We start from the raw sequence: 57,671 nt of genomic DNA on the forward strand, positions 1-57,671 counted from the left end.
GACAATCGAATTAGCTTAACTCGACTCCAAGGAGCTGTATCTTTAAATCGTCCATTTCTGTTATGGTATGGAAAAGCTCTTCCGCCTGATCCAGAACAAGGTTTGAAATATACTTCAACTCCAGTATTACCTTTTCTAGTATTATCAACTGGAGTTACGGGAGTAACAAGTCTGTATGGTAATGGAGATTCTCAACCCTCTATTCTGGGAAATATTAGATTATCTGGGCAAGTTGGTAATTTTTCTAAACCATTTCTAGACTATACTGGGTTTAATATTAGTTTTAGTCAAGCACTTAGAGGAGATCCTTCTCCTTTTATGTTTGATCGTTTCGCGGACTTAAAAACTTTATCTTGGGGAATAAGTCAACAATTGTATGGTCCAGTTCGTCTTGGCGTACAAAGCTCGTATAATATAGATAGAGATCGTGAGATCAATACTGATCTATTCATTGAATATAGTCGCCGTACATATAGTATATTATTGCGATATAATTCAGTGTTAAAGGTTGGTTCTCTTTCTTTACGGATTAGTGACTTTAACTGGGGAGGGAATCCAGGACCATTTGATGGTACAGGTATTAGACCTGTTATTCAAGGTATGCCTCGTTAGATAAAATATCATGATATAATGATTAACTTGAGTTAAAAACTTACCAATACAATTCAAAACACAGGGACATAAAATTAAGATGATTAAATTAAGATTGAAAAAATTTGGGAAAAAACGAGAAGCTAGTTATAGAATAGTTGCAATAAAAAGCCAGGCTCGTAGAGATGGACGTCCTATCGAAGAACTAGGATTTTATAATCCTAGAACTAATGAAACACGATTGGATATTCCTTCTATTGTTAATCGTTTAAATCAAGGCGCTCAACCAAGCGATACTGTAAGAGCCATTCTTAAAAAAGAAAAAGTTTTTGAACAAACTAATGTTTAACATTAGTGATGTAGTCAATTTTCATAATTATAAAATTCCTAACTATTCTAAACTGGTGGAATTTCTAGTAGAGCCTTTACTAGAATCTCCGAAATCTTTGAGTGTTGATTGCGAAAAGATTAAGAGTAGTCAAAAGGTTTGGGTAAGGTTAGCTATCAATGAAGTAGATAAAGGCCGAGTTTATGGGAAAGGAGGGCGTAACATTCAGGCAATTAGAACTATTCTAATAACAGCGGCGAGTACTGTAGGCCAATCACTTTATCTCGATATCTATAATAAGCTGAATAAAAATACTTATTCTTAGGTTCTTAAATGGAATGAAGTAAGCTGTAATTTTATTCGGAAATGCCCTTGTTTTTAAAGAGAAGATACGTTAAGAATTGCTCTTAAAATCGTTAATAAGAAAAATGAAACCGATTGACATTCTAATACTTTCAAACGGCCCAGGAGAAATAACTACTTGGGTTAGACCTGTTGTGGTTTCTTTGCGTAATCTCTTTGGGAATGATTCTTCTCAAGTCAGAATTTCAGTAATGTTATCTCCATGTCCTCATAGTACAGGGCAAGAATATAATATTGTTAAAAATTATATTGGGGTAGATCGAGTTCAATCTAGTGAGTTCTTTTTCCCTTTTTTATTATTTGGCAAAACATCTGATAACTGGGATTGGAGAGAAAAAGGGATTGTCCTATTTTTGGGTGGTGATCAGTTTTATACTCTACTTATTAGTAAAAGGTTAGGATACAAGTCAGTAACTTATGCAGAATGGGAAGCTAGATGGTATCGCTGGCTTGATAAATTCGCTGTAATGAATCAATCTGTTATCAAAAAGGTTCCACAAACATATCAAAACAAATGTGTAGTTGTTGGGGATTTGATGGCAGATTTTACTTCAACTCCATTAGATATATTGAAAATGGTTGATAGTCCTGTTATTGCTCTCTTGCCCGGCTCTAAATCAGGTAAATTAACTCAAGGTGTTCCGCTCTGCTTAGCGATCGCTGATTATATTTACAAAAAACGACCTAATATTCATTTTATTCTTCCAGTTGCCCCTACTTTAAATATTCAAGATTTGGTTTATTACTCACAATCCAAGTCCAATCCTCTCGTAAAAGAAATGGGAGGAGTAGAAGCTAATCTAATAGTTAAAAATTTTAATAAGACCGAAAAATACTTTTTACAAACTAACAATGGAGCTGAAGTAGAGTTAATCAATGATTTTCCAGTACATTCTCATTTACGTAAATGTTGTCTCGCACTCACAACTGTAGGAGCTAATACTGCGGAATTAGGGGCTTTAGGCGTTCCGATGATTGTTTTACTTCCAACACAAAAATTAGATGCTATGAGGACATGGGATGGTGTTCCAGGAATTTTATCTAATCTACCATTTATCGGAAGTAAGTTCGCAAAATTTATAAACAAGCAAGTTATTAAAGAAGGTCGCTTATTTGCATGGCCCAATATATGGGCAAAAGAAAAAATTGTCCCTGAGCTAGTTGGAGAATTACAACCTGATCAAGTGGCTCAAAAAGTTTTAGACTTTATAAATAATCCCTCAAAATTACAACAAATTCATTGTAATTTACTAAAAATCAGAGGAGAATCTGGAGCAGCTTCTAAAATTGCCAAGGTTATTAAGGATCAGTTGGATTTAATTTAATGCTTAATTATTATTATTAAAATATACCAATAGCTTTATATATTTATGGTAGAAAGACTTAATTAAATTAGACTTAATAATTTATAAACAAATTATCCTTAGAAAATTATTTTTTCAAATAGGAACATAACTTACTATATAAATGGTAAGATCTTTTTGTCTGGCACAGTCACAATATTAAGGAAAAGCCATGGTAGAAGAGACACAGCCTAAAGAAAAAAAAGAGAAAAAGGAAAAACCTCCTGCTCTTGAAGATAAACCATTTACTGAATTTATAGAGCAGCATTTTGTACCTACTCTTAAAGAAAGTTTAAATAAAGAAGGGTTAACTGATATAGAATTATCTTTTACAAAAGCTCCGATTTCTATTGTTGGAGCAAGTACAGATCAATCTTGCTCACAAATTATCGGTACTTGGAGTAATAGTCAACGTCAGTTCATAATTTATTTTCCTGAAGAAAGTATTAATGGCCAAAAAGCCTTTTCCTTCGGCCATAATAATAAATTTCTTAGCACTCTTGAATCTTTTATGATAGACGAAAGAAAAGTTACGTTAAATCTTTTAGTACTGTATACTTTACAACGTATTACTAGACAGAAGTAATTTGCTAAATAATTTAAACTGAAATTGAAAAAGATAACTCTTATTGTGAGGGTTAGCTCTTCAAGAGAGAAATATATTGATCCTCACATAAGTTATATAATTTCTAGAAGATCCTAGTTACATTAAATGGGTTACCAATAATCTTCATATTGCATATAGTTACAATTTTTCTATTCTTTTACTTATCAAGACTAAAGAGTGGAAAACTCTCCTAAGATTTTTACTTCTGGTTCAAGTATTAATGACCAGCGATCTTGCACTTTTTCCTGAACATGATGAATTAACCGAAAAATATCTTCTGCTTTAGCTTGTCCGCAATTTAAAATAAAATTAGCATGACAATGAGATATTTCAGCATCACCCACTCGATATCCTTTTAGACCCAACTGCTCAATCAACCATCCCGCAGAGTGCGATGATGGATTGCGAAATACGCTTCCACAACTAGGCTTATCATAAGGTTGAGAACTCCTTCTTTTTTGAAGATTTTGTTGTGTTTTTCTCGTTACATCTTCTTTTGTAAATCCTTGCTGTAATTGAAAAGTTGCTTCAAGAACTAAATGTTTTCCATTTTGTAAAGAAGAAGTTCTATAGCCATAGTCTAAATCTTTAGGTGTTAAAGTTTTAACTTTACCATCGTAAGATAGGATGACTACATTAACTAGTAAATCAGCAATACACTGATTGTGAGCTCCTGCATTCATAACAACGGCTCCTCCGACTGTTCCAGGGATGCCAACAGCCCATTCCAAACCTGACCAACCTTTTTTAGCTGCTTGCCAAGCAACGCTTACAATTGGTCTTCCTGCAGCTACTGTGACACATCCTATATCGTTATTAAACTGATAGTGACGAAAATTACGTGTGCTTAGCACTAATCCTTTAATCCCTTTGTCGCTTATTAAAAGATTAGATCCAGCTCCGAGTAATGTTAATGATAAATTTTTATTTGAGAACCATTCGAAAGTTGCTTGTAATTCTTGCCAATTATGAGGAGCTGCATACCATTGAGCTTCTCCACCTACTTTGTAAGAAGTGTAGGGAGCTAAAGATATATTACTATGAATCTTCCCTATGGCACTATGTGATTTAATATATCCAGACAAAGAAGGAAATGGATGAGTCATAAACTATTTAAATTAATTAGATTATATGAGAAACACGACTGCTAACTCAAAAAATTGTTCCGTTCTAAAGACATATAATATGACCTAACTAATTTTAACTATTTACTAGTTCGACAAAGATCAATGATATGAGGAATGATTTGATTTAAATTACCTGCACCTAGAAATAAAACCAAATCTTTAGGTTGTAATAATTCAGGAAGTTTTTGAGGTAAATCTTCTAAAGATGGAAAATAGAGTACTTTAGGATGATTTTTGCTAACTTCCTTCGCTAAATCTTCTCCATATATATTATTGGTATTAATTTCTCCAGCACTATAGATATCTGTTAAAACAACTAAATCTGCTTCATTAAAACAAGTGGCAAACTTTTCCAATAAAGCAAAAGTACGACTATAACGGTGAGGTTGAAAGATAACAACTATACGATTAGCTAGTTTATTATCGATTTTAGAGCGAGCCGCTGACAGAGTTGCTTTGATTTCACTAGGATGATGGGCATAGTCATCGATAAAAGTAATTTCGTTACAATAACCACGTTTTTCAAAACGTCTTTTTGGACTTTGAAAATTTAATAGAGAATCTACAATCACAGAAAACTCTAGACCTATCTTTCTACCTACAGCGATAGCTGCAAGGGTATTACTAACATTATGATTACCAAGAACAGTTAAATTTATTTTTCCTAAATATATTCCTCTTTCCCAAACTTCAGCCCTAGCCCCTTTATTATCATTAACAAGATTCTTAACTGTATAATCTGCTTGTTTATTAAAATCTAGACTATAAGTAATATGAGGTGAAAGGTATGAAGAAATAATTTCACAATCAAGGGAGCCAACTAAAATGTCACATTGTGCTGCAAAAATTTGAAATGTATTGATTACATCATCTAAATTTTGATAATGGTCTGGATGATCTAGCTCAATATTTGTTATGACACCGATATGAGGATGATGTTTAATTAACGAGCCGTCAGATTCGTCTACTTCAGCCACAAGATATCCTTTTTCTGCACCTATTCTAGCATTACCATCCCAGGCATCTACTTCACCTCCGATAATTATCGTAGGATCAATACCTGCTTCAAGCAACATATAACCAATTAAACTACTAGTCGTTGTTTTACCATGAGTCCCCGCTACACCAATACTTTTATAATCACTAATCAAGGCTGCTAAGATATCAGAACGATGAAAAACAGGACAACCTTTCTTTTTTGCTGCAAGATATTCAGAATTATCATTAGTAATAGCTGTGGAACAAATAACCTGAGGTAAGTATTTTTGTTCTAATGATAATTCGTCTTCACTAACAACTAAACTTTCGTTTTGAAAAGTTTTATTCTCATGATTAGAGGCAGGAATTTCTTTTAAAGCTTGCTTTTGATTACAGCTAAATAGTTCCAAATTTGTCGCTTCTTGATGATTAAAAATATGAACGCCAACTTTTTGTAATCTTTCAATAATATGAGTTGAACGTAAATCAGAACCAGAGACAGGAAGCTCACGCTTGGCCAAGATATGCGCTAAAGCAGACATTCCAATTCCGCCAATACCAATAAAATGAAAGGGCCGCCCACTAAAGTCTATAGTTTTTCCCATTATCTCTCCTTACAAACCACACAACTAGAACAAAATTAATAGATTACAGATTTATAGCCACTACATAAAAAGCTAATTTGTTGGTTATAAAGCAGACCACGCTTAATAATAACTATATTTGATTTAAAGGTAAAGGCATTACATTTATCAAAGAGTGATGAAAGAACAATACCATAACTTTTGAATACTAAAATATTTATTTTTAATCATTTGTTAATTTAAATGATTTATATATTTAGTTGATTCTATTATTCTGTCTGGAAAAACTTAAATTAATTCATTACCATTCCACCATCTATGTTGATTACTTGTCCTGTGATATAAGCTGCAGAGGGATCAACTGCCAAAAATCTTGTAAGCCCTGCTACTTCTTCTGGAGTTCCCAACCTTTTTAAAGGAATAGATTGTAAAACGTTTTCTTTTTCTAGATCTTTCGTCATATTAGTTTTAATAAAACCAGGAGCAATCGCATTAACTGTTATGCCACGGCTAGCTACTTCTTTCGCAACTGATTTGGTAAAGCCTAATATACCTGCCTTTGCTGCACTATAATTGGCTTGTCCAGGATTACCTACTTCACCTACTATGGAAGAAACATTAATAATACGTCCGTTTTTTTGTTTAAGCATAGTTTTTATAACAGCTTGAGTACAAAGAAAAACTCCTGTGAGATTTAAATCAATAACTGTTTGCCAGTCATCAAGCTTCATTCTTAACAGTAATTTATCACGTGTGATCCCTGCATTGTTGACTAGAATATCAATTCTTCCAAATTTATTTAATGTATTATCAATTAATTTTTTTACATCTTCTAAGTTAGCAATATTAGCTTGAACAGCAATAGCTTCTCCTCCATTCCGTATTATATCTTTTACTACCTCTTCTGCTGCTGCTTTAGAATTAGCATAGTTAACAACGACTTTTAAGCCTAAGCTAGCTAACTCTATCGCAATTGCACGGCCAATACCTTGAGAGGAACCGGTAACTATAGCAACTTTTGAATCCAACGACGAAATTGACGTTAACATTTTTTATAGGACCTTATTATCTTGACTACTTAAATTTTAGCTGTATAAATTAAGATAATATAAGAATTTTATAGATTTTTTGTTAAATTACCATCATATGGATACTGGTCAAATTACATGGCAATCTCCATCTCTTGTAGATTTACCTCCCTCATTTACTAATATACTCAGCTCTTTCAACATTTCTCCTCAAGAAAATTTCATATCTCAAATTCTATGGAATAGGAATATTAGAACTGTTGATCAACTTAAGATTTTTTTGGATTGTGATTCTTATGAATCTCTAAGTATATTTGAAGGTTGGAGTGAGGTGATACCTTCTGTTTATAGATTAAAAGCAGCAGTTCAAAATAAAGAGAAGGTTATTATCTGCGGGAAAGAAGGTCTTAACAGCATCATAAGTACAAGTTTATTGTGGGAAGGGCTGGGAAATTTTTTGATACCTTACACTCAGCTTAATTATTATATTCCTAGCTATAGCACTAGATGCCATGGTTTTAATACTGCATCGATAAAACAATTCGCTATTGAAGAAGTAAATTTAATTATTACTTGTGGCATAAAAGATTTTAGTCTGCAAGATCTTAGTCTTGCCAAATCTTTTGGTATTGATATTATTGCAATAGGCAGAAACATTAACCCCGTTAATTTAAAGGATCTTATATATACTATTGATTCTTATTCTTTATCTGTAGATCATCCTTTCTTTGATCTTTCAGAAACTTCATTAGCATATAAATTAATTGAATCTCTTCACACCGAAATTCCTAAGACACCAAGCGATAATTTAGATAATTTACTAGACTTAGTAGCCATTAATTCAATTTCTACTTTATTGAAATTAAATATAGAGTTGAGATATTTAACTAAAAAAGGTATTCAAAATTTACAAAAGCAACTAAAAAATCCTAGTAGGCCTGGAATAGCTTATTTACTCTATCTGTGTAAACTATCTGGAAACCGCCCAACTGATATTTGTTTTGGGATTGGTTCTAGGATTAATTCTGTTTGTTGTGTCAATAAAAGTTCTAGTTTTCTGATAGAGTTACTGACTAACAAAGATAAAGATTATTCTGAAAAACTTGCTCTTGAAGCTGAATTAGCTAACATTCGATGTAATAACCTACAGCAATATATTATTAGAAATATTAGGCAAACTTTAAAAGCTATTGATTTATCTATAACTCAGGTTATTGTTCTAGAAAATCCTGAATGGGAGAGTGAAATATTGAAATTAATTGTTCAAGAAGTTTCATGTGAATATAATAAGCCAACAATTTTATTGACAACCGTGGAATGTAAAGAAAATGAACAACAAAATTTAAATTTTTCCAAAGGATATGCATATTCTTCTAATAATATCAGTTCCTATGAATTGATATCTTCTCAACATGATCTACTGTATTCATTTTATGGAGAAGAATACTCAGATTTAGTTGATTTAAGTTTAAGTAATGAAAATATTCCTTTATTTAGAGAAAGAGCCAATCAATACTTACGACAAAAATATGTTGAAATTGATACCTCAAAGTCTATAGTTGAGACTGATTTGACAGTTACAGTTTCTCAACTCGGACAATCTTTATTTCGAGAATTAAAAATTTTAGAGCCTTACGGTATAGGTAACCTGGTTCCTAAATTACTTATTAAAAATTGTTATCTTAAAATTTCTAAAAATAATAACGGCAAAACTTTTAAAAATCATAATTTAAAATATGTAAAAACTGAGTTTACTCTTTATGACTCTTCTACTAAAAAAGGATTTCCTGGAGTTTGGTGGGGGCACTCTAAGGGGGAACTACAGAATAAAGAGGATATAAAATATGATGTTATCGTCGAGCTAGGTTATAGCAACTTACAACCTGGAAATTATGAAGTGCGCTTAATCGAAATTCAAGAAATTTCACATCATCTTGACTCCAAAAAGACAAGAATCAATTTATTAGATTATAGAAATGATAAAATTACTTTTAACAATATAAACAATGGATCTTTTGAGCTTTTTAAGTTCTGTCCTGTTGATTGGTCAGAATTATTAAATATATATGAAAAAAGCTGTAAGAATTTTCAAGATCTAGCTTTATCGTACTCATTCAACGTTGATTCAAGTTCTATCGATACAATTCAAAAAGCTATTGACATTGCTAATTTTTTATCTTCTAATAATCAAAAAATTACAAGGAAAAAATTGCGAAAAGTCTTATCTCTAAGTGATTTTAGCTTAGATTTAATGTTAGATTTTTTAGGGAAATTTGGATTTTTAATTAATAAAGATAATAAAAAATTATCTTTTCGTACTATAGTAAGTACAAAGTCTCAACACCAAACTTTTTTGCAAAAGCTTAATGAAGTCATTGAAGAAGAAAATTTTAAAAAAAGATATTTTTCTCAAATTTCTCTAGAAATACTAGAACAAGTTTTAACTGACGGTAATCTTTAAATTGGCAGGATAAACTTCTTGTTAACAATTAAAAAATTTATGTTATTTACTAAAACTTGAAAACAATGCATTTTATTAATTGATATAATTAGTTAGAAAATAAAAAATATTATAATTAATAATTTTTTGAGCTTTTCCTATGACACATGAAGAGCTTATATTTAAAATAAATATAGACGAAATTAAAAAAGTATTCTATTAAAATCGTAAAATGACATAGAATTATTAATCTTAAAATCGAATAAGAATAGTTCTTATTCGATTTTAAGATTAATTGGTGATTAAATAAAATATTAATCATATCTTATTTGACAATAAACTTATGTTAGATATCTTATCTTAGGGATTAACAGGAAAATAAAACTGAATACCTTTATCTATTAGGTGTTGATTATTAGCTAAAATTTCTTTTTTAAAATTCCAAGCTAAAACATAATAAATATCAGGTAATTCTTTTAATTCTTTTTCTATTAAAATTGGAATGTGCATGCCTGGAGAATAAAGACCTCTCCTAAGCTCATTTTTTTCAACTAAATAATTCAAGTATTGTGTTCCTACTCCAAAATAATTTAGCATTGTATTTCCTTTTACAGGAGCACCGAATCCCCAGATTTGTTTACCTTCTTTTTTAGCTTTATCTAAAAATTCTAAGTTATCAACTTTCATTTTTTGAATTCTTTTAGCAAAATTTAAGTAGGTAAGAAATTCATTGCTTTTATCATCTACTTCTGCTTTGCGCATCTCTAATAATCGTTTACTAGGATTCTTCTTCCCTTTGTGAGTTACAAATCCAATAATTGATCCACCATGGATAGGTGATAAATATGCGTCAAACATTGATAAATTATGACGCTCTAGTAGAACCTCTATAGTGTTTAAATTATAGTACAAAAGATGTTCATGATATATTTGATCAAATGCTAGATTGTCCACAATTTTTTTCATGTAAAGAAATTGGACTACGAAAACACCATTTTCTTCTAATGCTTCTTTTATTCCTTCAGTAACAGAATGTAGTTCTTCTAAGTGGAAGAAAACTCCTGCTGCATTGATAACATCAAATTTTTTATTGAGGGATTTTACTAAATCTAGATTAAAGAAATCATTGACTGTTGGAACATTATCATCATTAGCTATCTTTGCAGTTTTTTTAGATGATTCTACTCCTAACACTTCATAGTTTAAAGCTTGAAAATGTTTTAATTGGGTTCCATCATTAGAACCTATATCTAGAACAGACTTAGAAAGAGAATTTTTAAAAAATTTACTATCAACTTCATGAGCAATACTCTTGAAATGCTCGCTCAAAGATTGTGTTACCCCAGATAAGTAAGTATGGTCTCCAAACATTATCTCTTTTTTGACAGTATAATCAAGCTGTACTGTACCGCAATTATGGCAATACAACACCCTTAAAGGGTAGAATGGTTCTTTTCCTATTGACTGGGGTTCTAAGAAGTTATTGCACCAAGGTTGATGCCCTAAATCAATAGCTAGTTCTAGATCTGTAGAATCACAGACGCGACAAATATTATTCAAAATTTTTCTCCTAAATAAAATATAAATAAAGCTAATTTGAAGTTTTAAAACATTTTTTACATATCACTCTAATAGCTTTAATGATTCTTCTATTTTTATTGAAGTAGACCATAAAAAACTTTATAAAGCAAACTACTTATATTTTTAATCTTCTAAAGGTATAAATAACCCTGTGTAAAAAATGAATATTGTTTAAATAAATTTTTAGATAATTAATGTATGAATTCTCTATTAAATAAGTATTTTAGTAAAGTAGCTACTATTAATTATTCGTACTAATTAACTCATATTAACAGTATATTCACTTTTGTAAAAAACCTAGTTTCTCACGCACTAAATATAAAGGACGATGCTTATCTTCACGATAAATTCTTCCAATATATTCACCTATAACCCCTAAGAATACTAGTTGAGTTCCACCAACAAATAAGATTGCGATAAAAGATAAGGTCCATCCAGGTACCCAGCTTAAAGTAAACAATCTCACAAATAAAGCATAAAATATACCAATAACAGATAATGTTACAGTAGAAAGACCTGCCCAAGTTGCTAATCTTAAAGGAACTAAAGAAAATGACAATATACCATCAGCTGCAAAACGTATCATCTTAAAAAGTGGATATTTACTAACTCCAGCTAGACGAGGACTACGCTGATAAGGAATTGCTATTTGATGGAATCCTACCCAACTAACCATTCCACGCAAGAAACGATCACGTTCTGGCATCATTTTAAGAGCTTCAACAACTCGCCGATCTATTAATCGAAAATCTCCAGTGTCAATAGGAATTGTCACATCAGACATATAATTCATTACACGATAAAAAGCCTTCGCACTCCATAGTTTAAAGGCAGTTTCCCCTTGCCTATCCGTCCTTACACCATATACAACATCATAGCCTTGAAACCATTGGAATATCATATCTTTAATGATTTCAGGGGGATCTTGTAAATCAGCATCAATCAAAACCACAGCATCTCCTGAAGTATGATCTAGCCCTGCAGTAACAGCCATTTGATGTCCAAAATTACGAGATAAAAAAATTACTTTTACTCGTTCATTATCATATTGTATTTCTCGTAGAATTTCTACTGTCCTATCTTGACTACCATCATCAACATAAACTAACTCAAATTCAAGATTTAAATTATTTAGTACAGCTACCAAACGGCTATGAGCTTCTTGAATAACTTCTTGTTCGTTATAGCAAGGAATAACAATTGAAATAAGCACTATTTACATCCTTTTAGGCTCTAAAAAATTTAAGACAAGTGAATTATTTATTTTAATACGAATAATTTGATTATTTCTAAAATATAGTTATTTTTGAGGTGGTATTCCATACAAAGTATGTTCTTCCATACTTAAGGTATAACCCAAGGAATATAAAAAAGGTTGAATTGTCAGTAAAGAGGATTTTCCAGTCTTCACATCAGCATGAATGTCTATACAAAGATAAGGTAAATAAGTTTGTAAAGTTTTCTTTGCACCTTGTAGCGCATAAAATTCAAATCCTTCAATATCAATTTTAATAGCTGATGGTTTTATTGACTCTTGAGCAATATATTCATCTAACGTTATCGTTTTCACTGTATAAGTAGTAGATTTTGTATTTGTATGAATATTAATATCCGATACCAAGGTTGAAGTATCAGAAGCCCAACATGAATCACTATCTTTATTGTATTCAATAAATTCAGCAGATCCTGATTGATCAGAAATTGCATCAGGCACAATCATAACATTAGAAATATTATTTAAATTTAAAACTTTTTCTAAAATCTGTTGAGTATTTTTTGCAGGTTCAAAAGCATAAACTGCTCCCTTATCTCCAACAGCTCGACTTAAAGGTAAGCTGATAACCCCAAAAGATGCACCAATATCTAGTACAGTATCTCCATATTTTACTTTAGAACATAACCATTGTGCACAGTGCTCTTCTACTGAGAAATTAAGCTTTTTCTCTGGTAGAGGCAGTAAACAATGTTGGTAAGTTTGTAAAATTTCAATTGGAGATAAAATTTCAATTGCATTTAAGGAACATTGAATTACACTTCCAGGCTTAATATTGTTTAAAAGATCTTTAATTGTTTCACGTTTCTGATCTTTTAAAATTTGATCAAGAGCATTCAAAATATCAATAGTGCCTATAATTTTACGTAACTTATTTATTAGGTAGTTTTTAATTCCCATACTTTTTTTAAGTTGCCAATCGAAATAAATCTAACATTAAAATATTAATTTAGAAGACTTCTAATCATATGTTCGAAGTTCCTTGAAATTAAAATAATTACTCTTTTTTATATTTATATTTATGATATATGCGTATAGGCACTGAGAATCAAGAATCAAATTATATTTATCAAATTAGGTATGCATTCCAAAAAATTTAAACTTGAAAAATTTTCATCACAAATATTGTTTGTATCTTTAATAATCATTTATTATTTAATTGGTTTTTATTTAATACAACAAACATCAATCACTTCAGATGAATCTGCTTATATAGGTGCTGCTTATTCTTATATACAAGGTCTTGGCTTAAATCAGGAACATCCTCTCTTCTTAAAACTAATTGATTCAGTAGTTTTTAACTTATTTTTCCCAGATAATGAAGCTTCAATTCCGACCATTAATTTTATTTTAGGACAAGAGAATATTGAAACTCGTTTAGCTGCTTTTAATGTAGGCTATGAGCTATTAATGAAAGATTCTATAGCTTTTAACAGAATCATTTTCGGGTTACGTTTTATTCATTTATTTTTTAATAGTCTTATTTTTATATGGTTTTACTTATATACTTTCATATTCCGTGAAATTAATTCTATTATTTCTATAATTTTTCTTATCCTATATACTTTTTCCCCTAGTTTCTATAGTCATAATTTTTTAATTACTTTCGATGTTAGTGTTAGCTTGTATGCGATGCTGTTTGCTTTGAGTTTCTCTTTTTTTATGAAATCTTTTGTCCGAGGGGGAAGTAAATTTCTAGCAGCACATTTTGTTTTATCTTTTTCTCTTTTATTTATTGCTATTAATGTAAAGTTCAGCAATCTAGTCCTCATACCAATAATAGGCTTAACATATGCCATATACAGTATTTACTTAATTATCAAAAGACGTAGGCAGAAATTTTTATATATAACGTTATTAGGAAGTTTTAGTTTACTATTTCAGGCTATTTTAATTGCTTTAATGTATGGTTGGGCATTTAGAAATTTACCTAATACATCTCTACTGAATAAATTTCTAAATATTTATATTCAAGGTATTGGCATGAATTTAAGTACATCAAAAGGTATAAGAGAACCTTTCGTAGACGGAAAATTTATATCAACAACAGCAATTGATTACTTATTAAAAATTTTTTGGTTTAAGGAAAATTTAGTCTTGCTAATAATAGGAGTTTTTCTTTTATTAGTTTTTATAGGCAACATGTTATTTAGAAAATATTCTATGCAGAAAATTTTTAAATCTTACACCAATAAAGAAACATTGCTATTGATTAGCATAGTTTCTATGTATCCAATAATCTATTTATTAATAAGTAGTAGTAGCCGTTTTATCATTGGATACAGATATTTCTATCCTATTATTATATTTATCTATTTATTATTTGCTGTCCTATTGTTTGCCTTGCACTACAGATGGAAAAAATATGTCTTATTAGTGCTGTTAATATCATATATGTATGTAGGAACTATTGGAATTCCTCAATCTTTAAGTTATGTTAATCCTGTTTGGAGTAAAGAGAAATGGAAATTAGCTGATGATTCTACTATTAATTGGGGACAAGAAACACAACATGCAGTGGAGTACTTACTGCAGAATAAATTATTGCCAGAAAATAATAAAAATACTCTTATCTATCAACTCTTTGGTGTTAATATTAGTTTTGTACAATATCTCGAGCTATTAAGCAAAAATTATAAGTATCCTATTAACATTCAATCTTATTATCAATCTACACTTGATTTAAGAAATAAAGAGATTACTAAGCTACCTTACAAATATTTGCTAATTGATAGTACTGTAAAACAGCAGATATATGTAGAAAAAAACAATAATCTTGCTGCTTCTCAAAACTGGAACTTTTTAATAAAAAGAAAACCAATTTATTCACATAATAATATTATTTATATTTATCGAATTCAATGATTCTAAACAATATATCTAGATTTATAAGCCAATTAATACATAGAAATCGTACAAGTTTTAAAATTATAATCTTATATGGTGTTATTGCTCTATCGCTAATGGCGCCAATGGCTTCATCGACAATCATTCCTTCTATTAATGACACTCCTTCCCACGTAAGCTATATTGTACAAGCGCGACAAGCTATTAACGAAGGGCAATTTCCTCTCCGTATTGCTCCTTTAGAAAATAATAGTTGGAGATATCCAGGATTTCAATTTTATAGTCAATTACCTTATTTTGTAGGTGGATGGTTCTATAAACTATTTACCCCTAATAATCCATACTATGCATATAAGTTAGTCATCATAACTGCACTTGTTATGGGAGGATTATATGTTTACTTTTTAAGTCTTAAACTTACCAGATCTCGCGTAGCATCTATTTTAAGTGGAGTTGCTTATATGTCAGCTCCATATTTTTTAAATAATATTCATGCGAGAGGAGCTTTTACTGAGGCAGTTGCTCAAGGTATCCTTCCTATTGTTATTTATTATGTTATCGAATGTTATTTAACTAGAAAAAAACGTTACCTCATTTTAAGTGCATTAAGCTGGTTTTGCTTAAGTGTTACTCATATAATAACTTTTATTTATGGGACAATTTTTATTTTTTTTCTATTCATGGTTGTTACTGCTCAAACGAAAAAAAACAAACTGGATTTCCCCCGTATTTTAAGTGCATTAAAAGCCTATACATTAGGTTGTTTGCTAGGGTTGTACTTTCTTGCTCCTGTCGTAGTTGTTTCTCCATATCTTTCTATTCGAAAACAAATTAAGGCTATTAATCCTTTCGGAACTAATACTTATACACCCATAGCAAATTTGTTCTCTCCTACATCGCTACCAGCTGCACCATCAGAAAACGGTTTGGCAGCCACTTACGGGCTTCATCCAGCCATTGGTTGGATATTTCTAATTGCTTTTAGCGTAGTACTGTACTACAAGTATTTTTCTTCTTTTAATCCACCTAAATTAAAGCTTATCAAGCCATATATTGATGGATTACTATGTGTATTTGTACTCGCATTATTTCTAACTTGGAGTCCTATCAATATATGGAATATTTTACCGCGACAACTATGGGTAACTCAATTTACGTTTCGTTTTATTACTCATATAATGTGGGCTGGAGCATTATTAACGGCATATGCGATTGTTCTTATTTTTCGCGAAAAACTTGATCGTCGTCATCTAATTGTTGGAATATTATTGATTATTCTCGTTGGACGTTCTTGGCTTCCTGCTCCAAGAGGAACTTTAACTGTTAGTAAATTAATCGAAGAACCCTTATTTAAATATTCTGGATCGTTAGATTATTTATATCGTACTCCTGTAAAATCTATTTATGGGAAAAATGAATTACCTTTATTACATCCAGAATGGATTCCTGGATATAGTACATGGAATACTTTTGTTAATCATCCTTTAATTCTTGATGCAGAATTACGATATCCTATATGGAAGGAAGAAGAAAATCCCATCATCTTCTTAGAAGCAGAGCTTTCTTCAGTGGATACTGAATATCCTAGCACTTTAGAAGCCTATATTGATGGTAGAAAGATAAGCTCTATATCTCTTAATTCTTCTAAGCTTAATTGGCAAATTCCTCTACCTAAAACTTCACCATCTAGTAAAGATTTTGGATTAAAATTTACACTAACCAATATTCATAAAGATAAGGAACTTCCAAATATTAGAGTTAACCGATTCTTTCTAGAAGGAATGTCTCCTAAAAATACGATAATGCCGGTTTCGGAAACACAGCAGTTTTGTAAACAAGAAGGTATTAACACTATCTGTGAACTTGTAATTGAAGAAGAAGATCAAATAGTTCAACTTCCTGTTCTTTACTACCCAGATATGTTCAAAGTATGGATTGATAATAAATTATCCAAAGAAGCCTTCTCAATTAATTATCGAGACTATAACTTAGTGGGCTTAAAACTTAAAACAGGTAACCACACAATAAGAACTACTTTTAATGGTTTAGCCTGGGCTAACTGGATAAGTGGATTAACTTGGCTGATCTTAATTTTTTATACTGGTGTACCTTTGTATCAAAATTTTAAGAAAGAAAATTCAAAATTTCAAAATTATCTTTATTTTATAAAATCAAAGAAAAAATAAATACATTACTTTTGTTCCTCAAACGAATTTTCAACTTGTGTTTACATTGATAAATTTTTACCAATTAAAAAATACTTTGATAAAAAACTTAGGAATTATTAACATACGTTTCCAACGCCAAGGTTCTTGATAGAGTCTAAATAACCATTCTAAGTTATTATTTTGCAACCACAGAGGAGCCCGAGATTTATTTTCTGACCATATATCAAAGCTTCCCCCAACTCCTATCCAAACAGATTCAGGGCATAAGTTTTTATTTTCATAAATCCATTTTTCTTGTTGAGGAACTCCTAGCCCAACTAGTATTAACTTAGGCTGTTTTGTAAATAATGTTTTTTTCCATTCCTCTTCTTCCGCAGAAGATAAGTATCCATGCCTTGTCAAGATATCGATCTGCGGAATTCTTTGTAACCACTTTTCTGCTGATCTTTTAGCCACTTCGGGCTTTCCACCGTAGAAGGCGATTAAACATTTATTTTTTTCAGAACCTAATGTTTTGATTAAAGTCTCTGCTAGTTGAATACCTGGACAACGTTCTTGATAAATTCCATTAAGTCTTAAAGATAAAGTTATTCCTGCACCATCAGGAATAACTAATTGTGAACTTTCAATAATTTTTGCAAGTTTACTATCCTGGTTTGCTAGCATTGCCATTTCGGCATTGAGAGTAACAACATGAATTCCTTTGTGTTCTTCAAGACACTCTATTAACCATCCAGCATAATCAATAGACAAATGAACAGGCAAACCAATGATCAAGGAAGATTTTATAGGTAATGGCATTACTTAATTAAGATAAGGAAAACTAAGTTGTTAATATACAGTAAACATCAAATAAAAACTAATTTCTAATAATAATTATTTACTTAAGCTACCTTAAGCGACTCCAATAAGTATTAGTAATCATCTTTTGGATATGACAAGAATATAAAATTCTAAAAGTTAAATTAGAAATTAGTGTTAATAAAAAAAATCTTAATTTTAATTCAATTGTATTGACATATATCATTTTTTTTTGATATGGTGAGAGTTTGTCAGCTATCTTTACTAATTGATAGCTTTTTGGCACTTTTTCTCTATATAAAATCTATTTTATGCCTACTATTCAGCAGCTAATTCGGAGTGAACGCTCCAAAGCAAAAAAGAAAACTAAATCTCCAGCACTCAAGCAATGCCCTCAACGTCGAGGAGTTTGCACTAGAGTCTATACTACCACTCCTAAAAAGCCCAACTCTGCTCTAAGAAAAGTAGCTAGGGTCCGCTTAACTTCAGGGTTTGAAGTAACAGCCTATATACCAGGAATTGGACATAACTTACAAGAACACTCTGTTGTTTTAATTCGTGGAGGTAGAGTTAAAGACTTACCTGGTGTTCGTTATCATATTATTCGTGGAACTTTAGATGCTCAAGGAGTAAAAGATAGAAAACAAGGACGCTCTAAATATGGAGCTAAACGTCCTAAAGCTTAGATTATATCTTTGAAACTATAGATCTACTAAGATCTATCGATGATTTGGTTGATAGAATCGTTTAACAGTTTTAATTATTCAAAAGGAAGAATTTATTATGTCCCGTAGAGGAAATATTAAAAGAAAACCGGTACCACCTGATCCAGTTTATAGTAGCTGTTTACTTAATATGACTATCCGTCGAGTAATGAAAAGTGGTAAGAAATCAGTTGCTGCAGGTATTGTATACGAAGCTATGAAAACTATTGGGGAACGGACTGGGAAAGAACCTCTCGAAGTTTTCGAGCAAGCCATAAAGAATTTAACTCCACTTGTAGAAGTTAAAGCTCGAAGAGTAGGTGGAGCAACTTATCAAGTACCTATGGAAGTTCGTCCATCTAGAGGAACAACATTAGCATTAAGATGGCTAATTCGTTATTCTAGAATCAGAGGTGGACGCACTATGGCGGGCAAATTAGCGAATGAGATTGTTGATGCTTTTAATGAAACAGGCGCAGCAATGAAGAAACGTGATGAAACTCATCGCATGGCTGATGCAAATAAAGCTTTTGCTCACTATCGTTATTGATAGTACTTATTTAGCATTTTTATTCAATAACTTCTTCCTAAGATTGTTCTACTATAAATTCTTTGAGAGAAATATAAAAATTATAAGTAGTATAAATCTATTAAATAGTAAAGATCAAAAGAATAAAAATGCTTAAGTAAACTATAAGGAGGACGTTTTGACACGTAATATCCCACTAGAAAAGGTACGGAATATTGGAATTGCTGCGCATATAGATGCTGGCAAAACTACAACAACTGAACGTATTCTTTTCTATACAGGAATCGCACATAAACTAGGTGAAGTCCATGAAGGCACAGCTATTATGGATTGGATGGTACAAGAGCAGGAAAGGGGTATAACAATTACAGCTGCTGCTATTAGTACCAATTGGCTAAATCATCGAGTTAACATTATAGATACTCCAGGACATGTAGATTTCACAATTGAAGTTGAACGTTCTATGAGAGTACTAGATGGAGTAGTAGCTATATTCTGTGCAGTGGGAGGTGTTCAACCTCAATCTGAGACTGTCTGGAGACAGGCAAATCGTTATGAAGTTCCTCGTATAATCTTTATCAATAAGATGGATCGTACTGGAGCCAATTTCTATAAAGTTCATAAGCAAATATGTGATCGTCTAAAAACTAATATTATTCCAATTCAAATACCTATCGGTAATGAAAGCAATTTTTCCGGCATTGTAGATCTAATAAGAATGAGAGCTAAAATCTATAAAGATGACTTAGGAGAGAATATCGAAGATATTGAAATTCCTTCTGAATATTTAGAAAAAGCTCAGGAATATCGTTCTAAATTAATCGAAGCAGTTGCTGAAATTGATGAAACTTTATTAGAAAAATATTTAGAAGGAATAGAGTTAACAGAAATAGAAATTAAAGAGGGTCTTAGAAGAGGTACCTTAGAACGCTCTATCATACCTTTATTGTGTGGTTCAGCTTTTAAGAATAAAGGAATTCAGTTATTGCTAGATGCTGTTATAGAATATTTACCATCTCCTCTTGATGTCCCTTCAATTAAAGGCTTATTACCTGACAATATAGAAGGTTGTCGATTAAGCTCTGATGATGAGCCATTTTCTGCTCTTGTTTTTAAGATCGCTTCTGATCCTTATGGTCGCTTGACTTTTATACGTGTTTATTCCGGAGTTTTGAAAAAAGGAAGTTTTGTTTACAATGCAGCAAAAAAACAAAAAGAAAGAATTTCACGTTTAATTGTTCTTAAATCTAATGATCGTATTGAAGTAGATGAGTTGAGAGCAGGAGATTTAGGTGCTATTATTGGCCTAAAAAAGACAACTACGGGTGATACTTTATGTGATGAGGATCAACCTATACTTTTAGAATCTTTGTATATTCCTGAACCAGTAATTTCTGTGGCAATAGAAACTCAAACTAAACAGGAATTAGAAAAACTTTCTAAGGCTCTCCAATCTTTATCTGATGAAGATCCGACATTTCGAGTTAGCATCAATCCTGAGACTAATCAAACTGTCATAGCAGGGATGGGAGAACTACATTTAGAGATTCTCGTCGATAGGATGTTGCGTGAATATAAACTTGAAGCAAGTATTGGAAAACCTCAAGTTGCTTACCGTGAAACTATTTTGAAGCCAAGTAAAACTGAAGAAAAGTATATACGCGAAAATAGTGGTAAAAATCATTATGCTCATATTGTAATTCAGGTAGAACCGACTAAGAGAGGTAGCGGTTTTGAGTTTGTTTCAACAGTTACTAATGGTATTATTCCAAAAGAGTTTATTGCTTCAGCTAAAGAAGGTATTAGAGAAACTTGTGATTCAGGAATTCTTGCTGGCTATCCACTAACAGATATTAAAGTAACTCTGTTAGATGGATCATTTCATGAAGTTGATTCCTCAGAAATATCTTTCAAAATTGCTGGTTCAATGGCTATTCGTAGTACAGTAATGAAATCTTTTCCAGTACTATTAGAACCTATGATGAAGATTGAAGTAGATATTCCCAATAATTTTTTAGGAGATATAATTGGAGATCTAAATGCTCGTCGAGGTCAAGTTAACGGAATGATAGCTGAAGATGATCTTACAAAAGTCTCTGCAAACGTTCCTCTAGCAGAAATGTTTGGTTATGCGACTGATATAAGATCAAAAACACAAGGTCGAGGGGTATTCTCAATGGAATTCAACCATTATGTGGAAGTCCCTCATGACATCGCTAAAGCGATAATTATGCAAAATACAGGGAACACTTATAGCAGTGAAGACTATCAATGAATTATCAATGATAAAGTGTTACTGTTTAAAACAAAGAAAACAACAAAGGAAATTTTAGTTTATGGCAAGAGAGAAATTTGAAAGAAACAAACCTCATGTTAATATTGGGACCATTGGTCATGTTGACCACGGTAAAACAACTTTAACAGCTGCGATTACAATGACTTTAGCTGCTGCCGGTAATGCTAAAGCTCGCAATTATGAAGATATTGATGCAGCGCCTGAAGAAAAAGCCCGTGGTATTACTATTAATACTGCTCACGTTGAATATGAGACAGCGAACCGTCACTACGCTCACGTTGATTGCCCTGGTCATGCTGATTATGTAAAAAACATGATCACTGGAGCAGCACAAATGGATGGAGGTATTCTAGTTGTTTCTGCTGCTGATGGTCCTATGCCACAAACACGTGAACATATTCTACTAGCTAAACAAGTAGGAGTTCCCAGTCTAGTAGTTTTTTTGAATAAACAAGATCAAGTAGACGATGAAGAACTTTTAGAACTTGTTGAACTAGAAGTTAGAGAATTACTTAGTGAATATGATTTCCCAGGAGATGACATTCCTATAGTTTCTGGTTCAGCTTTAATGGCGATAGAAGCACTTAAGGAGAACGCCAAAATCAAACCAGGTGAAAATCCTTGGACAGATAAAATATTAGCACTTATGGAAGCTGTAGATGCTAGCATCTCTGAACCAGAAAGAGAAATCGATAAACCATTTTTAATGGCAGTAGAAGATGTATTTTCTATCTCTGGCCGTGGAACCGTAGCTACCGGAAGAATTGAGCGTGGTAAAGTAAAAGTAGGCGAAACCGTTTCCATCGTAGGTATTAGAGATACTCAGACTACTACTGTTACCGGTGTAGAGATGTTTCAAAAAACTCTTGATGAAGGTCTAGCAGGAGATAATGTTGGTCTTCTATTAAGAGGTAGCAAAAAAGACGATATTGAACGAGGAATGGTAATAGCTAAAACTGACTCTATTACTCCTCATACCTTATTTGAAGGGGAAGTATATGTCTTAACTAAAGAAGAAGGTGGTCGTCACACCCCATTCTTTAAAAATTATCGTCCTCAGTTTTATGTACGTACCACTGACGTAACAGGAACCATTCAAGATTATACTGCTGATGACGGTACAGCTGTTGAAATGGTAATGCCTGGAGATCGCATTAAAATGACTGTTGAATTAATCAGTGCTATTGCTATTGAGCAAGGAATGCGTTTTGCAATTCGTGAAGGAGGTCGTACAATTGGTGCAGGAGTCGTTTCTAAAATTCTTAAATAAAACGACTAAATGGTAAGAGTCGGCTAGTACGAAGATAAATTACCTCTTGCTAGCCAACTCTTACTTTAAAATTTCATTTAACTAATCACTGAACCTTGAAAATTAAACATTATGGCTACTTTAGCACAACAAAAAATCCGTATTCGATTAAAAGCATTTGACCGTCGTTTGTTGGACACCTCTTGCGAAAAAATTGTTGATACAGCCAATCGTACTGATGCAATAGCAGTAGGGCCTATTCCTTTGCCTACCAAGAAGCGTATTTATTGCGTCTTGAGATCACCCCATGTTGATAAAGATTCAAGAGAACATTTTGAAACTAGAACACATCGTCGCATTATTGATATTTATCAACCTTCATCTAAAACCATTGATGCACTAATGAAACTAGACCTACCTGCAGGAGTAGAAATCGAAGTTAAACTCTAAATTTCAATATATGGAAATGAATATCTAGCTAAATAGAAGTAATTTTAAACTCCTATTTAGCTAGAAAATTAAATGTGGAATTCTTCCTGTACTAGAATTAAGAAAAAAATAATCTTGTAACAAATATATTAATGACTCTTTATAAGACTTCAAAGATAATTCTATTCTTCTAGACCTTGGTTAAAACTTATATAATAACTAACATTGAATATTTTTGACTTGTTAGAATTTAGTCTTAACTAAAGTAACTGAAGATGACAAAACCATATTAGAATTATAAATCCACATACTCCAATATAAGCAGGTCTTGAAAATTCATTTAGGACCAACGATTGACGGCCATCTAAAACAGCTAAAAACGGAATTATTGAAGTTTTTTGTTTTATACAAATAAATTGTTCTCCATAAAGTTTTTCAAGACGATAATCTCCATGCCATATTGCAAATAAATGATAAGCAATTAAACTTAAGGAGGTAATAATAGTAAAACTACTACCAATCCACAAAGTATGAGCGATACACCATATTATTTGCCCTATCATTTGAGGATGACGACAAATTCTTAAAATTCCTGTCTCGTGTAAATGTACTTTAGGCTTACTAATAGCAGCAATTTCTAAAAGATTAAAAGTAGATGGATATAAGAAAAGAAATGATATCGCAGAAAGTAACCAAACTATAATCTTAACTGCTAAAAATTCTTGAAATTGCCACAAAATCAAACCATCATAACGATGGTAAAAAAAGTAAACAACTAAAATAATAGCTAGAGGAAGATTCACTAAGACAAAAAAAATCCTATAAAGTCTTACTCCGATTTTAGCTTCTCCCCATGACCTTAAAGCTGCCAGACCACTATGCACAATACCAAATACTAATAATAATCCCAATATAATAAAATGACTTGCTGTTAGCCACATAGTTAGTTTCATATTTTTATAACCAATTCATATAATATTAAATGAATTTATTTATTAACCTATTTTAATATCTTAGAATATATTAATTTCTGTGCTATCTTACTGTCGTATTTAATTAAATTTTTCTTTTTTTAAAACTTTTATACTAAAAACGTCATGTAATTATTAATTATTCTAGTTGCTCTTTATACTGACTCTTTAAGTATTTTTTGATAATTTTATGTCAGACATTCCTTTCACTTTAGATCAATTGCGTATTCTCAAAGCAATAGCTGCTGAGGGGAGCTTTAAGCGAGCAGCTGACAAACTTTATATTTCTCAGCCTGCAGTTAGTCTTCAGGTACAAAATTTAGAAAAACAACTAAATATACCACTATTTGATAGAGGAGGTCGTAAAGCGCAATTAACAGAGGCAGGACGTTTATTATTATCGTATGGAGAAAAAATTATTACTCTTTGTAGAGAAACTTGTCGCGCAGTTGAAGATCTACAGAATCTTAACGGAGGAACTTTAACTATAGGAGCCTCTCAAACAACTGGAACTTATCTACTGCCTAAAATGATTGGATTATTTAGACAAAAATATCCTGACGTAGTAGTCCAATTGCAAATACATTCAACAAGAAGAACAGCATGGGGAGTTAATAGTGGACAAATTGATCTAGCTATTGTTGGAGGTGACATCCCTAAAGAGTTACAAGACATATTAAAGGTAATTCCCTATATTAAAGATGAATTAGTACTTATACTGCCAGCAAACCATCCTTTGTCAAAAATTAAGACAATTCAAAAAGATGACTTATATCGCTTAAGTTTTATCAGCTTAGACGCTCAATCTACTATTAGAAGAGTAATGGAAAAAAACTTAAACTATTGTGGTATCAATACAAAACGTCTTAATATAGAAATGGAGCTTAATTCTGTAGAAGCTATTAAAAATGCAGTTCAAGCAGGCTTAGGCGCAGCATTTGTCTCAATCACTGCAATTGAAAAAGAGATCAAAACAAAAGAAATTTATGTAGCTAATATTGAAAAAGTAAAAGTTAAAAGAACATTGTCAGTTATAATAAACCCTAATCGCTACCATTCAAAAGCTTCAGAAATTTTTATTAGAGAAATACTACCAAAATTTTCAAGCTATTATGAAAAATCAACCTTAGAGTATTTTCCGTTGTCGTCTGATAACCTCAAAGAAATTAACGAAAACATTGATTGAATTTTAAATATCAATATTATCTATTTATTTTTTAAATTAGTAGTTTGTGTAACAAATAACTTATTTTTTATAATTTAATCATTATCGATAGGTAGACCCCGTCTGATATTTCTTTTTCCGTAATATTGTCCAAACTGTAACTCATATACTTCATCTTCATCTTGAGTTTCTACTTCTAAATTTGATTTAGCGTAACTTACACATAGGAGAGCATAGCCCTTTTCTCTTAATTCATGAGACAAGCCTATCGCTTCTGTTTGCTCTAATTCTCCTGACAGAATTTTTACAGCGCAACTAGTACAGGCTCCATTGCGACATGAAAATGGAAGTTCATATCCTTGAATTTCCGCACTGCGTAAAATGTAAGAATCATCAGGAACTTGGATGTTGTAGTTATCACCTACTTGGCGGTGGTATATTCGAACTGTGTGATAGTGACTCATGAGTAAATAATAAAAAAACTAAAATTAGCTATAAACGTTTTAAATAATTTGTTCTACAAAGATAGCGATCTAAATATTCATACTATCCTTAGTAAAATATTAAAGGCTATATATACATATAGCCTTTAATATTGAGGTATGCTTACATCAATCTGTTGGCTCCAAGCATTAATACCTCCCTTAAGATTAGTCCCCACGATACCAAATTTTTCTAAAATTTCGAGAGCTTTAATTGAACGTCCTCCCATTTTACAATGAACAATTAAACGTTTATTTTCTATTAGGCTTCTAATTTGTGGAATTCCTGTACCATCTTCAATACTTGCTAATGGCACCAAAACTGAGCCACTAATATGTGCAATTTGACGTTCATTAACATTTCGTACATCAATTAATACAAAAGATTCTGAGTTTGAATCTATTAATTTTTTAAGCTCTTGAACTGCTATTTCAGATATCATGGTGCTATTATCTTTATTCTTAAATGTTGAAACATTAGAAACGTTACAGAATTCCTCATAATCGATTAATTGATTTATAACAGGACGATTAGGATTGGATCTTAATTTCAACTCTTTGAAAGTCATATCCCAAGCATTATATAAAAGTAAACGTCCACTAAGAGTATTATTAGAACCTAATATAACTTTAATAGTTTCCGTAGCTTGAATTGTTCCAATAATACCAGGTAATACTCCTAAAACTCCCCCTTCAGCACAAGAAGGAACCATTCCAGGTGGTGGAGGCTCTGGAAATAAATCTCTATAGTTAGGACCTCCTTGATAATTGAAAACTGTTGTTTGCCCTTCGAACCTAAAAATTGAACCATAAATATTAGGTTTATTCAGTAAAAAACAAGCATCATTAGTTAGATATCGTGTAGGAAAATTATCTGTCCCATCTACAACTACATCATAAGGTTTTAAAATTTGAATAGCATTTTCAGAAGAAAGACGATTCTTATACAAGTCAACTTGACATGTAGGATTTATCTCTAAAATTCTATTTTTTGCTGATTCTATCTTTAATTTACCAACCCATGAAGCACCATGTATTATTTGACGTTGCAAGTTAGAACTTTCAACAATATCAAAATCAACAATACCAATGTTACCTATCCCGGCAGCAGCAAGATAAAGTAACAACGGAGAGCCTAATCCACCAGTTCCAACACAAATAACGCTAGCAGCCTTCAATTTTTTCTGACCTTCTAGTCCAACTTCTGGCAGAATAATATGGCGTGAATATCTTTCAATCTCTTCTTTGTTAAGAGTAATTGTTTCTAAATTAGGATTAATCATACTTTATTACACTGAATACATTAACTAAAAGTACAATTTTTAATATAAAAAAAGATTCACCTAAATTACTGTACTCAGTATTTATTTTAAATTTAAGTTATTCATGCTCAATAAAAATATTAAAATATTCTTACAATAGTGAATTTTTATTTAGGTTTTACAATCTTAGCTTAAAGTCTTTTAGCTCTATATTACATACTTTAAATAATATATATAAGAAATTAATACTAATATTTTATTCTAAATATTAGTATTAATTTCTTATATTGGATAAATATTTACTGTTCTTGACAAAATATTTGTATTTTTAGAACTCTCTAAAGAAGGACAATTGTCTTGATAGAGAGCTAGATCGAACCAGAAGGTTGTTCCAACTCCAATTTCACTAATAAGGTTAGTTTGGCTATGGTGTTTATTTATAATATTCGTAACTATAGAAAGTCCTAAACCCGTTCCTTCAAGAGTATGAACTCTATTTTCTACTCTAAAGAAACGATCAAAAATTGCAGTTTGATCTTCAGGCGCAATACCAATTCCGGTATCAGAAACTTCTATCCTAACAAAAGATTTATTATTAGATTGTTTAGATTTTACTTTAAAGTAATAAGCGCGGACAACAATTGTTCCACCTGAAGGAGTAAATTTAAGAGCATTACCAACTAAATTATTTATAACTTGTAATAGTAAATCATAATGTCCTAATACCAGCGGTAAGTCGGATTTAACTTCTTTATATAAAGTTAATTCTTTATCTTTTGCATTTAACCTATATGTTCTAATAGTTTGCTCTATTAGTTGAGAAAGATCTACTGCACTTAAATAATATGTTTTAAATGACTCTAAACGAGATAGATCTAAAACATCATTAACTAAGCGAGTTAAACGATCAGTTTCATGATTAGCAGTTTCTAAAAATTCTTTTCTTTCTGCATCTGTCAGATCTTGTCCAAATTCGGCAAGAGTCTCAATAAAAGATTTAATGTTAAATAAAGGGGTTCTTAATTCATGAGATACATTGCTTATAAACTGACTTTTAGCTTCATTTAGGCCTACTTCTCTAGTGATATCTTGTATCGTCATGGCAATTCCTTTTAAGTCCCTATGCTGATCAAAAACTGGTGTTAGAAGAATACGAACAATTTTTAATATTGGTTGCTGCAATTTAATTCGATATTCTTCTGGAGATATCCTCGGCTCTACATAAGTATTATTCGCATGATGTCTCTTTCTCATCATTTCCTGCAATGGAAGTTGAAGCTGATTGGTTAATTCCTTAGGTAAAAGTTTTAAAACGTTTTCACCTATTAAATTTATTTTATTCCAATTAAACATACGTCTTGCCGTAGGATTGACTAACAGAAGATTAAGGTTAATATCCAATAGGATTGCCCCGTCAATAGTTGTTGAAACTAAAGTATCTAATTTCGCTTTTTCTGCTGTCAATTCTTCAATATTGTGTTCTTCATGGCTTTCGAGACGCTTAGCCATTTCATTAAAATTAAAAATTAATTCTCCTAACTCTCCACCAAAAGGAAGATTGATACGTTGTTTAAAATTACCTGTTGAGATATTTTTAACTCCTACTAATAATTCTTTAATAGGACGAGTAATAGTTAAAGCATTAAAGGCTGCTCCTAAGATAACCATAACCCAAATAGCAACAAACACTGCAATAGTTACATCGCGAGTTAAATTGGATGAATTAACAACAGTCGCATTGGGATTGATACCTATTGCTAAAAAACCCAAATCCTTATTGTCGTGCTTTAGAGATACAAAAACATCAGTAACTTTACCATTTGGGCTTTTATGCTGTTGCACTATAGGTAAGCTGTCATTGTCGTAAGCTTTACTAGGAAGTTTAATGCGACGTTGAACAGTTAGACAGTTTTGAACTTCTGTTGATGAATAAGGAATTGCAAAAAATATATGCCCTTCTTTATCAGCATAAATCATGTAACGTACACTAGAAGTATTTTGATAAAATCTATTAGAGAAACGAGCTACTTCTGTTAAGTTATCTTCGGCAATTAAAGGAGAAACATTAGAAGCCAATAATAAGCCAAGATCTCTACCAAAGCGTGTATCGTTTAATCGAGCATCTTTCTGGATGATATTAACTGCCCAAAAGGTTAAACCACTCATAAATAGAGAAACCGCTAAAGTTACAGCTGCCATCAACTTAGTTTGCAGCGTAAATTCTGACCACCAGCGTTTCATGATTTTCTTGATTGTATTTAAGGGATTTAACAAAATTAATTTACATTTATAATTTTATAATTTACGGTTATGTACATAGCGTTATTTTAGCTTGTTAATACTATGAGAATGGATTGAATAGTTAGTTTTTTTAAAAACTATAGTTGAAAACTGTAATTGATTATGTTACTATTAATTCTTGTTGGATAAACAAAAAGGGTCGATGCCCGAGTGGTTAATGGGGGCGGACTGTAAATCCGCTGGCTATGCCTACGCTGGTTCAAATCCAGCTCGGCCCACCTTTCGCCCGTGTGGCTCAGTGGTAGAGCACACCCTTGGTAAGGGTGAGGTCACGAGTTCAATCCTCGTCACGGGCTCTTATTTCATTAGATTAGTAAATAATAAGCACTCTGTAAAGAAATATATAGTATAAGTAAAGAGATTTTTTAAAATCTTGCATAATAGATGCTCTCTCTAAAAGCACTAAGAGTAGAGAAAATTATTTTGTTAACCAAGTATTAAATAATTTGAAACATAACTATTGATTTTTGGTCTATGTTTTAACAATAAATTAATGTAAGCTTAATTGAACATTTTTTATTTTGTAAAATATTTGTATTAATTAAATAAGGGTATTAATGTCTTCTACTACAAATAACAATGATAAAGAAAAGGCTTTAGACTTAGTCCTAAACCAAATTGAGCGAAACTTTGGGAAGGGTGCGATCATGCGTCTTGGAGATGCGGCTAAGATGAAAGTAGAAACAGTTTCTACTGGCGCCTTGACACTTGACTTAGCTTTGGGAGGAGGGTTGCCAAAGGGAAGAATAATAGAAATTTATGGACCTGAAAGTTCTGGTAAAACTACATTAACATTGCATGCTATTGCAGAAGTTCAAAAAGCTGGAGGAGTAGCTGCCTTTGTAGATGCAGAACATGCGCTAGATCCAAGCTATGCCTCTGTATTAGGTGTTGATATTGACAATCTTTTGGTAGCTCAACCTGATACGGGAGAATCAGGTTTAGAAATAGTCGATCAATTAGTTCGTTCCTCTGCTGTTGATATTATTGTTATAGATTCTGTTGCAGCGTTAGTTCCTCGAGCTGAAATAGAAGGAGAAATGGGAGACACTCAAGTTGGTTTACAAGCAAGATTGATGAGTAAAGCACTACGAAAAATTGCAGGTAATGTAGGTAGGTCTGGATGTCTAGTCGTTTTTCTGAATCAATTAAGGCAGAAAATTGGAGTTACTTATGGAAGTCCTGAAGTGACAACTGGTGGAACTGCACTTAAATTCTATGCATCAGTACGTTTAGATATTCGACGTATTCAAACTTTAAAGAAAGGAACTGAAGGTGAGTATGGAATTAGAGCTAAAGTAAAAGTAGCTAAAAACAAAGTTGCCCCACCATTTCGAATTGCCGAGTTTGATATTATTTTTGGTCAAGGAATTTCCAACATAGGGTGCATAATTGATTTAGCAGAACAAACTAATGTAATTAGTAGGAAAGGGGCATGGTATAGCTATAACGGAGACAATATTTCTCAAGGAAGAGATAATGCTGTTAAATATTTAGAAGAAAACTCTGAATTTACAAAAATTATTGAACAACAAGTTCGTGAAAAATTAGCTTTAGAATCTTTAGAAATAAATGCTTCTCCAGAAAATAATTAATGATAATATTTATGGTTTTCTTAATCAAGAATATCTGTTTATCATAAAATAACCTTATCTAAAATTATCTAGATTTCTTTATAATTAAAAGAACTGTGTTACCATCTTGGGTGGTCAATATATGAATAAGTTACTTCCAAAGATAGACAGTGAAAATCTGTAGAGGAGTTTACAGGAGTACTAAATATGGTAGATATACAGCAACCTCTAATCTTACATAAAAACACTTTTGATCCTATCCGCATGGGTGTAATTGGAGTGGGTAATATGGGGCAACATCACAGTAGAATTCTTAGCTTGTTAAAAGATGTGGAATTGGTTGGTGTTTCTGATGTTAGTGTAGAAAGAGGGATTGATATTGCTAGTAAATACCGAGTACGGTTCTTCGAGAACTATTTAGATCTACTTCCTCATATCGATGCAGTTTGTATAGCTGTGCCTACTAGATTACACCATTCTGTTGGAATAGATTGTTTAAATGCAGGAGTCCACACCCTAATAGAAAAACCTATTGCCGCAAATATCACTGAAGCTGAATCTTTAGTTAACGCAGCAGCAGATTCCAAAGGTATTCTACAAGTAGGTCATATTGAAAGATTTAATCCTGCTTTTCAAGAATTAAGCAAAGTATTAAAAACTGAAGAGGTTTTGGCCTTAGAGGCACATAGGATGAGTCCTTACTCTCAAAGAGCCAACGATGTTTCTGTAGTTCTTGACTTAATGATTCATGATATTGATTTATTATTAGAATTAGTCAATTCGACTGTTGTAAAATTAACAGCAAGCGGTAGTCGTAGATCTAATTCAGATCATTTAAACTATGTAACAGCAACTCTCGGTTTTGCAAATGGAATAGTAGCGACTTTAACTGCTAGCAAAGTTACCCACTGTAAAATACGTCGACTTGCAGTCCATTGTGAAAATTGTTTAACTGAAGCCGATTTTCTTAACAATGATATTTTAATACATAGACAAACTACGGCTAATTACAGTACAGAGTACGGACAAGTGTGGTATAGACAAGATGGACTAATAGAAAAAGTACATACAACTAAAGTTGAGCCACTTCATGCAGAACTAGAGCACTTTGTACATTGTATACGTGGAGGAGACCAACCTTCTGTTGGTGGAGTACAAGCCTTGAAAGCTTTAAGGTTAGCTAGTTCTATTGAACAGATGGCACTAGATGGTAAGATTTGGCAGCAATCGGACATAAACTATCAATATCTTAATCCTTTACCAACAAAAAGTTTTTGATTATGATTAATTTAAAAAATTCTTTTAGAATTATTATATTGAATAATTTTAAAAGAATTTTTGAGAACTTTATTAGAGGTAATAAGTATGGGCGATACTGGACTTGAACCAGTGACATCCTGCTTGTAAGGCAGGCGCTCTACCACTGAGCTAATCGCCCTTTCTAAGACCTATATATCATAACATAAGCATTTTATAAAAACAATAGTTGTTTTTATGAAAATATTAATTTAACTTTTAAAAAATACCATGCCTTCCGGCCGTACTCATGATCGTATTACTGTATTAAGTGTAGTTCCTATTACAATTTTATTTTATTTTATTTTTCGCCGTAAAGAACTTATATTATGGTTTGGTTTATCTTATATTTTTAGTGGATTAATGTTTGGACCAGATTTAGATATCTATTCACTACAATATAAACGATGGGGAATAGGGCGTTGGATTTGGCTTCCATATCAATATTCTTTTAAACATCGTTCTTTTTTATCTCATGGCTTTTTAATAGGAACAATAATTAGATTAATTTACTTTTTTGTTATCGTTATGATATTTACCATTTTTATAAATATGGTAATCCAATTTTTTCTAGGTTCTACTTACAATTGGTGGATTTTATTCACTACAAACTATAACAAATTAAGAGCTCAGTATTTAGAAGAAGCAGTCACAATATTTCTAGGTTTAGAATTAGGTTCTATGAGCCATTCAATAAGTGATACGTTAGTTACAAACTTTAAAAGATTAAAAACTAAATTTTTGAAAACTAAATAAAAATTACCCGATAAAACTAAATTAGTCTCATCGGGAAAAATAAAGATAATAAATATTTATTAACTCACCATTTAAGTAAATTAAACTGTTCCATATCTATAGTTTCACGGTTTCGATAAATTGATAAAATAATTGCTAGACCAACTGCAGCTTCTGCCGCAGCAACGGTAAGAACAAATATTGTAAAAATTTGCCCTTTAATTTCTTCTGAATCAAGAGCATTAGAAAATGCCATTAAGTTGATATTGACAGCGTTTAGCATTAACTCTATAGACATTAAAACTCGAACTGCATTACGACTACTTATAAGGCCGAAAATTCCAATACAAAAAAGAAATGCTGCTAATAACACATAAAATTCTAACTGTACTGCCATAAAACCTCATAGTGATGAATAAACTTTTACTTTTTATAAGTCTAAAGACTTAGATGAAGATAATTCCTGTAATTTTTCTTCTGTTAAACGTTCAGGCAACTCTAAAGCAGTTGATATACCTTCACTATCATAAATCTCAGGAATTAAATCGCGACGAGCTAGAACGATTGCTCCTACCATAGCTATTAGTAACAAAACAGAAGCCAATTCAAAAGGTAAAAGATAATCACTAAACAAATGTCTTCCGATTTTTATAACTGTACTTTCCAAAACTTCTGGAACAACAGCTTCCACATTCCAAGGAGTCATATAAACTACTGTTGAAAGTAGAGCAAAAATTCCTCCACAGACCATCATGGTAGCTACCCGGTTTATCCATGACTTAGATGAGTTAGAATAATCTCCTTTTTTATTTACTAGCATAATAGCAAACAAAATTAGAACATTAATTGCTCCTACATAAATTAAAACTTGAGCTGCTGCTATGAAATCAGCGTTTAAAAGAATATATAGTCCTGATATTCCTATAAAAACTCCTCCTAATAAGAATGCAGAATAAACAATGTTTGACAATAAAACAACGCCTAAAGCAGAGATAATTACTAACCCAGCTAAAATGGCGAAAGAGACAAGTTGGACTCCTTCTGCTAAATTCACTATTATTGATACTCCTTTTTCGTTGATTAGTAGAAATTCGATAGATGATAAAAAATTTCTTGCTAAAATAAAATTTTTTATCGACTATCATTTTATTGAGATAAAGTTTCTGTTTCCTTGATAATATCTTCAGGCCGCTTACCTGCTCTACGAGATCCTGATGGCAAATCATGAGGGTCAAGTACTTCCTTCGGTAAGTAAGCTAATTCCCTTAAGGGAGTAACCATTGGATCTTGTGTAACCTTGTAAGGTAATCTTCCAAGAGCTATACTGTCGTAATTTAATTCATGACGATCATAAGTAGCTAACTCATAATCTTCAGTCATGGATAAACAATTTGTAGGACAATATTCCACACAATTACCACAAAAAATACAAACTCCAAAGTCTATACTATAGTCTTTAAGATCTTTCTTTTTGTTTTCTTTGTTGAACTGCCAATTAACTACAGGAAGATTAATTGGGCATGATCTAACACATACTTCACAAGCGATACATTTATCAAATTCATGATGAATTCTTCCTCTGTATCGTTCTGAAGGAATTAGTTTTTCATAAGGATACTGTACTGTAATAGGTCGACGACTCATATGATCGAATGTCACAGACAAACCTTGACCAATATATTTTGCCGCTTGAATTGTACTTTTAGCGTAGTCTCCTACTTGTTTAAGAACACTAAACATATGCTTTTCTCTACTTCTTTAACAATAAAAATCAACCACCAAATGCAAATGGAAACACTAACTTAAAAGCTGCAGTTAAGAGTAGATTAACCAAAGATATCGGTAAAAGAAATTTCCATCCTAAATCTAATAATTGGTCAATACGTACACGAGGAACGGTCCATCTCATTAAGATAGCAAAAAAGACTAAGAGATATGCTTTCATGACAGTCATGAAAATTCCTACAGAGGCCATAATTATCTGTAACCAATAACTATTAGCATTAAGTCCTGACCATTCAGCTAATTTCTCAAGAGGAATAGGAAATCCCCAACCTCCCAAATATAGAACTGCGAAAATAAGAGCAGATAAAACCAAGTTAACGTAGGATCCTAGATAAAAAAGAGCGAATTTCATTCCAGAATACTCAGTTTGGTAACCAGCTACGATTTCTTCTTCAGCTTCAGGTAAATCAAAAGGGAGTCTCTCGCACTCTGCTAGTGCAGCAATCCAAAAAATTACAAACCCAAAAGGCTGTCTCCAAATATTCCATCCTAAAATACCGTACCCTGACTGTTGGTGTACAATATCTATTGTACTCAAGCTATTAGACATCATGACAACTGCTAGTACAGAAAGAGCTAGAGGAATTTCATAGCTAATTGATTGTGCCGCTGCTCTCAACCCTCCTAACAAAGAATACTTATTATTAGAAGCATAACCTGACATTAATAGTCCAATTGGAACGACACTAGATAAGGTTATCCAAAGAAAAATTCCAACATTAAGATCAGCAACAATTAAATCTTCCCCGAAAGGAACAATTAAATAAGAAATAAAGACTGGAACAACTACTAGTATCGGACCAATAGTAAATAGCCAAGAATCGGCCTTAGCTGGGATAATATCCTCTTTAAAGACTAATTTAATTCCATCAGCAACTGGCTGCAACACTCCTAGTGGCCCAGCATATTCTGGACCAATACGTTGTTGAACGGCAGCAGAAATTTTTCTTTCTAACCAGACTACAACTAAAACACCTACCGTTGCTGCGATAATCATCAACAAAGATGGTAAAGGTATCCACAAGGCTTTAGCTGCCCCGCTAGGAATCCCGAATTGTTTCAGGGATTCAATAAAATTCGTTTTTAGGTCAATTCCTGTGTTCATTACATTCTAACGCTATAAGTTAAGATTGCTAAGCCTCTTGCTTAGTATATCGTTGGACATGAGATAACCTTGCGAGCTTTATGGTTAATTCTTGAAAATCGAGCATAAATCTACAATATCTAATTAAAACTTGATTTAATTATTTAGGACGATATAATTTTTTGTATTTTAAAGTACTAATATTAATCAATCAAATCTTTAGGGAAAGGAAAATAACTTATCCTAGTATTTTAGTACAAGGCTAGTTGTAAATTCGCTATCTTACTACAGAATATTAAACATTGAGACTGTTTGCAAAACTTTACGTTATGCATGTAGTAATTTTATTTTAATATTCATAATTGAAAATTTGATGCTTTTTTAGAAATTTACCATGAAGATTTTAATAACAGGTGCAACGGGATTTTTAGGAACTAGTTTATGCTCTTTACTCCAAAGCCAAGGTCATGACTTAGTTTCCTTGAATTCCAAGAATTGTGATTTAACAAGATCAGACTCATTATTAAAATTCAACAATTTAGCCTATGATCAAGTTTATCACTTAGCAGCTTGGACACAAGCAGGAGACTTTTGTTTATATCATCCAGGTGAACAATGGATAATGAATCAAAAAATGAATACAAATGTTTTAGACTGGTGGCAAAAATATCAACCTCAAGCAAAATTCATTTGTATGGGAACAAGTTGTGCCTATGACAACGACTTATCTTTAGTAGAAGAAAATTACCTAACAGGAACACCTATTAGTAGTTTATTTACTTATGCTATGACTAAAAGAATGCTTTATGCAGGTCTTTTGGCTCTAAATAAGCAATATTCCTTAAATTATTTATGTTTGGTCCCTTCAACTTTATATGGAGCTGGGTACCATACTGACGGCAGACAAATGCATTTTATTTTTGATCTAATCCGGAAAATAATTCGTGGAAAACTTTATAATGAACCCGTCATTCTTTGGGGAGATGGTACTCAGTCAAGAGAGTTAGTTTTTGTCGAAGATTTTGCTAAAATTGCTGTTAAATTAGCTCAATGTACCAATAATGAATTAATAAATATTGGTGCCGGCGAAGAATATACTATTCAACATTTTGCTAAATTAATTTGCAATCAAGTAGGATATGACTTTAATAAAATTCAGTTTGATTCTTCTCGATATGTAGGAGCAAAATCTAAATGTTTAGTGACTAATAAACTTAAACAATCTTTGCCTGATAATGACTTGACTCCATTAGAATTAGGGTTAACAAAAACAATTGAGTGGTTCTGGCAGGAACAAGAAAAACTTGTTCCTATTTATTAAGAGAGGAAGGAACGGTGAACTATTGGATTCAACACAGACTAAATAACCTAGATAAAGCTTTTAACTCTAGGTATTGTAATGCTCTTGAAAATACTGTTGATTTAATTACAAAACAATTTCAAGCAGGTAATAAATTATTGATTTGTGGTAATGGTGGTTCAGCAGCAGATGCTCAACATATTGCTGCTGAATTTGTAGGCAGGTTTCAACTGCATCGTAGAGGACTGCCCGCCATAGCACTAGGTACTAATCCAGCTGTACTAACGGCATGGTCTAATGACTATGAATTCGAAACTATTTTTGCTCGTCAGGTAGAAGCTTTTGGAAAACCAGGAGATATTCTATGGGCGATTTCAACATCGGGTAAATCAGCCAATGTTATTCGTGCAATGGAAATAGCTAGAGAAATAGGACTAATTACAATTGGGATGGCTGGAAACGATGGAGGAGTATTAAAAGATTTAGCTGATTACCCTTTACTTGTTTCAGAATACCATACCCCGTATATTCAAGAGATTCATTTAATTACTTATCATAGGATTTGTGAACAAGTTGAAGCTAAACTATTTGCAAAAACTGGTTTAGGGGCACAAATTGCAGTCTAAATCAAAATGCTGGATAAAATAGCAACTTCTGATTCGTATATTTTCAAAAACCAAAAAGCTTTATTTCTAGATAGAGATGGAGTTGTTATTAAATACATACCTTATCTTTCTAAACCAGAACAAGTAGAGCTTCCTTTTGGCGCAGGGGAAGCTCTTAAACGATGGCAAGATAAAGGATATTTATTAATTTTAGTAACTAATCAAGCAGGTGTAGGAAGAGGCTACTACAACCTAGAGGATGTTACAGATGTACATAATTACATTTGTAAAGAATATAAAAAAAAATATGGAGTTAATTTCTACGACATTTTTATATGTCCTCATCATCCCAATGAGAAGTGCTTGTGTCGCAAACCTTCTCCTCAAATGTTGGTTGATGCGTCTATTAAATATAATATTTTACTATCTAAATCATTTTTTATTGGAGATACACTTAGCGATGTAGAATCTGCACTAAATGCAGGTTGTAATCCCATTTTATTATTAACTGGTAAAGGGAAAGATTCCCTTAAAAGAATAGTTAAATATCCTCATAAAATTCAAGTTTTTAATAGCTTACAAGAGACTGTGAAAATAATATAATTTAGACAAGATACTCAAATATGAATCCAAATGAAGAGAGACATTTAACACCGATATTTATATCATTAGTTCCTAATTTAATGCAAGGTCAAGGACACATAATCCCCTATCATAAATCTGTAAGTGAGGCTGTCTCTCAACTAGGTTGGAAACATTTCGTTGCTGTACCTATTAATAATAAAGTCCATAATTTACCTATTAATTGGGATACATGCCTAAGTAACTATGATTTAGAAAAAGAGGGGAGTTGGTATGATAAATTTCTTCATTTTCAAGAAATTTGGATATTAGGGAAAAAAATAGCTAATTATTTAAACAATAAAATCGCTGATCAATCAAGACCTCGTATCTTATTTATAGAAAGATTTATTCATCTACAACTTTTAGCTTTATTTCTAGCTTTACTACTAATCCCTACTAATAACTTATCGGTTTGGCTGCTATATCGAAGAGATACTCATAAAGATAAGACTAGAATTATTTATAAGATCCTGAATTACCTTATTAAAATTAGAATAAAACCAGAGAAATTTAAACTTGTGACAGATAGCGACTTATTGAGTAAACAGCTATCGAAATATTTTGAAATACCTGTGAAAGTTTTTCCGATTCCTCATACCAAAGTCAATTTATCTTCAAGTATTATAGATAATAAGTCTAAAATTTTATGTTGGTGGCCAGGGTTACCTAGAGAAGAAAAAGGCTGGCATATTATTCAAAAATTAGTCAGTTATTCTGGAGAAAATACAAAAAATATTTGCCTCATATGTTCAGAAAAAGCAAATCTACAGTCTACTAAAAATGGAGTTAATCTCGAATTAGTTAAAAACTATTTGACAAGAGAAGAATATTACTCTTGGCTTCATTTAAGTCAAGTAATCCTATTACCTTATGATTCTTTTGAATATGGCTCAAGGACATCAGGTATTTTTACCGAGTGTATTGTTTCTGGAAAGATACCTTTGGTTACCAATAATACGTGGATGTCTCATGAATGCCTTAAATATAATTTAACTGAATTAATTATTGATTGGCATAACCCAAAATATGTTTTTGATAATATAAAAAAAATAACTCAGTCTAATATTATTAAAAATAAAATACAAAATATGCAAGAAAGTTACAACAGATTCCACAATATTGCTAATTATAGTTTGACAATAAAAAACTTATATAGAGAAACGATAACTTCAAATTATGATTAAAGTTTATATTGATGCAACTCCTATCCGTGATAAGCCGACAGGTATTGGAGTTTACACATTTAATTTAATTAATGAATTACATTATTTAGAAGATACAAAAAATTTACAGCTAAATATTTATTTTCATCCTTCTTTAAAAAATTGGCTTCGCTGTAACTTTTTAATTCCAAAATTATTAAATAAATATTCAAAGGTATTACGTCTAAATATCCCAGTTAGTCTAGCTGATTTATTGGCAAAATATCTTCCTTTTATTTTCTCTTCTTTTAAGAAAAATTTAGATAACATAAATCTGATACATGGAACAGATCACTATATTTATCCCTATGAGAAGGCAGAAAAAATTATAACTATTCATGATCTTACTTTTTTAAAATTTCCAAAATACTCAACAAAAATAGTTAAAAGCTATACGGGAAGGATTGAAAGATGTTTAAAGTGGACAAATGCAGTTATAACTTTTTCAAAAAATACTAAACAAGATATTGTTGACTTTTTCAATGTTGATCCCAGTGCTATATATATTATCCCTCAGGCAAGTCGATACTCAAATAATTATCTTGCGCCTCAACTAACGCAAGATAATCCTATTTCTATAGAAAAACATTTGGATAGCCCATATTTCCTTTTTGTTAGTACTTTAGAACCAAGAAAAAATATTTTAAATCTAATCAAAGCATTTGAATATTTAAAAACAAATTACGATATTTCGCATCAATTGATACTAATTGGGAAGAAGGGATGGGGTTATCATCATATTGTCAATCATATAGACCAATCGCCTTTTAAACAAAATATTCACCATTTAGATTATGTATCAGATAAATCCTTAGCTACTTTTTATAACCAGGCAGAAATTTTTATTTATCCATCCTTTTATGAAGGGTTTGGCTTGCCTATTTTAGAGGCAATGACTTTAGGGAGTCCTGTTATCACGTCTAATACGTCTTCTTTACCAGAGGTAGCTGGCGATGCAGCATTGTATGTTGATCCTCACAACTACTATGAATTAGCAAGAATGATGCTAAAAGTATTAAAAAATCCTGATTTGAGGCAAGAGATGATTAAAAGAGGTAGACGACGAGCTGACAAATTTTCTTGGAGGAACACAGCATTGGAAACTTTAAGTGTATATAAATCTGTTTTAGATAAAAAAGATCAATTATAAAATATTTATTTAAGTATGATTAGAATTTAAGTCAACAATTTAAATTTTCTTGTTAAATCTCTATATAAAAAATGCAAAAGAATTCTCAATTAATTATTAATTTATCATTATTGCTATCAAAGCCTACAGGAATTAGCAACTATGCCAAAAATATCTTCCCTTATTTAAAGCCTTTAAAGCCAATATTGCTAACTTCTAGAGAATATGAAGATTTTGATAACTATTTAATTTCTAATAATTTAACGCCAGAACAAGGTACTAAAGGTCATCTTAGACGTTTATTGTGGACACAATTTAAATTATCTAAAATCTATCAAAATCTTGATTCATCTCTATTATTTTCTCCAGTACCTGAAATTCCTTTATGGAGTTCTTGTAGATCAGTTGTTGTGGTACATGATTTAATACCATTACGTTTTCCCAACAAAGCATCCCCGCTATATTATTATTTCAAATATTATGTTCCTGAAGTATTACGACAAGCAAAGCATATTATTTGTAATTCTCAAGCAACTGCCGAAGATATTCACAATATGTTAAATATTCCTAGCTGCAAGATTACTCCTATTTTACTTGCTCATGATAATAGAAATTTTCGCTTACTAAATTCAGATCAGAATATAAACGAGCCCAATGTACCTTATTTTCTTTATATAGGACGTCATGATCCTCATAAAAATATTGCTAGTATATTAAAAGCTTTTTCTAAATTAAAAAATTATAAAAATTATCAAATATGGTTAGTTGGTCCAAAAGATAAAAGATATACCTTGCAGCTTCAGAATTTAGCTCAGGAATTAGGAATTAGTCAACAATTAAGAATTCTTGATTATGTTTCATACGAAAAGTTACCATTAATTTTAAATCAAGCACTAGCTTTAGTGTTCCCTTCTTTATGGGAAGGATTTGGTTTTCCAGTTTTAGAGGCAATGGCATGTGGAACTCCTGTTATTACTTCTAATATTTCTTCCTTACCTGAAATTGTAAAAGATGCAGCTTTACTAATCAACCCTTATATGTGTCAAGAAATCACTTCTGCCATGGAACAAATTATTAAAGATGATACTTTAAGATCACAACTTAAAATATATGGTCTTAAAAGATCTAAAGCTTTTAGTTGGCAAAATACAGGAGAGAAAACCCTAGCAATCTTAGCGAAATTTTTGTAAGCTACATCATGAGAAGTAATTGGAGTTAAAAAATTATATGGAAATTGGTGTTCCTAGAGAAATTAAAGATCAAGAATTTCGCGTAGGTTTAAATCCTAGTAGTGTAAAGGTATTATGTAGTCAGGGACACCAAGTTTTTATAGAAGAATCTGCAGGGGAAGGATCTAGCTTCTCTAATAAAGATTATGAAAAAGTAGGTGCTAAGATTACTGATAGAAAATTTGTATGGGAAAAAGACTTAATAATAAAAGTTAAAGAGCCCTTAGCTGAAGAATACTCCTACTTTAAAAAGGATCAAATACTTTTCACTTATTTACACTTAGCAGCGAATAGAACTCTCACAGAGGCTTTGGTTACATCAGGGATAACCGCAATAGCCTATGAGACAGTCGCTCTAGAAGATGGAAAACTTCCATTATTAACTCCTATGAGCATTATTGCTGGTCGTCTATCAATACAAATTGGTGCAAGATATTTAGAAAAGCAGCAAGGAGGACGAGGTATTTTATTGAGTGGTATCCCCGGAGTATCATCTGCTCAAGTAGTTATACTAGGAGGAGGTGTTGTAGGTTCAGAAGCAGCTCGTATTGCTTTGGGTATGGGAGCTAGAGTACAAATTTTTGATATTAATGTTGAACGCTTAAGGTATTTAGAAACAATTTTTGGTTCGCGAGTGGAATTGCTCCATAGCAACATCTATGAAATAGAAAAAATGATACCTAAAGCTGATTTGTTGGTTGGTGCTGTATTAATTCCTGGAAGACGCGCTCCTATTTTAGTTTCTAAAGATTTAGTATCTAAAATGAATCCAGGATCAGTTATCATTGACGTGGCTGTTGATCAAGGAGGGTGTATCGAAACTTTAAAAGCAACTTCTCACAGCTCACCTATCTATTTAGAACATAATGTAGTCCATTTTGGAGTTCCCAATATGCCTGGTGCTGTTCCGTGGACGGCTACACAAGCGCTAAACAATAGTACTTTACCCTATGTTTTAAAATTAGCTAATTATGGATTAGAGGCACTAAAAAAGGACACAAGCTTAGAAAAAGGTTTAAATATTAAAGATAAATCTATAGTTCATCCAGCATTGAAAGAAGTTTTTAGTGATATTAGTTCAAATACATAATATCTTTATTTTAAATGTACTAGTGTTACACCTGATCCTCCTTCATTTTGAGATGCTAGCTTAAAGTCCTTAACTTGAGGGTGAATTTTTAGAAATTCATGAACTCCTTGGCGTAATTTACCAGTTCCTTTTCCATGAATGATCCACAGAACTCCAATATTGGTAGCTTGAGCAATTGCTTTTTCTAAGCTAATTTCAGCTTCAAATATTCTTGTACCACGTATATCAAGAGTATTATTATCCGTTCTAATATCATATTGATTTCCGACGTCAATTGCCTGAATATCTTGTCGTTGAACTGATTGCTTTTTAGCTTTTAGTTTATCTACTTTTAAACCGTCTAGTGATTCAATATCTGTAAATAATATTTTCATTGTCATTAAACCAAAACGAACAACTACCTCTTGGCTGTCAGCGATGACATCTAATACTTGAGCATTTTGGCCAAATTTAGTAATTTTAACCTTTTCTCCAATTTTTGGACAATAAGACGAATATTCTTTTTTAACTTGAGGAAGTTTTTCCTTAGAAATATTTAAAATTTCTTTAGTTGCTTGTAGAGCTTTTTGACTGGTTTTGTCTCCTTGTTGTAAATGTCGAATTACTTGAGCTATTTCTTCTTTAGCACTAGAGATAGCTTTCTGAATTTCTTTTTCTTGAAAATGTTTAAGTTCCTGCTCTCTTTCTTTCAAGATAACAGCTTTATCTGATACTTCTGTATAAAAATTTTTAGCTTGTTTAAGTAGTTCTTGTGCTTCGTTAGCTTTTAGTTCTTGTTTATTACGTTGTTCTTCTAATCCCAAAATAATATCATTAACATCTTTAGATTGTTCTCCAACAATATTTCTTGCAGCTTGAAGAATATTAAGATCTAAACCTAGATTCTGAGCAATACTGATGGCATTGGATCGTCCTGGAATGCCCCATAACAAACGATAAGATGGAGAGAAAGTTTGATCGTTAAATTCTACTGAAGCATTCTCAAATCTTGAATCTCGATATTTTAAAGCTTTAATTTCTCCATAATGCGTTGTAGCAATTGTCAACAGAGCATGGTTTGCTAAGTGACTTAATAACGAAATTGCTAATGCGCTACCCTCAGTAGGATCAGTACCTGCTCCCACTTCATCTAAAAGAACTAAGCTTGAACAGTTTTTAAACTTATTTAATATTTTCGAACTATTTGATTTAGAAGAATTGGATACAGCTTTAAGGATGAGAATAATACGACGAATGTGGCTAGAAAAAGTAGATAAGTTTTGTGTTATGGATTGCTCATCGCCAATATCAGCCAATACATTTTTAAACCAAGGCAATTTAACAGGACTTACCGCAGGAATGAATAAACCAACTTTAGCCATTAAGGCAGCTAAACCTAAGGTTTTTAGCGTAACAGTTTTCCCTCCTGTGTTTGGCCCAGTAATAGAAACTACATTAATTTTAGAATTAATCTGAATATCTATAGGAACTACTTGCACTCCTTGTTCCTTCTTTTGTTGCCAAATCAATAATGGATGATATAGCTTACGAAGAATAATTGTTTCTCCTTCTTCGATAAATTGAGGGATGTTTCCTCCTAACCACAGACTGTAGCGAGCTCTAGCTGTTGCTAGATCTAATTTTTGTATTGCTTCAACGAGATACTTTAAACTTTCTGCTACTTCGGCTATTTTTTCAGTTAATTGTCTAAGAATTACTATTTCTTCTATTGTTTCTTGGCGTAGATATTGGCAGTATTTATTACCAATATCTACGATATAACTTGGTTCTATATAAACTGTCATACCAGTATTGGAAGTGTCATGAACAATACCTGGAATTTGATCTTTTTGTAAAGTTTTTACAGGAATAACGAAACGATTATTTCTCTGAGTAATAAGACTTTCTTGGATAGCTCCTGCTTTTTTGTTTATGATACTTTGAAGCTTTTGATAAATTTCATTACGCAATTCTCTAAGTAAAAGTCTGATTTTACTTAATTTAGAGCTAGCATGCTCAGTTATATCCCCATTTTCATCAACACAGTAACGTATTGTTTGCTCTAATTCAGGATAGGTTTTGATATTGTTAACTAATTTTTTTAAATTGAATAATGGTAATTTTTCATAACTATTGACTATTTTTCTCAACCGCCTAACTTTATCTAATGTAATTGCGATACCTAATAAATCTTTTCCGGAAAGATACCCACCTAAAGCGGCTATTTTCACAACATCTCTGATATCAACTATTCCTTCGAATATCAGCTTTATTTTTGGATCTTGCTCCAAATAATAAACTTCTTCAGTTTGTGACAATAATTCTTGACTTTCTGTTAACAATTCGGGAATATCTGGATTCTGGGCCGCAGTGATTCCCATCTTAGTTGTTGCAAAGGTAGCTAAATGGCTACATAATCGAGACCATTCTAAAAGTTTTAAAGTTTCTTGATGAATCAATTCTAGATATTTTGATAAATAAATTCTAATAACTATTCTAAAGTAAAAACCTAACTTTAAGCTATATTTGGATAACTTTTAGCTACTTGATGTCTTGATAACCTAATTATTAGTCTATAGTTATTTCAGCAAACCTCAATCGCTATAAGCGCTAGCTAAATAATATAACAAAATACTGCTAGACGATTTCCCTAATATCAGTCTTAAAGAAATTATCTAACAGTATTATGATCTTTATACCCCCAAGGGAATTTGAATCCCTGTCGCCTCCGTGAAAGGGAGGTGTCCTAGGCCACTAGACGATGGGGGCCTGTATGTTACCCGCTTAGTCATGATAGCAAGAGTTTTTATAAGTGTCAACACTTAAACCTTTTTTTCTATACTAAAATATTCAATATATAAAATTTTGATGTCGTTGAATCAGAAATAGAATTTAGTCTATTCTTAAATTATTAATTACTCAATAAAGACTTTGATAAATATATTTCTGTTAATATTGATTTAAATTTGAAGTGATGATTATCATACGATTATTAAACTTTTTCTTTTTAATGAAAATAAATAATTAAATAGTAGTAGAACAAATCCTGAATTAATTTATGTCTATATTTGATTGGTTTGCTAAACAAGAAAAATCAGGACCGCCCGTACAACAAGAACAATATAAAGAAAGAGAAATTGCCGATGGTCTGTGGACTAAATGCACTGAATGTGGAACATTAACCTATACAAAAGACCTCAAGGCTAATCAACTTGTGTGTAAAGAATGTGGTTATCATTTTCGAATGGAAAGTTCAGAAAGGATTGTTCAACTAATTGATAACAATACATGGAAGCCTTTGTCAGAAAAGCTTTCTCCGCTAGATCCTTTGAAATTTTGTGATCGAAAACCCTATAGCGATCGCATTAAAGATACTCAAGAAAAAACAGGATTAATAGATGCAGTTCAAACAGGAACAGGACTAATAGATGGACTACCTGTAGCACTCGGAGTTATGGATTTTCGCTTTATGGGAGGTAGCATGGGTTCTGTAGTAGGAGAAAAATTATGTCGACTTATAGAATATGCCACAAAAAAAAGATTTCCAGTAGTTATTTTTTGTGCTTCTGGTGGAGCTAGAATGCAGGAAGGAATGCTAAGTTTAATGCAAATGGCTAAAATTTCTGGAGCTTTGGAAAAACATCGAAATGCTAAGCTCCTCTACATTTCTGTATTAACTCATCCTACAACAGGAGGAGTTACAGCGAGCTTTGCTATGCTAGGTGATATAATTCTTGCAGAACCCAATGCAACAATTGGTTTTGCGGGGAGAAGAGTTATTGAACAAACTTTAAGAGAAAAACTACCTAATAAATTTCAGACTTCTGAGTATTTACTAAAACATGGATTTGTAGACTCTATTATTATTCGTACTCAACAGAAAAAAATGCTATCTCAATTAATTAGCATACATCAGCCTTTCTTACCAGTACTCCCATTACTGAATAGAAATAGTGATTATCTTCTAGATAATGAACTATAGAAATAGTGAATTTTTAATAAAATACAAGTCACTAAAAAATATTGTCTTCACGTGCTTTATTTAGCAATAAAACATTTTTTCGCAAAAATTGTATAGCTCATATGACAACTATTGTTTTAATTGCTTTTATAAAAATTAAATTAGTTTTGATCACATCTTTCTAAGTTATCTATATCTAATAGTAACTATTCATATTGTTTGTTAAAAATTTTACTTTTTATGCAATTAGCCAAGTACTAGTTAATTTTAGATCAATAAGCTTTTCTAAAATTTTGTAAAACCTTCTTTTTAAAAGAAGAGAAATAAAAACTTGTAGATATATACATAAGTTACTTAATAATTATCCGCAAATATAAAATTGATGAATTAAGTATTATTAAACTTTATTTACTTTCTTAATTACTAGACACCACAAGATGTAAGATAAAAGCATAAATAAAAATTACAAAATTTACATTTTTGTTATCTAAAAATAAATTATTTTTTATCTCATACTTCAGGTTTATTTCTGATATAAAACTTGGGTATTAGTCACAGATTCTCATAGCTAATCGCAAGAGTCATAATGATTTTTATCATAGAAAATAAAGGGCATCGATTTTGTTAGAAGAATTCGAAAATAATTATTGATGAGCAGGTCAAAATCGGTTTTAGCAAAACTGTTACAAATTTTTCCTCAGTTACAGCCTCAAATGTACTTCAAGGCTTCCTTAACTGCTTTATCTCATGCAATGGAAGATCAGATACTTGCAGGAAAAGAGAAACCTTTAGTTATTGCGAGCTTTCAAAGAGAACGGTTTTATCGTCAAGAAGCTCAACGCTATCGACGTATCGCTAATAAAACTGATCAAGTATATGTTTTAGCTGCTCCAGAAAATGAATTTAAGAATAGTTCTCAGAATTACGAAACAATTGCTTTTCAGTCAACAGAAACTTTAAGCAAAGAATGGCATTTGATTGTTATAGGAATGGGCTATGTTAGCTGTCTTGTTTGTCAAGAAAAAGTCATATTAAACAATCAAACTATAAACCCAGTTATTGATAATAATCGACGTTTTGAAGGTATATGGACTTTTGACCGAAGAGTTGCTCAACATGCAGCCGATATTCTCTTAAATATAATTGTTGACTATTGTCCAGAATTGAAAAATAAAATAGAACAAGCACGTCAAAAATATTTACCTCCTCCTGTTCTAAATCAAATAATTATTGAACAGAAAGACATAAAAAATAATACTGCGTGGAAGATAGAGAATGCAAATCCTGACCCATTTGTACAAAGATTAGTTACTTATCTACAAGCTGGTCACTATAAGTTAATTAAAGCTAATCGTTCACTAGCAGCAAAAGAACATAAAGAAAGATTGATTAACTCTATTACTACTGCTATTCGCTTATCTCTTAATTCTGAAGAAATTCTACAAACTGCTGTCCAAAAGTTAGGGAAGGGATTAGGAATTTGTAGATGTCTAGTTTATCGTTGTAAAGAAACTGATGATAAAGCTACTGTTGAGCATGAATTTCTTAATCAAGACATATTATCTATTAAAGAGCAAGTTTGGTTTCTCTATGATAATCCTTTATTTCAAGAAGTAATTAAATTACAAGGGGCTTTAACTATTGATAACACTACTAACGATCCCCGTATTATTAATAGTCGTAAAGGAAAGAAAGAAACTCTACAAACTCTTGTTAAAAATTATTCAATTTTATCTTGGATGTTAGCCCCTATTCTATATCGAGGTCAACTCTTGGGTATGTTAGAGTTACACCATTGTGGTCCTAGGCCTATTTCTTGGAAAGAAGAAGATGTTACTTTTATAAATGCTATTACTACACAGATTGGTGTTGCTTTAATTCAAGCAGAAGCTTATGCTCACCTTCAAGATCTTAATGAACAACTTGAAGCGCTCGATTATACTCGTTCTAATTTAGTAGCCATTACAGGCCATGAGCTTCGGACTCCATTGTCAACAATTCAAGTTTGTTTAGAAAGTCTAACGTTAGAACCTGACATGTCTCTAGATTTGCGTCAGGTGATGTTAAATACTGCTTTGCAAGATGCTGAGAGAATGAGAAAATTAATACAAGATTTTTTAATTCTATCTAGACTTGAGAGTGGAAGAGTTGAGTTAAATACAGAAGTATTAAACTTAAACGAATGTTTAGAGTTATCACTTAGTAATATTAAAGCTCTTTATAGAGAAAAACAGATACCTAGGATTGAAACTAAAAGTTTTTTAAATAATAGATTACCTTTAGTAAAAGCCGATGGAGAATGGTTAGTAGAAGTTCTAGCAAAGTTACTAGACAATGCATGTAAATTTACTAGCAAAGAAGGAAAAATAACCATAGAAATTAATCAAAATAGTCCTCATTATTTAGAAGTGACCATAGCAGATACTGGAAGAGGTATCGAAACCAAGAAATTAGAGACAATTTTTGATAGGTTTTATCAAGAAGAAGGAGCTTTAAGACGTAGTATCGGAGGAACAGGCTTGGGCTTAGCAATTTGTCGTCAAATAGTTCAAGGTTGGGATGGAGAAATTTGGGCAGAGTCTAAAGGTAAAGAACATGGTAGTCAGTTTCACTTTACAGTCCCCATACATTTGACATAACTTAATAATATTAAAAAATACAATTAATTTTTAGTTTATTTTGAAACTAAAAGCTTGAAATAAAAAAGACAGTGTGTTACGATACTATCTGGTATAAAGCGGACGTGGCGGAATTGGTAGACGCGCTAGATTTAGGTTCTAGTGTCCTTGGCGTGAGAGTTCGAGTCTCTCCGTCCGCATAATCGAAATCACTAGTAATTATTCTTCTTCATTAAAATCATTAATAGATAATTTTTCTATATTCCAGAATGCTCCTCTTAGTGAAGAGTAGTTAATATCTACAAAACGATTTTTAACTGCCGCAAAAGAATAAGGATTGACTAAATAAATAAACGGTAAATTTTCTGAGACTACTTCTTGTGCTTCTGCGTAAATTTTTTCTCTTTTTTCAAGAGAAAGTTCTTGAGAGCCAGCCACGTATAAATCTTCTATTCTTTTCTCCCATTCTGATACTGTCCTCCCAGTCAATGACTTTGAATTAGATTGTAATTCTTGATTAAACATATGGAGATTTCCATCTGTATACCAAACATTGGGGGAATGTGGTTCATTTCCTCCCGTAAATCCGATAATATTAGCTTCCCAATCCAAAGAGTTACTTAATTTATCTATTAATACATTAAAAGCAAGAGGGCTAAAATTAACCTTTATCCCTAATTCTCTTAAATCCTCTTTAATTTGTGCACCGATAGCTTCACGAACTTTATTTCCTGCATTAGTTATTAAATTAAATTCTACATAGTTACCATTTTTATCTAGTAAATTAGAATCTTTATCATATTTAAAACCTTCTTTTCGTAATAATTCTCTAGATTTCTCGATATCATAATCGTAACCTTTGATTGTTTCATCATAATAAGGAGATTGTATAGAAATCTGAGTATCTTGAAAACTTCCTAAGCCTCTATAAATATTATTTATTATTCGAGTTCTATTAATTCCGTAAGCAATGGCTTTTCTGAAATTTTTGTTATTAAACCAGCTTGATTTAATAGGATCTACCAAAGACTTTCCATCCCTTTTACCTTCATTAAGATTAAAAGACATAAAGTTAGTCCCATATGAAGGTCCTCCATTATAAATAGTGAAATTATTACGTTTTTCTTCTCTTTTCAAGAGAGAAAAATACTCTGGGGTAACACTAATGGAGTCTAAACTTCCAGATCTAAATTGTAACAATGCCGTATCAGTAGATTCTACAATTTCCCAAATAACATTCTCAATATTAGGCAATTGTGATCCTTTAGAATCTTTTTTCCAATAATAGGGATTTCTCTCAAAAATAATTCGCTGACTAGTGATATATTTTTTAATCTTAAAAGGACCATTAACAATAATATCTTCAGGAGAAGTATCAGTTCCCCAAGTCGATAAAAATTTGGGATTCCCCTTATCATCAATATTCTGCACGCTTTTAAGTAAGACGTGAGCAGGTAGTATAGGAAGTTGAGCGTTATCTAAGAAAGGGGCGAATGGTTCAGAGATTTTAAATTCAATACGTTGCTGATCAATTTTTCTTATGATTGGTAATTTTCCACTCTTTCCTACCCTGAAATTGTCTCGATAGTTATTAGGAATTTTTTTATTAAGATATAAATTATTATAAGTAAAAATAATATCATCCACAGTCAAATCTTCACCATCAGACCATTTAAGATTTTTCCTTAAGGTAAATATAATATTTAATTTATCATCAGAGATTTTCCAGGACTCTGCAAGTGCTGGTTCTTTTTTCCCAGTAATAGGATTTTCTGTAATTAACCCTTCATAGGTTAATGAAAAAATATTTGGAGATTCCTGAGATAAAATAGCGTTAAAAGTTTTAGGATCACTTAAAACAGATAAAACGACTTGATTCTTGTTAGTGTTTGTAACACAAGCATTGAGCTGTAATAAACATATACTGACTAAAACGATCAATAACCAACGCAGAAAAATAATATATTTTTTCTTGTACATTCTACTTAAGTGCTTGATTAAGAATATTATCTAGAATATTAATAAAATAAAGTTATGTAAATACAATAAAAAAATATATTTTTAAATAAGATTTCTTTTTATATAACTTTATTTTATTAATATCTAATACGAGGATCAATATAGGCATTGAGTAAGTCAACTAAAATACTTACTGAAACTACAATCACAGAAAAAAAGACCATAATTCCCTGAACTGTTGCGTAATCTCTTGCAGCTATTGCTTGATATAAGCTATTACCTAGTCCAGGCCAAGAAAAAGTCACTTCAGTTAAAACTGCACCACCTAATAAAGAAGAAAAAATTAGACCTAGAATAGTAACAACTGGGATAAGAGCATTCTTAAAAGCATAGACAAATAAAATTCTATATACAGGTATGCCACGAGCTTTTGCAGCTTCAACATATTTAGCCTTAAGAGTATGCTTAAGGTTCAACCTGACTATCCTTTCAAAGATACCACTTAGTAATAATCCTAAAGTGATACAAGGCAATATTAGGTGATAAATAGAAGTAAAAAATTGATAGACATCGCCATTTAGAATACTGTCTAAAGTATAAATTCCTGTTATTTTGCTAGGAGAGATTTTATCTACTGGAAAGCGAGTTCCGAGAGGAAGTAGCTTTAGTTGTACTGCAAAGATTAACTGAAAAACCATCCCTACCCAAAAAATTGGTAATGAATAAGATATTATTCCGAATAATCGACTAACTAGATCTACTGTAGTATTAGGATTTAATGCTGATATGATTCCTGCGGTTACACCAAGAATTATTGCCACAATCATACTATATAGTGTTAATTCAGCAGTAGCAGGGAAATGCTCCTTAATTATTTCCCATACAGGCTGTCCTTGGTTAACAATAGAAGTTCCTAAATTTAAAAGTAAAAGTTGGCCTAAATAATTTAAGTATTGTAGCCAGAGCGGCTGGTTTAATCCTAAAGTTTCTCTTAAGTTTTCTTTAGCAAATTCTGGAGCACGATTTCCTAAAATTGCATCAACTGGATCTCCTGTTGCTATTCTTAAAAGCAAAAATACTAGAGTGACTATTGTCCATATCATTAAAGGGGCAAGAAGTAAGCGAACAAGAACATAGTTTTGTATTGCTTTAAGACGAGACATTGCAGTAAATAATAGCAGGTATATTATGTATATTTTAAAGGCTTTAGTTTAATTTAGTCACTATTTAAAATGCTTAAGCTTTTTATTAATCAAGTTTAAAATGAAGAATCTAATTTTTATTTTTTTAATCAATATAGATTCAAATATTTTCTATAAAAATAATTAAACTATATACAACTCATACAAAATATATTTATTTACCTATAAAATCTTTAAAAAATATAGTGGTAATAGATAATAAATATAAATTTCGCATCTGAGATTGAGGAGATTAAATACATAATAAAAACTCATTTCATACACTATTTTATAAAGAATTTATTAGAACATCTTAAGTGAAAAACTAAAGACCAAAAGATAATCTAAGTTTTTGAATACTCATTAATAAATATATGAAGTTAAAGTAAATACTATAACTTTAAGTATGTCTGGTCTTTTATTTAATCTTAAATGAAGAAATTGACAAAAACAGTTAAAATATAAGACTAGTTTAAGATCTAGAGCAAGAAATTCACCTTTCGGTATGCTCCATGGCAGCATTTTTCAATAATAACTTTAAAGTTTTAATTCGTCCTTTAAAATATCAGGATCTTGATTGGCTAGAGACCCTAGATATTGAAACAATTCAAGTTCAACCAAGTTTAGGTTATATTTCTTTTCGAGAGGAATTAAAACAAACCAGATACTGGTTTAGATTAATAGAAATGTTTAATCAGTTTCCTAATTCTTTTAGAAACTACCGTAAAGTTTATATTGCAGAGTTACTGAGCATTTCTGGTGATCCAATATTAAAAGGATTTATTCACATCTCTCCTTTCAATATAAATTTAAGTACCTGGCGTATTGAAAGAATTATAGTTGTTTCAGATAAAAAACAATATGAAAAATTGAGCAATCCGAAAGAACTTGGAGCTCAATTATTACGCTACTGCCTAGGGATTATATGTGAGGCACGAACCTGGATTCTAGAAGTTGATATTAATAAAAATGACTTCTTGGCTTTATATCGTCAAAATGGTTTTCAGCCTTTAGCTAAACTTACTTATTGGGTACTAGATTCAGAACTACTATGGACTTTGTCACAAAAAAAAATAAATATCCCTAACCTCATGCCTGTTAGTAACTCTGATGCACATTTACTATGTCAATTAGATTGTGTATCTATGCCTCCTTTGTTACGTCAAGTTTTTGATCGTAATTCTGAAGATTTTAAACAATCTTTATTGGTATCAATATTTACAAAATGGCAACAGTGGTTCTTTAATAAGGAAATAGCCAAAGGTTATGTTTTTGAACCTCAACGAAAGATAGCAATTGGTTATTTTAAATTAGTTTTATCGAAAGATAATTCTCAATCACACCAAGCATACCTAACAATTCATCCTGCTTATGCTTGGCTTTATCCAAAGTTATTAGTGCAAGTAGCACAAATTGCCCAAAAATATCCTAATCAAAATTTAGAAATTGTATCAGCAGATTATCAACATGAAAGGGAAACTTATCTAAATGAACTTGGAGTAAATCGTACTAAGAGTACTTTATTAATGTCACGTTCTGTATGGCATAAGTTGAAAGAAGTTAAGACCAACGAACTTTATTTATCTGAAATGTTGCAAGGATTACATGTAAACCGGAGGAATCCTATTCCTGACAGATTTTTTTAAACTAAAATATTAATAAAGTTTGTCAAAAAGTTTATTATTAACTGTTCATATTTATACAAAGTAATCTAATAGTGAAATTTAAATATGGGGAAAATTTACATAACATTATATTTAAAGAAAAATATTACATATTATGTAAATCTTGTTGAATTATTGAGATAATATAAAGTCCTAATATTATTTTGGTGTTGAAATTTATTGTGTCTCAACTTACTCTTAATTTGGCTCAAGGATCTATAAAGTTTAATTTTCCTTTTGAAGCTGCACAAGCTTTAAAGGTAGAGATTGATAATTTAATGCAAAAGCTAAAAATAGTTGCATCTAAAATTAATAATGGAGAACAAAAAAAAGCAGAAGAATCCTTAGACTATCAGTATATAGGAGAAGTATTTATAGAAATTTTTTGCAATCCAAACATTTATCCTACCCCATTTGCCGCGAAAGTATTACTTACTATTCGAGATGACAAAATTCGTTTTAGTACAGAAACAGAATTGACTCGAATTGTTGATGATTTAAGACAATATTTTGAACAATTGAATTAATTAATAATATGGGTAACCAATGATATGGTCTACCCATATTATTAGTTAATTTTTTTAGCAATAATAGTTAACTAATTATTATTTTTGATATCAAGTAGAATAATATTTGGACCTGATTTAGTGATAACTTATAAATTAGTTTCTTTTTTAAAAATGGAATTCAAGGCCTCGCTTAAAGTTTTTGCCATAACAACTTGATTTTCATAGACAACTATTACTCTAACTAAAGTTGGCAAACTATTTTTTTTAGCTTCTAAGTATAATGGTTCAACATAAAGTAGTGACTGCTCTTTGAAAAAAGGAATTACTAAAAGATTTCCTTGTATTACTTGTGATTTTTGTCTACTCCATAAAGAGATTTGTTGAGAAATAACTGGATCTTGACTGATCAATGCCTCTACTTGCTCTGGACCGTAGACAATTCTTTGCTTAGGTAGTCTAAATAAAAGCATTTCACCATAGTTATTTTCATCTGAACGGGCAAATAATCCAGCAACTAAATTATTACGACTAGTAGGAGTATAAACATTAAATAACATAAATTCTGGTGTATCGTTTGTCAGACTCATTAGTAAGTAATAAGGTTCTACTGGTTGCTGATTTTCTCCATAAATTTCTTGAGGAATTCGCCACTGATCTTCTCGGTTATAAAAAACTTTAGGATCTGTCATATGATAAGTTAATAACCTTTCTGATTGAGCATTAAACATATCTTTTGGATAGCGTATATGGTCTTTTATAGAAATAGGGATTTCTTGAAATGGTTTAAAAAGATTCGGAAATATTCTATTCCATGTTTTAATTAGCGGATCATCTGGATCAATAACATAAAAGCTAATATCTCCATCATAAGCATCAATAACAATTTTTACTGAATTACGAATATAGTTAAAGGGAAAATCTCCTGGTTCAGAATAAGGATAACGATTACTAGTTGTATAAGCATCGATCATCCAATACAATTTTGCCTTTTCTAGTTTATTATTTTTTGCTTGTACTTCAGTTGTTACCAAATAAGGATCATTGTCAAAAAGAAGGAATGGGGCAATTTTTCTTATTCTTTGGTTAATATTACGTCGGAATATCAGTCGAGTATCTGGAGTAAAATTATGAGTGAAGATCATTTGCCAATCTCTTAAATAATTAGCAAATAAAATCTTTCTAGCCCAATTTTTGATTTTAATTCCTCCCTTGCCATCATAGGTATTATAGACATTGTCTTGTCCACTAGGAAAATCTAATTCTTGGACCTCTGTATTAGTCATAATATATGTATTAGTTGATTCTCCAAAATAAATTCTAGGATTATCAATAGAAGTATTGTCTTCTGAGTTTTCAAAAGTTTTTTCATTTAATATTTTGTTGTTTGTATTGATATTTTGTACGGAATAAAATGGTAATCCGCCTTCATCTACTTTATTTACTGGCGACAAAGTAAATCCGTAGCCATGTGTATATACTAAATGTTCATTAACCCAAGTTTTTGCAGGTTTTGGAACTTCTTCATAATCCAATTCTCGAGCCGCAATTAAAACCTGTTCTTTTACGATTTTAGATAAATTATCATTTTCTTCTAATGATATTGAGTAACGATCAATATCTGCATCATTAAATTTATAATAAGGTCGGAGTTGTTGTAGCTGACGATTAGTTTGTAATAAAGGACGAGGATCCCATAAACGAATATTATTGATAGTGAGACGGTTTTCGTCTAAAAATTTCTCAGTTAAGTTTCCAGTTCCATCAAAAGTTTTAATTCTTATCTTATCAAGATTAAAAGCACGTCGAGTTGAGGCGATATTGCGTTTAATATAAGGAATTTCTTGTGCTAATTCATTAGGTTCTACAATTAAACTTTGTATAACCTCTTGACCAAACCAGGTCATAGGCAAAATAGCTATATACAAAAATAATGGAGTGTAATAAAAAATACTTTTTGCATTACTTGTCATTCCTCGAAGTAATAATAGTAAAGATAAAATAGTTGCTATTATTGCTGTTAGCGTATAAACAGGGATAAGAAAATAAACATCAGTATAGCTAGCTCCAAAAACAACTCCTTTAGTCGAGTATAGTAATTCATATCTAGCTAACCAATGATGAAATGCAATAACTAATACAAGTAAGCTACTTAAGGTAAATATATGACGCAATTGTTTCTGAGAAAATCCTGGGAAAATACCATGTCCTATGCTATTTGCTGCCATAAGATAAGTTAGGACAACCGAAATCAAGCCAAATAAGAACAAACCACTTAACCAAAAATCAATTAACTTCCAAAATGGGAAACTAAAAGTATAAAAACTAATATCTTTACCAAATTGAGGATCAGCTTCACCAAAAGGAACAGAATATAAATATTGTAAAACTCTAGACCAATTACTAGATAATATAAGACCTAATGTAAAACCAAAAATCAAAGATGTTACTCTAAAAAAAAGTTTTACATTGTATAAAACTAAAATTATAGTTAGTCCAATAATCCCAATTTTCCATAATTGGTTTAATTCTTGAAATATAAACTTAAAATTAAAATCTAGAAAAGATAAAGAAGGAAGAGTTGGTATCTCATTTTGTAAAGGGAAATTAAATATCCAAGAATTATAGGCAATTTGACAAAAATATGTAAGCATAAACCCTACAATTCCCCCTAACGCCATAACAATCAAAATTAGATGCAAT

At 31.5% G+C, this 57,671-nt stretch carries 47 protein-coding genes and 5 tRNA genes (2 of these 52 only partly in view); 31 read left to right on the forward strand and 21 right to left on the reverse strand.

Going from position 1 to position 57,671, the window contains the following annotated elements; translation table 11 throughout:
- The 5 genes from UCYN_RS03800 to UCYN_RS03820 all read left to right on the forward strand — a co-directional run.
- On the forward strand, window positions 1–612 hold the 3' portion of the coding sequence (locus UCYN_RS03800; RefSeq protein ID WP_012954186.1) for a DUF3769 domain-containing protein. 1,833 nt of this gene lie to the left of the window's left edge; only the last 612 of its 2,445 coding nucleotides appear in the window; its start codon lies off the left edge, out of view; its stop codon occupies window positions 610–612.
- Window positions 613–691: 79 nt separating this feature from the next.
- On the forward strand, window positions 692–940 hold the full coding sequence (gene rpsP, locus UCYN_RS03805; protein WP_012954187.1) for a 30S ribosomal protein S16: 249 nt from the start codon (window positions 692–694) through the stop codon (window positions 938–940).
- Window positions 933–1,244: a KH domain-containing protein gene (locus tag UCYN_RS03810; protein ID WP_012954188.1), complete on the forward strand. Its 312-nt coding sequence runs from the start codon at window positions 933–935 to the stop codon at window positions 1,242–1,244. The genes rpsP and UCYN_RS03810 overlap by 8 nt, the downstream gene beginning before the upstream one ends.
- Before the next feature lie 103 nt (window positions 1,245–1,347).
- Complete coding sequence (locus UCYN_RS03815) at window positions 1,348–2,607, forward strand: glycosyltransferase family protein (protein ID WP_012954189.1); 1,260 nt, start codon at window positions 1,348–1,350, stop codon at window positions 2,605–2,607.
- 190 nt (window positions 2,608–2,797) lie between these two features.
- Window positions 2,798–3,211 (forward strand): DUF2996 domain-containing protein, encoded by a 414-nt coding sequence (locus UCYN_RS03820; RefSeq protein WP_012954190.1) that lies wholly within the window; start codon window positions 2,798–2,800, stop codon window positions 3,209–3,211.
- Between the two features lie 191 nt (window positions 3,212–3,402).
- Here the strand turns inward: UCYN_RS03820 and murB are convergent, their stop codons facing one another.
- The 3 genes from murB to fabG all read right to left on the reverse strand — a co-directional run bounded on the left by murB (window position 3,403) and on the right by fabG (window position 6,970).
- Complete coding sequence (murB, locus tag UCYN_RS03825) at window positions 3,403–4,338, reverse strand: UDP-N-acetylmuramate dehydrogenase (protein ID WP_012954191.1); 936 nt, start codon at window positions 4,336–4,338, stop codon at window positions 3,403–3,405.
- Window positions 4,339–4,436: 98 nt separating this feature from the next.
- Complete coding sequence (gene murC / locus UCYN_RS03830; RefSeq protein WP_012954192.1) at window positions 4,437–5,942, reverse strand: UDP-N-acetylmuramate--L-alanine ligase; 1,506 nt, start codon at window positions 5,940–5,942, stop codon at window positions 4,437–4,439.
- Window positions 5,943–6,214: 272 nt separating this feature from the next.
- Window positions 6,215–6,970 (reverse strand): 3-oxoacyl-[acyl-carrier-protein] reductase, encoded by a 756-nt coding sequence (fabG, locus tag UCYN_RS03835; RefSeq protein ID WP_041487756.1) that lies wholly within the window; start codon window positions 6,968–6,970, stop codon window positions 6,215–6,217.
- Window positions 6,971–7,067: 97 nt separating this feature from the next.
- Between fabG and UCYN_RS03840 the strand changes: the two genes are divergently transcribed.
- Window positions 7,068–9,410, forward strand: a complete 2,343-nt coding sequence (locus tag UCYN_RS03840; RefSeq protein ID WP_012954194.1) for a single-stranded-DNA-specific exonuclease RecJ — start codon at window positions 7,068–7,070, stop codon at window positions 9,408–9,410.
- A gap of 339 nt (window positions 9,411–9,749) precedes the next feature.
- Here UCYN_RS03840 and UCYN_RS03845 read toward each other — a convergent pair whose 3' ends face one another.
- The 3 genes from UCYN_RS03845 to UCYN_RS03855 all read right to left on the reverse strand — a co-directional run bounded on the left by UCYN_RS03845 (window position 9,750) and on the right by UCYN_RS03855 (window position 13,143).
- Window positions 9,750–10,949 (reverse strand): class I SAM-dependent methyltransferase, encoded by a 1,200-nt coding sequence (locus tag UCYN_RS03845; protein WP_012954195.1) that lies wholly within the window; start codon window positions 10,947–10,949, stop codon window positions 9,750–9,752.
- 301 nt (window positions 10,950–11,250) lie between these two features.
- Entirely contained in the window at window positions 11,251–12,183 is a 933-nt protein-coding gene (locus UCYN_RS03850; protein WP_012954196.1) for a glycosyltransferase family 2 protein, read from the reverse strand.
- An 87-nt stretch (window positions 12,184–12,270) separates the two neighbouring features.
- Entirely contained in the window at window positions 12,271–13,143 is an 873-nt protein-coding gene (locus UCYN_RS03855) for an FkbM family methyltransferase (RefSeq protein ID WP_012954197.1), read from the reverse strand.
- A gap of 180 nt (window positions 13,144–13,323) precedes the next feature.
- Between UCYN_RS03855 and UCYN_RS03860 the strand changes: the two genes are divergently transcribed.
- The gene (locus UCYN_RS03860) at window positions 13,324–15,108 is read left to right on the forward strand and encodes a hypothetical protein (RefSeq protein ID WP_012954198.1); all 1,785 of its coding nucleotides are present in this window, start codon (window positions 13,324–13,326) and stop codon (window positions 15,106–15,108) included.
- The gene (locus UCYN_RS03865) at window positions 15,105–17,276 is read left to right on the forward strand and encodes a 6-pyruvoyl-tetrahydropterin synthase-related protein (RefSeq protein ID WP_012954199.1); all 2,172 of its coding nucleotides are present in this window, start codon (window positions 15,105–15,107) and stop codon (window positions 17,274–17,276) included. The genes UCYN_RS03860 and UCYN_RS03865 overlap by 4 nt, the downstream gene beginning before the upstream one ends.
- A 57-nt stretch (window positions 17,277–17,333) precedes the next feature.
- Here the strand turns inward: UCYN_RS03865 and UCYN_RS03870 are convergent, their stop codons facing one another.
- The gene (locus UCYN_RS03870) at window positions 17,334–18,059 is read right to left on the reverse strand and encodes a WecB/TagA/CpsF family glycosyltransferase (RefSeq protein WP_012954200.1); all 726 of its coding nucleotides are present in this window, start codon (window positions 18,057–18,059) and stop codon (window positions 17,334–17,336) included.
- A 311-nt stretch (window positions 18,060–18,370) separates the two neighbouring features.
- Between UCYN_RS03870 and rpsL the strand changes: the two genes are divergently transcribed.
- From rpsL to rpsJ, 5 genes are all read left to right on the forward strand, one after another.
- Window positions 18,371–18,745: a 30S ribosomal protein S12 gene (gene rpsL, locus UCYN_RS03875; protein WP_012954201.1), complete on the forward strand. Its 375-nt coding sequence runs from the start codon at window positions 18,371–18,373 to the stop codon at window positions 18,743–18,745.
- 97 nt (window positions 18,746–18,842) lie between these two features.
- Window positions 18,843–19,313, forward strand: a complete 471-nt coding sequence (gene rpsG / locus UCYN_RS03880; RefSeq protein ID WP_012954202.1) for a 30S ribosomal protein S7 — start codon at window positions 18,843–18,845, stop codon at window positions 19,311–19,313.
- Between the two features lie 157 nt (window positions 19,314–19,470).
- Window positions 19,471–21,567 carry an elongation factor G gene (gene fusA, locus UCYN_RS03885; protein ID WP_012954203.1) on the forward strand — a complete coding sequence of 699 codons (2,097 nt, stop codon included), beginning with the start codon at window positions 19,471–19,473 and terminating at the stop codon, window positions 21,565–21,567.
- Window positions 21,568–21,628: 61 nt separating this feature from the next.
- Window positions 21,629–22,858, forward strand: coding sequence for an elongation factor Tu (gene tuf, locus UCYN_RS03890; protein ID WP_012954204.1), 1,230 nt, complete (start codon window positions 21,629–21,631; stop codon window positions 22,856–22,858).
- Window positions 22,859–22,969: 111 nt separating this feature from the next.
- Window positions 22,970–23,287 carry a 30S ribosomal protein S10 gene (gene rpsJ, locus UCYN_RS03895; RefSeq protein ID WP_012954205.1) on the forward strand — a complete coding sequence of 106 codons (318 nt, stop codon included), beginning with the start codon at window positions 22,970–22,972 and terminating at the stop codon, window positions 23,285–23,287.
- Between the two features lie 239 nt (window positions 23,288–23,526).
- Here rpsJ and UCYN_RS03900 read toward each other — a convergent pair whose 3' ends face one another.
- Window positions 23,527–24,219, reverse strand: a complete 693-nt coding sequence (locus UCYN_RS03900; protein WP_041487757.1) for an NnrU family protein — start codon at window positions 24,217–24,219, stop codon at window positions 23,527–23,529.
- Between the two features lie 208 nt (window positions 24,220–24,427).
- On the opposite strand from UCYN_RS03900, the gene UCYN_RS03905 reads away from it, so the two are divergent.
- Complete coding sequence (locus UCYN_RS03905) at window positions 24,428–25,423, forward strand: LysR family transcriptional regulator (protein ID WP_012954207.1); 996 nt, start codon at window positions 24,428–24,430, stop codon at window positions 25,421–25,423.
- A gap of 74 nt (window positions 25,424–25,497) precedes the next feature.
- Here UCYN_RS03905 and UCYN_RS03910 read toward each other — a convergent pair whose 3' ends face one another.
- The 3 genes from UCYN_RS03910 to nblS all read right to left on the reverse strand — a co-directional run bounded on the left by UCYN_RS03910 (window position 25,498) and on the right by nblS (window position 29,387).
- Window positions 25,498–25,866 (reverse strand): 2Fe-2S iron-sulfur cluster-binding protein, encoded by a 369-nt coding sequence (locus UCYN_RS03910; protein WP_012954208.1) that lies wholly within the window; start codon window positions 25,864–25,866, stop codon window positions 25,498–25,500.
- Between the two features lie 125 nt (window positions 25,867–25,991).
- Window positions 25,992–27,167 (reverse strand): molybdopterin-synthase adenylyltransferase MoeB, encoded by a 1,176-nt coding sequence (gene moeB / locus UCYN_RS03915; RefSeq protein ID WP_012954209.1) that lies wholly within the window; start codon window positions 27,165–27,167, stop codon window positions 25,992–25,994.
- 261 nt (window positions 27,168–27,428) lie between these two features.
- Complete coding sequence (gene nblS / locus UCYN_RS03920) at window positions 27,429–29,387, reverse strand: two-component system sensor histidine kinase NblS (RefSeq protein WP_012954210.1); 1,959 nt, start codon at window positions 29,385–29,387, stop codon at window positions 27,429–27,431.
- Window positions 29,388–29,583: 196 nt separating this feature from the next.
- Here nblS and UCYN_RS03925 point away from each other — a divergent pair.
- From UCYN_RS03925 to UCYN_RS03940, 4 genes are all read left to right on the forward strand, one after another.
- Window positions 29,584–29,665, forward strand: a tRNA-Tyr gene (locus UCYN_RS03925).
- 6 nt (window positions 29,666–29,671) lie between these two features.
- A tRNA-Thr gene (locus tag UCYN_RS03930) sits at window positions 29,672–29,743 on the forward strand.
- A 261-nt stretch (window positions 29,744–30,004) separates the two neighbouring features.
- A complete protein-coding gene (gene recA / locus UCYN_RS03935; RefSeq protein ID WP_012954211.1) occupies window positions 30,005–31,042 on the forward strand; it encodes a recombinase RecA in 1,038 nt (345 codons plus the stop codon).
- 186 nt (window positions 31,043–31,228) lie between these two features.
- On the forward strand, window positions 31,229–32,299 hold the full coding sequence (locus UCYN_RS03940) for a Gfo/Idh/MocA family protein (protein ID WP_012954212.1): 1,071 nt from the start codon (window positions 31,229–31,231) through the stop codon (window positions 32,297–32,299).
- Window positions 32,300–32,387: 88 nt separating this feature from the next.
- Here UCYN_RS03940 and UCYN_RS03945 read toward each other — a convergent pair.
- Window positions 32,388–32,459, reverse strand: a tRNA-Val gene (locus UCYN_RS03945).
- Window positions 32,460–32,548: 89 nt separating this feature from the next.
- Between UCYN_RS03945 and UCYN_RS03950 the strand changes: the two genes are divergently transcribed.
- The gene (locus UCYN_RS03950; RefSeq protein WP_012954213.1) at window positions 32,549–33,073 is read left to right on the forward strand and encodes a metal-binding protein; all 525 of its coding nucleotides are present in this window, start codon (window positions 32,549–32,551) and stop codon (window positions 33,071–33,073) included.
- 64 nt (window positions 33,074–33,137) lie between these two features.
- Here UCYN_RS03950 and nuoK read toward each other — a convergent pair whose 3' ends face one another.
- From nuoK to nuoH, 4 genes are all read right to left on the reverse strand, one after another.
- Window positions 33,138–33,449, reverse strand: a complete 312-nt coding sequence (gene nuoK, locus UCYN_RS03955; RefSeq protein ID WP_012954214.1) for an NADH-quinone oxidoreductase subunit NuoK — start codon at window positions 33,447–33,449, stop codon at window positions 33,138–33,140.
- Window positions 33,450–33,482: 33 nt separating this feature from the next.
- Window positions 33,483–34,106, reverse strand: a complete 624-nt coding sequence (locus UCYN_RS03960) for an NADH-quinone oxidoreductase subunit J (protein WP_012954215.1) — start codon at window positions 34,104–34,106, stop codon at window positions 33,483–33,485.
- 92 nt (window positions 34,107–34,198) lie between these two features.
- On the reverse strand, window positions 34,199–34,792 hold the full coding sequence (gene ndhI / locus UCYN_RS03965) for an NAD(P)H-quinone oxidoreductase subunit I (RefSeq protein ID WP_012954216.1): 594 nt from the start codon (window positions 34,790–34,792) through the stop codon (window positions 34,199–34,201).
- 31 nt (window positions 34,793–34,823) lie between these two features.
- Window positions 34,824–35,942, reverse strand: coding sequence for an NADH-quinone oxidoreductase subunit NuoH (gene nuoH / locus UCYN_RS03970; protein WP_012954217.1), 1,119 nt, complete (start codon window positions 35,940–35,942; stop codon window positions 34,824–34,826).
- A gap of 373 nt (window positions 35,943–36,315) precedes the next feature.
- Between nuoH and UCYN_RS03975 the strand changes: the two genes are divergently transcribed.
- The 7 genes from UCYN_RS03975 to ald all read left to right on the forward strand — a co-directional run bounded on the left by UCYN_RS03975 (window position 36,316) and on the right by ald (window position 43,100).
- On the forward strand, window positions 36,316–37,242 hold the full coding sequence (locus UCYN_RS03975; protein WP_012954218.1) for an NAD-dependent epimerase/dehydratase family protein: 927 nt from the start codon (window positions 36,316–36,318) through the stop codon (window positions 37,240–37,242).
- Between the two features lie 14 nt (window positions 37,243–37,256).
- Entirely contained in the window at window positions 37,257–37,847 is a 591-nt protein-coding gene (gene gmhA / locus UCYN_RS03980) for a D-sedoheptulose 7-phosphate isomerase (protein WP_012954219.1), read from the forward strand.
- A gap of 6 nt (window positions 37,848–37,853) precedes the next feature.
- Window positions 37,854–38,429 (forward strand): D-glycero-alpha-D-manno-heptose-1,7-bisphosphate 7-phosphatase, encoded by a 576-nt coding sequence (locus UCYN_RS03985; protein WP_012954220.1) that lies wholly within the window; start codon window positions 37,854–37,856, stop codon window positions 38,427–38,429.
- A 20-nt stretch (window positions 38,430–38,449) separates the two neighbouring features.
- Window positions 38,450–39,634, forward strand: coding sequence for a hypothetical protein (locus UCYN_RS03990; protein WP_012954221.1), 1,185 nt, complete (start codon window positions 38,450–38,452; stop codon window positions 39,632–39,634).
- Window positions 39,627–40,802, forward strand: coding sequence for a glycosyltransferase family 4 protein (locus UCYN_RS03995; RefSeq protein ID WP_012954222.1), 1,176 nt, complete (start codon window positions 39,627–39,629; stop codon window positions 40,800–40,802). Before UCYN_RS03990 ends, UCYN_RS03995 begins: the two co-directional genes overlap by 8 nt.
- 71 nt (window positions 40,803–40,873) lie before the next feature.
- Window positions 40,874–41,971 (forward strand): glycosyltransferase family 4 protein, encoded by a 1,098-nt coding sequence (locus tag UCYN_RS04000; protein WP_012954223.1) that lies wholly within the window; start codon window positions 40,874–40,876, stop codon window positions 41,969–41,971.
- A 37-nt stretch (window positions 41,972–42,008) separates the two neighbouring features.
- Window positions 42,009–43,100: an alanine dehydrogenase gene (ald, locus tag UCYN_RS04005; protein ID WP_012954224.1), complete on the forward strand. Its 1,092-nt coding sequence runs from the start codon at window positions 42,009–42,011 to the stop codon at window positions 43,098–43,100.
- A 5-nt stretch (window positions 43,101–43,105) separates the two neighbouring features.
- On the opposite strand, the gene UCYN_RS04010 is transcribed toward ald, so the two are convergent.
- Window positions 43,106–45,538 carry an endonuclease MutS2 gene (locus UCYN_RS04010; RefSeq protein ID WP_012954225.1) on the reverse strand — a complete coding sequence of 811 codons (2,433 nt, stop codon included), beginning with the start codon at window positions 45,536–45,538 and terminating at the stop codon, window positions 43,106–43,108.
- Between the two features lie 237 nt (window positions 45,539–45,775).
- Window positions 45,776–45,848: transfer RNA gene (locus UCYN_RS04015), tRNA-Glu, on the reverse strand.
- 289 nt (window positions 45,849–46,137) lie between these two features.
- Between UCYN_RS04015 and accD the strand changes: the two genes are divergently transcribed.
- The 3 genes from accD to UCYN_RS04030 all read left to right on the forward strand — a co-directional run bounded on the left by accD (window position 46,138) and on the right by UCYN_RS04030 (window position 49,858).
- Window positions 46,138–47,061: an acetyl-CoA carboxylase, carboxyltransferase subunit beta gene (gene accD, locus UCYN_RS04020; RefSeq protein WP_012954226.1), complete on the forward strand. Its 924-nt coding sequence runs from the start codon at window positions 46,138–46,140 to the stop codon at window positions 47,059–47,061.
- A gap of 629 nt (window positions 47,062–47,690) precedes the next feature.
- A complete protein-coding gene (locus UCYN_RS04025) occupies window positions 47,691–49,679 on the forward strand; it encodes a DICT sensory domain-containing protein (protein ID WP_012954227.1) in 1,989 nt (662 codons plus the stop codon).
- A gap of 98 nt (window positions 49,680–49,777) precedes the next feature.
- Window positions 49,778–49,858: transfer RNA gene (locus UCYN_RS04030), tRNA-Leu, on the forward strand.
- A 19-nt stretch (window positions 49,859–49,877) separates the two neighbouring features.
- On the opposite strand, the gene UCYN_RS04035 is transcribed toward UCYN_RS04030, so the two are convergent.
- Complete coding sequence (locus tag UCYN_RS04035) at window positions 49,878–51,638, reverse strand: ABC transporter substrate-binding protein (RefSeq protein ID WP_012954228.1); 1,761 nt, start codon at window positions 51,636–51,638, stop codon at window positions 49,878–49,880.
- Window positions 51,639–51,754: 116 nt separating this feature from the next.
- Window positions 51,755–52,780, reverse strand: a complete 1,026-nt coding sequence (locus tag UCYN_RS04040) for an ABC transporter permease (RefSeq protein WP_012954229.1) — start codon at window positions 52,778–52,780, stop codon at window positions 51,755–51,757.
- A 530-nt stretch (window positions 52,781–53,310) separates the two neighbouring features.
- Here UCYN_RS04040 and UCYN_RS04045 point away from each other — a divergent pair.
- Together UCYN_RS04045 and UCYN_RS04050 are read left to right on the forward strand one after the other, a co-directional pair.
- A complete protein-coding gene (locus tag UCYN_RS04045; RefSeq protein WP_012954230.1) occupies window positions 53,311–54,444 on the forward strand; it encodes a hypothetical protein in 1,134 nt (377 codons plus the stop codon).
- A gap of 200 nt (window positions 54,445–54,644) precedes the next feature.
- Window positions 54,645–54,989, forward strand: a complete 345-nt coding sequence (locus UCYN_RS04050; RefSeq protein WP_012954231.1) for a hypothetical protein — start codon at window positions 54,645–54,647, stop codon at window positions 54,987–54,989.
- Between the two features lie 128 nt (window positions 54,990–55,117).
- On the opposite strand, the gene UCYN_RS04055 is transcribed toward UCYN_RS04050, so the two are convergent.
- On the reverse strand, window positions 55,118–57,671 hold the 3' portion of the coding sequence (locus tag UCYN_RS04055; RefSeq protein WP_012954232.1) for a UPF0182 family protein. 329 nt of this gene lie beyond the right edge of the window; 2,554 of the gene's 2,883 nt are visible here — the last part of the coding sequence; its start codon lies off the right edge, out of view; it ends in the stop codon at window positions 55,118–55,120.

The organism is Candidatus Atelocyanobacterium thalassa isolate ALOHA (assembly GCF_000025125.1).
Taxonomy (GTDB): domain Bacteria; phylum Cyanobacteriota; class Cyanobacteriia; order Cyanobacteriales; family Microcystaceae; genus Atelocyanobacterium; species Atelocyanobacterium thalassae.

What these genes read in the sequence shown, in the direction of transcription:
- UCYN_RS04040 (WP_012954229.1), bottom strand. Translation starts at nt 52,780, where the DNA reads ATGTCTCGTCTTAAAGCAATACAAAACTATGTTCTTGTTCGCTTACTT.
- UCYN_RS03900 (WP_041487757.1), bottom strand. Translation starts at nt 24,219, where the DNA reads ATGAAACTAACTATGTGGCTAACAGCAAGTCATTTTATTATATTGGGA.
- recA (WP_012954211.1), top strand. Translation starts at nt 30,005, where the DNA reads ATGTCTTCTACTACAAATAACAATGATAAAGAAAAGGCTTTAGACTTA.
- UCYN_RS03950 (WP_012954213.1), top strand. Translation starts at nt 32,549, where the DNA reads ATGCCTTCCGGCCGTACTCATGATCGTATTACTGTATTAAGTGTAGTT.
- UCYN_RS03855 (WP_012954197.1), bottom strand. Translation starts at nt 13,143, where the DNA reads ATGGGAATTAAAAACTACCTAATAAATAAGTTACGTAAAATTATAGGC.
- UCYN_RS04000 (WP_012954223.1), top strand. Translation starts at nt 40,874, where the DNA reads ATGCAAAAGAATTCTCAATTAATTATTAATTTATCATTATTGCTATCA.
- moeB (WP_012954209.1), bottom strand. Translation starts at nt 27,167, where the DNA reads ATGATTAATCCTAATTTAGAAACAATTACTCTTAACAAAGAAGAGATT.
- UCYN_RS03990 (WP_012954221.1), top strand. Translation starts at nt 38,450, where the DNA reads ATGAATCCAAATGAAGAGAGACATTTAACACCGATATTTATATCATTA.
- UCYN_RS04035 (WP_012954228.1), bottom strand. Translation starts at nt 51,638, where the DNA reads ATGTACAAGAAAAAATATATTATTTTTCTGCGTTGGTTATTGATCGTT.
- UCYN_RS03870 (WP_012954200.1), bottom strand. Translation starts at nt 18,059, where the DNA reads ATGCCATTACCTATAAAATCTTCCTTGATCATTGGTTTGCCTGTTCAT.
- UCYN_RS03860 (WP_012954198.1), top strand. Translation starts at nt 13,324, where the DNA reads ATGCATTCCAAAAAATTTAAACTTGAAAAATTTTCATCACAAATATTG.
- UCYN_RS04025 (WP_012954227.1), top strand. Translation starts at nt 47,691, where the DNA reads ATGAGCAGGTCAAAATCGGTTTTAGCAAAACTGTTACAAATTTTTCCT.
- UCYN_RS03985 (WP_012954220.1), top strand. Translation starts at nt 37,854, where the DNA reads ATGCTGGATAAAATAGCAACTTCTGATTCGTATATTTTCAAAAACCAA.
- fabG (WP_041487756.1), bottom strand. Translation starts at nt 6,970, where the DNA reads ATGTTAACGTCAATTTCGTCGTTGGATTCAAAAGTTGCTATAGTTACC.
- UCYN_RS03815 (WP_012954189.1), top strand. Translation starts at nt 1,348, where the DNA reads ATGAAACCGATTGACATTCTAATACTTTCAAACGGCCCAGGAGAAATA.
- rpsJ (WP_012954205.1), top strand. Translation starts at nt 22,970, where the DNA reads ATGGCTACTTTAGCACAACAAAAAATCCGTATTCGATTAAAAGCATTT.
- rpsP (WP_012954187.1), top strand. Translation starts at nt 692, where the DNA reads ATGATTAAATTAAGATTGAAAAAATTTGGGAAAAAACGAGAAGCTAGT.
- murC (WP_012954192.1), bottom strand. Translation starts at nt 5,942, where the DNA reads ATGGGAAAAACTATAGACTTTAGTGGGCGGCCCTTTCATTTTATTGGT.
- nblS (WP_012954210.1), bottom strand. Translation starts at nt 29,387, where the DNA reads ATGAAACGCTGGTGGTCAGAATTTACGCTGCAAACTAAGTTGATGGCA.
- ald (WP_012954224.1), top strand. Translation starts at nt 42,009, where the DNA reads ATGGAAATTGGTGTTCCTAGAGAAATTAAAGATCAAGAATTTCGCGTA.
- UCYN_RS03975 (WP_012954218.1), top strand. Translation starts at nt 36,316, where the DNA reads ATGAAGATTTTAATAACAGGTGCAACGGGATTTTTAGGAACTAGTTTA.
- rpsG (WP_012954202.1), top strand. Translation starts at nt 18,843, where the DNA reads ATGTCCCGTAGAGGAAATATTAAAAGAAAACCGGTACCACCTGATCCA.
- nuoK (WP_012954214.1), bottom strand. Translation starts at nt 33,449, where the DNA reads ATGGCAGTACAGTTAGAATTTTATGTGTTATTAGCAGCATTTCTTTTT.
- UCYN_RS03940 (WP_012954212.1), top strand. Translation starts at nt 31,229, where the DNA reads ATGGTAGATATACAGCAACCTCTAATCTTACATAAAAACACTTTTGAT.
- UCYN_RS03865 (WP_012954199.1), top strand. Translation starts at nt 15,105, where the DNA reads ATGATTCTAAACAATATATCTAGATTTATAAGCCAATTAATACATAGA.
- accD (WP_012954226.1), top strand. Translation starts at nt 46,138, where the DNA reads ATGTCTATATTTGATTGGTTTGCTAAACAAGAAAAATCAGGACCGCCC.
- UCYN_RS03840 (WP_012954194.1), top strand. Translation starts at nt 7,068, where the DNA reads ATGGATACTGGTCAAATTACATGGCAATCTCCATCTCTTGTAGATTTA.
- UCYN_RS04045 (WP_012954230.1), top strand. Translation starts at nt 53,311, where the DNA reads ATGGCAGCATTTTTCAATAATAACTTTAAAGTTTTAATTCGTCCTTTA.
- UCYN_RS03995 (WP_012954222.1), top strand. Translation starts at nt 39,627, where the DNA reads ATGATTAAAGTTTATATTGATGCAACTCCTATCCGTGATAAGCCGACA.
- UCYN_RS03910 (WP_012954208.1), bottom strand. Translation starts at nt 25,866, where the DNA reads ATGAGTCACTATCACACAGTTCGAATATACCACCGCCAAGTAGGTGAT.
- UCYN_RS03810 (WP_012954188.1), top strand. Translation starts at nt 933, where the DNA reads ATGTTTAACATTAGTGATGTAGTCAATTTTCATAATTATAAAATTCCT.
- rpsL (WP_012954201.1), top strand. Translation starts at nt 18,371, where the DNA reads ATGCCTACTATTCAGCAGCTAATTCGGAGTGAACGCTCCAAAGCAAAA.
- murB (WP_012954191.1), bottom strand. Translation starts at nt 4,338, where the DNA reads ATGACTCATCCATTTCCTTCTTTGTCTGGATATATTAAATCACATAGT.
- UCYN_RS03905 (WP_012954207.1), top strand. Translation starts at nt 24,428, where the DNA reads ATGTCAGACATTCCTTTCACTTTAGATCAATTGCGTATTCTCAAAGCA.
- UCYN_RS03820 (WP_012954190.1), top strand. Translation starts at nt 2,798, where the DNA reads ATGGTAGAAGAGACACAGCCTAAAGAAAAAAAAGAGAAAAAGGAAAAA.
- ndhI (WP_012954216.1), bottom strand. Translation starts at nt 34,792, where the DNA reads ATGTTTAGTGTTCTTAAACAAGTAGGAGACTACGCTAAAAGTACAATT.
- tuf (WP_012954204.1), top strand. Translation starts at nt 21,629, where the DNA reads ATGGCAAGAGAGAAATTTGAAAGAAACAAACCTCATGTTAATATTGGG.
- nuoH (WP_012954217.1), bottom strand. Translation starts at nt 35,942, where the DNA reads ATGAACACAGGAATTGACCTAAAAACGAATTTTATTGAATCCCTGAAA.